Below are 55751 nucleotides of genomic sequence, written 5' to 3'. Positions count from 1 at the left end.
GCTTCCGCGAGTACATGTCCTCGAGCTTCTCCCCGATGGACCTATCAGCGGACGAGACGAAGCACGGCTCTGACGCGGACATTCTGGCGGCGCTCGACAAGCATGGCGTGGAGCCCCGGCCCGGCGCCGAACGCTACCGGGGATGGCCTGAATTCCTGCGGACCATCGGCTACAAGAAGAAGATGAGCTGAGCAGCGGGCGCGGCCTCGCCACCCCCCGCGACTAGCCCGCGTGGTTGTCAGCAAGTCGGCCACGAAAAGCTGGAATAGTACAGATCGGCCCTGCCCCTTGAGAGCGCAGGCTCCCGGGAGATAGGGGATCACGATGGGACTTACCGCTTCGCATCTGTTGTCGGTGATTTGGGCCGAAGTGGGCACCTTCATCTACAACTATCAGACGCTCATCACGGGCATACTTGCCATCGGGGCCGCTTGGTACGCCGGAGCTCCCGTCTGGCGGCAGCTCAAGGACAGCAATCTCCAGACCCGGATCATGCACCGGGAGACGCTCGCCATTCGCCAGCGCGAGGCGGAGGAGCGTGCCGCCCGGGTCGCCAAGGCGATAGATGACCCGCTGTGGAAGGCCCAAGACCTGACGAGCGACCCGGTGGGCGAGCCGCTTGAGATAGGCGAGCATGACGCGTTCAACGTGGAGCAGATGATCGAAGGCCGCCTATACTGGTACCTCGTCACGCTCGAGGGGACCGAGGACGCGCCGGTGGAGGAGGCAAAGGCCACCCTCAAAACGGCGCTCAAGGACCTGACCGACACGCTGAGCGACGTGCACTGGCCTGCCCACAACGATCAGTCCGGCGAGGACTACTCGATGACTGACGAGGAGTGGGCCGAGGTCCTACAGAAGGCGAAGGACGGCAAGAAGCTGGCGACCGGCAAGGTCAGCGCCGCGTGGAAGGCCAATCGGGCGCTCAAGGATGCCCAACAGGCTTCAATCGACGGGCTGCGACGGCAGATTGCTGCGCTGGACCAGAGCATCGCCCGAAACACCTGACCGCAGCCCCCGGTCGCTACCCCCTCCGGTCGTGCAGCGAATGCCGTGGAAGAAGTGGATCGGCGCGCGGCGGCCTTGTCCTCGGATAGGGCGTGCTCCGACCGATCCGGCAGCGTATTTCAGTCCTCTGCTAAGAGCAGTCGGACCGCATTCGGCCCAAAAATCTGCCGGTCGTCATCGCGCCCAAAGGCGTCGTCTCAGAGGCTTTCCGATGCTCCGAAAGCAGACCTTCCGGTGCAGGCTACAGGCGGGTGCAACCCGTAGCCGCTCCAGCTTCGTTCGGGTGCTGGAGGATCGGACATGAACATTGATCTCGTTATCATCGGCTCAGGCACTGCGGCGATGGTGGCCGCCTTCCGCGTCCGCGCCGCCAGATGGACAGTGGCGATCGTCGATGAGAAGCCCTTCGGCGGCACCTGCGCGCTACGGGGCTGTGATCCGAAGAAGATGTTGATTCCCGGAGCCGAGGTGATCGACGGGGCGCGGCGAATGCAGGGACATGGCGTCGCCGGCCAGGCAAGCATCGACTGGAGGGAGCTGATCAGGTTCAAGCGGACCTTCACGGATCCAGTCCCTGAAAAGCACCAGCAACGGTACGATGACAAAGGCATCGTCACCTTTCATGGCCGCGCCTGTTTCACCGGTCCAAACTCGCTGTTGATCAACGGAAGCGAAATTCAGGCCCGGCATATCCTGATCGCGTCGGGTGCCGAGCCGGTGCGCCTCGGCATTCCGGGCGAAGAGCATCTCATCGACAACGAGGGGTTTCTCGCGATGGAGCGCCTGCCGCGCCGGATTTTGCTCGTCGGCGGCGGCTACATCGCTGCCGAATTCTCACATATCGCCGCGAGGGCTGGTGCTAAGGTCACGATCCTTCAGCGTGGCCCGCGCTTGTTGGCCCAGTTCGAGCCAGAGTTGGTCGGTTGGCTGATGGACGCTTTCGAGGCGATCGGCGTCGCGGTGCGCACCAACACGACCGTCGCTGCGATCGAGCGAAATGGCGATGCTTTCACCGTGCACGCGGAGGCGGATGGTGAGGAGGTGAGGATCGAAGCGGATTTGGTCATGCATGCAGCTGGCCGCTCTCCCGCACTGGACCGTCTCCATCTCGCGGCGGCGAATGTCGAAATCGAGCGGGGCCGCTTGAGGCTCAACGACTATCTCCAGAGCGTGTCGAACCCGGCTGTCTATGCCGCCGGCGACGCGGCGCAGATGGGACCGCCCCTGACGCCCGTCTCAAGTCATGACGCAAAGGCCGTGGCGGCCAATCTGATCGATGGTAATCATCGGAAGCCGGACTATCGAGGCGTGCCGAGAGTCGCATTCACCTTGCCGCCGATCGCGGCCTTCGGCATGGGCGAGGCTGAGGCCGCCCGGGCGGGGCTACACTATCGGGTTAAGACAGCACGGACTTCCGATTGGTACACCGCCCGTCGAGTGGCGGAGCTGGTCTACGGCTACAAAACGCTTGTCGAGGAGGGAACGGGCCGAATACTGGGCGCTCATTTGGTGGGGCCACACGCCGACGAGGTGATCAACCTTTTCGGACTTGCCATTCGGCATGGCCTCACCGCCAATGACCTCAAATCCACGATGTTCGCATACCCGACCGGAGCTTCCGACCTAGGCTACATGCTGTAACCGTGGGCGGCTAATCTCGCGACGCATCCGTCCCTCTTCATCGTCTGACGGTCTTCGGCTCGCCGGTTGGCTCATGCTCGATCATGTCAATGATCGCGCACTGCGGGACGTGATCGCCAGAGCAGCGGTCTATGGTGGAGGCGAGAAGCTTTTCGAGCCGAGCAAGATCCGCCATTTTGCTGCGTACGGCGTCGAGCTGCCGGGAGGCGATCTCCCGAACCTCGTCGCAGCAGGCGTCCGTGGGACCGCCAAGAGCGAGGATCCCCCGAACCTCCTGTGGCGTAAAACCGAGTTCGCGAGCTCGGCGGATGAAGCCGAGGGCGCGCAAGTGATCGTCGCCGTAGACGCGGTGACCGCCTTCTGTGCGCGGCGGTGATGCGATGAGCCCGACCTTCTCGAAATAGCGGATCGTCTCGATGTTCACCCCGGTCCTTTGGGAGAGTTGGCCGATGGTGAAGCTGCCCATCAAATTTCTCTTGATCCTGTAGTGACTACAGGATGCATATAGCAGGGAATTGATTTGGAGAAGAGACTTGCCTACCGAACACACCATGCCCCGGGCCGCCCCGGCGGCTCCCCGGATCACCGCGAATGCGGACCGAGGCGTCGCCACCCTAGGCGCCTTGGCGAGCATCGGAGCCCTGTTGTCGGCGGCGGCCTGTTGCGTCCTGCCGCTCGCCCTTGTGACCCTCGGCGTCGGCTCGGCCGGGCTATCTTCGGTGGTGCCGTTTCACTGGCCGCTGACGATTTTAGCGATCGCGGCAGTCGGAGCCGGATGGTTCTTCTTTCTACGGAAGCGCCGAGCGTGCGCGCGGGACGCCACCTGCACGACCCCGACCCCGGCGAAAAGCACCTTCGTACTTCTCTGCGTGGCCACCGTATTCGTGACGATCTCGGCTTGCTGGAGTTTCATCGAGGCGCCGCTTATGCGCGCGCTTGGAGGCGTGTGATGGAGCTGAGATCGACGCTCACCTGCCCCAAGTGCGGCGGAGTTTCCACCGAGACCATGCCGACGGACGCCTGTCAGTTTTTCTATGACTGCAAGCATTGCGGCGAGGTGCTCCGCCCGCTCCAGGGCGATTGCTGCGTCTTCTGCTCCTACGCAGACGTGGCGTGCCCTCCGATCCAGGAGGCCCAGCGAACCGGGGCGGCCAGTAGCTGTTGCTCCTCATAGGTTGCGCGAGCGACCGCTTTCTTTCCTTGGTCGTTGAAGAGCAGCCGTTCCGCTATCGGCCACTTCTGCCGTTCAGCTACCGTGTGGAAGGATCGATTGAACGACATTTTATCATTGGCATACGACCTCAAACGGACGAAACTAGCATCATGAAGACTAACCTTAGCCATCTTCCGGAAGGGAAGCGCCATGAGTTGGCTTATGTGGTCGAGCTTATCAGGGCGAGCTTTGCCGAGGCGGTGGCTGATCGGAAGGCGCCTCGGTTCAAGGATGGGCGGCTTCTTAAGATCATCCTGTTCGGAAGCTATGCGCGCGGCGATTGGGTTGAGGATCCGGTCGGGCGTTACTTTTCGGATTATGATTTGCTCGTCGTGGTCGATCATGAGGATCTGACGGATGTGCCGGAGTTCTGGCTGCAGCTGGAGGATCGGCTGTTGGCGGAACTCTCTTCGGGAAAGCAGCTCCGAACGCCGGTGAGCATAATCTATCACAGCCTTGATGACGTGAATGAGCAGCTGACTCTTGGCCGCTACTTCTTCATTGATATCGTGACTGACGGGATCGAGTTGTTTGCAGAGTCGGGACACGCATTCGCCCGGCCTCAGCAGCTAACGCCGCAGCAGGCGCTCGAGCAGACACAAGACTATTTTGATGAATGGTTCGGGAGCGCAGAGAACTTCCATCACTTGGCGGTCGAAGCTCGTGCAAAAGGCATGCTTAAGGAAAGTGCGTTCTTGTTTCACCAGACGGCTGAACGCTTCTATCACTGCCTGTTTCTTGTGCGGACTCTCTACAGTCCGAAGACGCACAACCTAAACCGTCTGCGCACCCTGGGAGAGGATCTCGAACCTCGCTTGAAGGACATCTGGCCGACCGAGACCAAGTTTCAAAAACGCTGCTATGAGCTGATCCGCGCCGCCTATGTGAAGGCGCGCTATTCACGACATTACCGGATCACGCGCGAGGAATTGGCGTGGCTCGAAGAACGTGTCCAACATCTGCGCGACCTGATCCGCGAGGTAAGCCTCAATCGCATTGAGGAGCTTCAGCGCGCCGCTTGATCCTTTTAGCGGCTGTCCTTGGTCGCGGTTGCAGACGGAAAAGACCATCGAACGCCGCCATCATGACCTCTCTGGCGACCTGCGGGTCATCCATGTCGAAGTGGATGCCTCGCTCAACGCAGAACTGGGCGGTTCTTCGCCCCAGCAATTTCGCTAATTCTTCAACCACTCGCCGTGCTTCGACAATGTCTTCCGGCGTCAGATTTTCAGAAACAGTCCAGCGGGTTTCAGGCTGATCGGGCATGGCGCGCGCTCAGGCTTGTCGCGGGGCGAAGCGGACCCGCTCGGCGCCCTGGATCAGGAAGGCATCGTAGCCAGCGCCGCGCCATGATCGCGCCTGCACATGCCGGCTGTCAGCCCCCTCGTTCGCCCACCATTGCGGACGTACCGCGCTATTCGGAAGCATTCCGCCGATGATCCGCTCGATATCGGCGAAGCTCAATTCCAACTCGGCGCCGCCCTTGCGCCGGAGATATCGTTCAAGAGGATCGTACTTCGGCATCTCTAACTCCGTTGCGGCGATATTGCGTGCCTTCGCACTTTGCTGCAACTCTCCGGCCGTCGGGTCCGTGAAATAGGGGCGGCGCTCTTGAGCCAGGGGACACGCTCCGCGTGTCGGCGTGCGGCGTTGTTTTCGAACTAGCGGGCCTCTGCACAGAGGTTCCACACCCGACCCCTTTCTTCCGCTTCGATCTGAAATGCGGTCCGCGCGCGCCTCGGGCGTAGGTAAGCGCGATACGGTTTTCGCCGCGCCTGACGCAGTTTCGCGCCAGCCACCGCACGCCGCGGTGCGCGCAGGGCGACAGCGTGACACCAACCAAGCTCCTCATCGGCCAGATCCTCGTCGTCTTCGCGATCGTAATCGGCGGCGTGTGGGCGGCAACCCAATGGGCTGCCGCCGCGCTCGCCTATCAGCCCGAGCTCGGCGCAGCCTGGTTCCTGGTTGGCAATGCGCCCGTCTATCGCCCGTGGCAGATTTTCGCCTGGTGGTATCATTACGAAGCCTATGCTCCGCACGTTTTCGACCGGGCAGGAACCATCGCCGGGACGAGCGGCTTTCTCGGCTGCGCGGCCGCGATAGCGGGATCCTTGTGGCGCGCTCGGCAGAGCGCGCAGGTCACGACCTACGGCTCAGCCCGTTGGGCAATGGAAAGCGAGATCACGCGCGCAGGCCTGCACGGCGATGCCGGCGTGTTCCTCGGCCACTGCCACGGCCGCTATCTTCGGCACGACGGGCCAGAGCATGTCATGGCCTTCGCGCCCACCCGGTCCGGCAAGGGCGTCGGTCTTGTCGTGCCGACCTTGCTCAGCTGGACCGGCTCCGCCGTCATCCACGACATCAAAGGCGAGAATTGGCAGATCACCGCAGGCTGGCGTTCGCTCTTCTCCCACTGCCTGCTGTTCAATCCGACCGACATGCGCTCCGCGCGCTACAATCCGCTGCTGGAGGTCCGGCGCGGCGAGCACGAAGTGCGCGACGTCCAGAACATCGCGGACATCCTCGTCGATCCTGAGGGCGCGCTGGAGCGGCGCTCGCACTGGGAAAAGACCAGCCATTCCCTGCTCGTCGGCGCGATCCTTCACATCCTTTATGCCGAGGAGGAAAAGACGCTCGCGCGCGTGGCGACATTTCTTTCCGACCCGCAGCGCTCGTTCGTCGAAACACTGAAGCGCATGATGGCGACGAACCATCTGGGGACGCCCGAGCAGCCCAAGGTGCATCCGGTCGTGGCGTCCGCCGCGCGCGAAGTCCTTAACAAAAGCGAGAATGAGCGCTCCGGCGTGCTGTCGACCGCAATGTCGTTCCTCGGCCTCTATCGCGATCCCACCGTCGCCGCGACGACGGCAGCCTGCGACTGGCGGATCGCCGATCTCGTCGACGCAGCGCGCCCGGTCTCGTTGTATCTGGTCGTTCCACCGTCCGACATTTCGCGGACCAAGCCGCTCGTGCGACTGGTGCTGAATCAAATCGGACGCCGGCTGACAGAGCGGCTCGAAGGCGACCCCACGAAGGCGCGCAAGCACCAGGTGCTGATGATGCTGGACGAGTTTCCTGCGCTCGGCCGCCTCGACTTCTTCGAAACAGCGCTCGCCTTCATGGCGGGCTACGGCATCCGCGCCTTCCTCATCGCGCAGTCGCTGAACCAGATCTCGAAGGCCTATGGTGAGAACAATTCCATCCTCGACAACTGCCATGTGAGGGTCGCCTTCAGCAGCAATGACGAGCGGACAGCGCGCCGCATCTCCGATGCGCTCGGGACGGCGACCGAGCAGCGCGCCATGCGCAACTATGCCGGTCACCGGCTGGCGCCTTGGCTCGCGCACGTCATGGTTAGCCGGCAGGAAACGGCCCGACCGCTCCTTACCCCTGGCGAAGTCATGCAACTGCCGCCCGAGGATGAGCTCGTCCTCGTCTCCGGTCTGTCCCCGATCCGCGCCCGGAAGCTGCGCTATTATGAAGATCGCAATTTCACGGCCAGACTGAGGGACGCACCGGCGCTAGCCGAGAACGGCTGGACCGATCATCCGATAGCCCGCTCGAATGACTGGGGATCCTTCGTGCGCGGCACGGACCAGCGGCTCGCCACCGCCAGCGATCCCGTGCGGTCGGATGAGGACGAAGGCGGCATCCAACAGCAGCGTCACCCCGGCCTTGGCGAAGAAGCCGTGGCGCCGGTCGCCCCCCCAGAGCCCTCGGACCTTCTCGGCCTCGCCGATGACGACGGCGAAGCGCCGCTCGATGCCCGCGCGATGGACCGCATCCGAGGCCTCAGCGCCGTCGCTCGGGCGCACGCAATGAACGAAGGCGGAGGATCGGACGACGACCTCCTGCCGAGCTTCTGAGGCGAGCGTCATGAAACCTCGCCACCACCTCTATCTCGACGATCAGCTGACCGAGCAGCTGGAGGCGCTTGCCTCCAAGCCCGGCACGTCGAAATCGGCGATCGTCTCGGATGCGCTCCGCGCCTATCTAACGCGGCGCGCCAGCCGTGAACTGGACGACATGCTCAAGATCCGGCTCGACCGGATCAGCAACCAGCTCTCCCGCATCGAACGGGACGAGCATGTGCTCCTCGAGAGCCTCGCTCTCTTCATTCGCTACCAGCTGACCATCAGCGCGCCTCTTCCTGAAGCCGATGCGGCTGGGCGTGCTCTTGGCCGCGACCGCTTCGAAGCCTTTGTCGCGCAGGTCGGAAGGCAGCTTGCCGGCGGCAAGCGCAGCCTTGGACCAAGGGCGGAGGAGGGGGATCGATGAGCAGCTCGACATCGGAATCGCTTGAGCGCCGACGCGTCATGCTCCGGACCGCAATGGGGCCTTCGATCGCGGTCGCGCTCAGCGATCCGCTGGTGGTCGAAGTCATGGTGAACCCCGACGGCATGCTGTGGCTCGACCGGCTCGGCGCGGGGAAGGCCGCGATCGGCGTTCGCGTCGATCCCGCGCAGGTTGAGCGCATCATTCGCCTCGTCGCGAGCCACGCCCGCACCGAGGTTCATGCCGACAGTCCGATCGTCAGCGCCGAGCTTCCGGCGCGGGAGGACGGCACCGCAGGCGAGCGGTTCGAGGGATTGCTACCGCCAGTCGTCAGCAGCCCGTGCTTCTCCATCCGCAAGCCCGCATCCCGCATCTACACAATGGCGGATTATGTGAGCGATGGGATCATCGCTCCGGCTGCCGCCGAAGCGATGCGCCGTGCGGTCGCCGATCGCCGAAACCTGCTCATCGCCGGCGGCACGAGTTCTGGAAAGACGACGCTCGCCAATGCGCTGCTCGCCGAGATGGCGACGCGCGACGAGCGCGTGATCATGATCGAGGATACGCGCGAGCTTCAATGCGCGGCCGCCGATTGCGTGGCACTCCGCACGCGCCCTGGCGTCGTAACGATGGCGGACCTCGTCCGCTCGACGCTCCGCCTCCGCCCCGATCGCATCATCATCGGTGAGGTTCGTGGCGCCGAGGCTCTCGACATGCTGAAGGCCTGGAACACGGGCCACCCCGGCGGCATCGCGACCGTCCACGCGAACAGCGCGCGCTCGGCTCTCTATCGCCTTGAGCAGCTGGTGCAGGAAAGCGTCGTCACGGTCCCGCGCATACTGATCGCCGAGGCGATCGACCTCGTCGTCTTCATCGCCGGTCGCGGCATTGGTCGCCGCGTCCAGAGCATCGCCGCAGTCGAAGGGCTGACGCCCGAAGGCGACTACGCGCTCACCGATCTCATCCTCCCCCCAGCTACCAAGGAGCATCGTCAATGACTGCCAACCCTCTAGTCCGTCCACGCTTCACGGCCATGCTTGCTGTTGCAGCGGGCTCCGCCTTCTCGATCGCGGCGCAGGCGGCAGGATCGGGGATGCCTTGGGAAGAGCCGCTCCAGCAGGTTCTCGAATCCGTGCAGGGTCCTGTCGCCAAGATCATCGCGGTGATCATCATCATCACTACAGGACTGTCGCTCGCCTTCGGCGAGACGAGCGGCGGATTTCGAAGGCTGATCCAGATCGTCTTCGGTCTGTCCATCGCCTTTGCGGCCTCCTCCTTCTTCCTCAGCTTCTTCAGCTTCGGGGGCGGGGCGCTGGTCGGATGAACGGGGCTGAGAGCCACATCGAGGGGTTCGAGGTGCCGCTCCATCGCGCGCTCGCCGAGCCGATCCTGCTCGGCGGAGCGCCACGTGCGATCGCCATCGTCAACGGAACCGTGGCAGCGGCCTTGGGGCTCGGCCTGCAGCAGTGGATCGCAGGCCTGCTCCTTTGGGCGCTTGGGCACACGCTCGCCGTCTTCGCGGCCAAGCGGGATCCCGATTTTGCGGCCGTTCTCGCCCGGCACCTTCGCCAGAAAGGTCATCTTAGATGCTAAACTTGCGCGAATATCGCAGCAAGGCGGACCGGCTTGCCGACCATCTTCCCTGGGCAGCGCTCGTCGCCCCGGGGGTCATCCTCAACAAGGACGGCAGCTTCCAACGCACCTTCCGGTTTCGGGGGCCCGATCTTGAAAGCGCCACCGAGGCGGAGCTCGTGGGAACGGCCGCCCGGGTCAACAATGTGCTGCGCCGGTTTGGAACCGGCTGGGCTCTGTTCTTGGAGGCGGAGCGGTCCGAAGCGGTCGGCTATCCAGAGAGCAGCTTCCCCGATCCGGTATCGGCACTGGTCGACAAGGAGCGCGAGGCGATGTTTCGCAGCGCTTCCGCCCATTTCGAAAGTGTCTATTATTTCACGCTCGTTTGGCTTCCTCCGGCCGATCAGGTGGCGCACGCAGAGCGCGCACTGGTCGAACGTAGCCAGCACGTGGCGGGCCGCGACTGGCGCCAAGCTCTGGCCTCCTTTGTCGCGGAGACCGATCGTGCCTTCGACCTCTTCTCCGGCATCCTCGCCGAAATCGACGCGCTCGACGATGCGGCGACATTGTCGTTCCTTCACCGGACAATCTCGACGAAGCGGCACGACGTAGCGGTCCCCAGCACGCCGATTTACCTCGACGGCCTTCTTGCCGACACGCCACTTTCCGGCGGCCTCGAACCCATGCTGGGGGACCGGCACCTCCGCACACTGACCATCCTCGGCTTCCCTGGCCTGAGCCGCCCTGGGATCCTTGATGCACTCAATCACCAGGATTTTCCCTACCGCTGGGTCACCCGTTTCATTGCCCTCGATAAGACCGAGGCAACGAAGGTTCTGACCAAGCTTCGTCGGCAATGGTTCAACAAGCGCAAGTCGGTGACGGCCCTCCTGCGCGAGGTCCTCTACAACCAGCCCGCGGCGATGCCGACAACAAGGTCGTTGATGCGGACCTGGCGCTGCAGGCGCTTGGCGGAGACCATGTGTCGTTCGGCTATCTCACCACCACCATCACGGTGTGGGACGAGGTCGCGGAAACGGCCGACGAGAAGGTGCGCGCCGTTGAGCGGATCGTGAACGGTCTCGGTTTCACCTGCATACGCGAGCAGGCGAATGCGGTGGAGGCGTGGCTTTCGAGCCTGCCTGGGCACGTCTACGCCAATGTGCGGCAGCCGCTCGTCCATAGCCTCAACTTGGCGCACCTCATGCCGCTGTCCTGCGTCTGGGCGGGCCCTGAGCGGAATGCTCAGCTCGACGGCCCCCCGCTTCTCTTCGCGCAGACGAGTGGTTCCACGCCCTTCAGGCTTTCAACCCATGTCGGAGACGTGGGGCACATGCTCATCGTTGGACCAACGGGGGCGGGCAAGTCCGTGCTGCTCGCGCTGCTCGCATTACAGTTCCGCCGCTATCCTTCCGCCCAGATTTATGTGTTCGACAAGGGATGGTCGGCCCGCGCGGCGGTGCTTGCGATGGGCGGAACGCACCTGGCGCTCGGAACTGCGGAGGGCGAGGGGGGCGACCCGTTCGCATTCCAGCCGCTCCGCGACATCGATGATCCAGCCGCACGCAGCTGGGCCGCGGATTGGCTCAACGGCCTCCTCGAACATGAGAATCTGCCGGTTACGCCCGAGATCAAGGAGGCGGTCTGGTCTGCTCTTTGCAGTCTGGCTTCAGCGCCACCCGAGGAACGTACCCTTACCGGTCTCTCGCTGCTCGTCCAGTCGCTGCCGCTGAAGTCGGCCTTGCAGCCCTACACGCTTGAAGGATCGTTCGGGCGGCTCCTTGACGCTTCTAAAGACAGGTTGCGCATCGACGGTGTCCAATGCTTCGAAACCGAGGCGCTGATGGGGCAGCGGGGCGCGGTACTCCCGGTGCTCACCTATCTGTTCCATCGTCTTGAACAGCGTTTCAACGGTCGTCCGACCTTGTTGATCCTCGACGAGGCTTGGCTGTTTCTCGATCATCCCCTGTTTGCCGCGCGCATCCGTGAATGGCTGAAAGTGCTGCGCAAGAAGAATGTGGCGGTGGTATTCGCCACGCAGTCACTGTCAGACATTTCATCAAGCAGCATTGCGCCAGCGATCATCGAGAGCTGTCCGCAGCGCATCTTCCTGCCGAACGACCGTGCGATCGAGCCGCAGGCGCGTAGCGCCTACGAAAGGTTCGGCCTCAATGCACGGCAGATCGAGCTGATCGCGCGCGCGATGCCGAAACGGGACTATTACCTTCAGTCGAGACGCGGGAACCGCCTGTTCCAGCTTGGGCTCGGACCCATCGCCCTGGCGCTTTGCGGCGCTTCGGATGCAGCAGCGCAAGCGCGCATCGGCAGGATCCTCGCCGACCATGGCCAAGCCGACTTTGCAGCGAACTTCCTAGCCGATTCCGGCCTGCCTTGGGCTGCGGACATCCTCGCCAATTTCCCTCAAGCAAAGGAGTAAAATCATGGGACGATCAATATTGAAGAACCTCGTTGCCGGGTCCGTGGCGATGGCAACCTTTTTCGCTGGAGCCGCTCCGGCGGCTGCACAGATCGCCGTCTTCGATCCGACCAACCATGCCCAGAACGTTCTCCAGGCGGCACGGGCGCTCCAGCAGATCGATCAGCAGATCAAGATGCTGCAGAACCAGGCGAAACATCTTCAAAAGCTCGATTATTCTTCGATCGATCAGATATCCGGTGCGCTGAAGAAGATCGACCAGTTGATCGGCAAGGCTGAAGGTGTCGCATTCGAGGTGCAGTCGGTCGACGCGAAGTTCAAATCACTCTTCCCCGGAGCTGCCGCGCAGGACGCCGACCGCGCCGTACGCGACGCGAAGATGCGCTGGGAGAACGCCATGTCGGCCTTCAAACACACCATGACAGTGCAAGCGCAGGTCGTGGAGAATGTGCGGGACGATGAGGCTCTCCTCAAGGATTTGGTCCAGCGTAGCCAAGGCGCGGAGGGCAGCCTGCAAGTCTCGCAGGCCGCCAATCAGCTCCTTGCCCTTGCCGCCAAGCAGCAGTTCCAGATCCAGTCGCTGATGGCGGCTCAATATCGTGCAGAAGCAATGGAACAGGCGCGGCGAGGCCAGGCTGAAAGCGAGGCTCGCGCGGCCACCAAGCGCTTCCTTGGCGAAGGGCGCGCTTACACGCCTCAATAATCCCAGCTTCGAACAGAAAGGCGACGCCGCATGGGCGACCTGAACGTCATCGACCGGTTCATGGACACCTTCATCCGCTACATCGACAGCGGCTTCGGGCTGCTCGGCGGCGACGTCGCTTTTCTGACGACCGTGCTCATTGGCATCGACATCACGCTCGCTGGCCTGTTCTGGGCGATGGAGGGCGGGGACAATGTCCTTGGAAAGTTCATCAAGAAGATACTTTACGTCGGGACGTTTGCATTCATTCTCGGGAGCTTTTCGTCCCTTTCAGAGATTGTGTTCCGATCCTTTGCGGGGCTCGGCCTGACCGCAGGCGGGGGCGCCGTGAGCGCGGACGATCTCCTGAAGCCTGGAAAGCTCGCCGGCACCGGGTTCGAGGCGGCCTGGCCGTTGCTTGAGCAGGTGAGTGAGCTTCTCGGCTTCACCAGCTTTTTCGACAACTTCCTGACGATTGTAGTTCTGCTGGTCGCCTGGCTTGTGGTGATCGTCGCCTTTTTCGTTCTTTCGGTGCAGCTTTTTATCACCATCATCGAGTTCAAGCTGACCAGCCTTGCAGGCTTTGTCCTTGTCCCGTTCGCTCTCTGGAATCGAACGAGCTTCCTCGCCGAGCGCGTTCTCGGTAACGTCGTGGCTTCGGGCATCAAGGTCATGGTGATGGCCGTGATCGTCGGGATCGGGTCCGGCTTCTTCGGTGAGTTCGTCGGCGCCTTGAAAGGTCAGGAGCCCGACATCGGGCAGGCCATGTCTCTCGTGTTGGCTTCCATGGCGCTGTTCGGCCTCGGCATCTTTGGCCCGGGGATCGCTTCCGGCCTCGTCGCCGGGGCCCCGCAGCTTGGCGCCGGCGCGGCCGTCGGAACTGTCGGCGCGATCGCGGGCGGTGCGGCCCTTGGTGCCGGGGCTGCGATATCTGGCGCGCGTGCGCTGGGCTCCGGCGGCCTCGCCGCAATTCGATCGGGCACTGCAGTGGGTGCATCTGCCGCCGCATCCTACAGCCTCGGAAAGGAAACGTCCGGCGCAACAGGCGCGGCCGGCGTCGGCGCCGGTCTCAAGGCGGTTGCCGCCAATGCCGCTTCAGTGGCGGGGCGCGGTTTGGGCCTCGGCGCCGCGGCAGAAGCTGGCCGAGAAGCCGCGTGGAGCGGCAGCCCAGCACAAGGAGGGGCCGGTGTTTCTTCTGACGCGGCGCCTGAGTGGGCGCGCCGCCTTCGGACAGAGCAAACGAACCGTCAAAGACGGCACGCAGCCGTCCAGGCCATTCGTGAGGGCGACCGCCCAAGCGCGCCTGCCAATCCAGACATCAAGGAGCGAGAGGACTGATGATCTTCAGACGAACGATACAGCGATACGGCCGGACGCCTGAGCCGGTCACGCCATACCAGAAAGCCGCGCAACTCTGGGATGAGCGGATCGGATCCGCGCGAGTGCAAGCGCGCAACTGGCGTCTCGCCGCGCTCGGGTGCCTCGGCATTTCGGCAGGCCTTTCGGGCGGACTGTTGTGGCAATCAACGCAAAGCCGTGTCGCGCCCTATGTCGTGGAGGTGGATCGGTTAGGCGAAGCGCGCGCCGTTTCGCCCGCCATCGCCGAGTACCGGCCCACCGACGCGCAGATCGCCTGGCATTTGGCCAAGTTCATCAAAAATGTGCGGTCGGTTTCGACCGATGCCGTGCTCGTCCGCGAAAACTGGCTCTCCGCATATGATTTTGCGGCCGACAAGGCCGCCTTGTTCTTGAACGAGCATGCGCGCGCCAACAATCCCTTCGCGGCCATCGGCACGCGCAGCGTATCGGTGCAGGTAACCAGCGTTGTCCGCGCCTCCGAGAACTCCTTTCAGGTGAAATGGACCGAGACGGCTTTCGAGCGCGGGAGCCTTGTTGGAACAGACCGGTGGACGGCCATCCTTACGGTTGCGGTGCAGACGCCGCGAAAGGCGGACGAACTTCGGAAGAACCCTCTCGGTCTCTACGTCAATGCGATCGACTGGTCGCGCGAGCTTGAGACGGAAACCCCACCTCAGGAGGTTGCGAATGAAGAATAAGCTGGCAATCGGTTTGTGCATGGCCACCAGCCTAGCTGGATGCGCCGCGAGGCATCATCCAAGTGAGGTCGCGTTTGCGCCAGCCCACTTGGAGACGAGTGTTGACGCTGCACCCGCAGCCTCGCATGCGCAGTCCGCACGAGAGCTAATCCCTGTACCAGGTCAATTGCTCCCGATCCCGGCCACGCACATCGGCGGTGAAAAGTCCTTCCCGACGAAGCGCGTCGAGAAGGCCAATCGCGCCGCCCTTCGCGAGCCGCGAAGCGATAATTACGTTAATGCAGTGCAAGTATATCCTTGGATGGAAGGCTCGGTCTATCGCCTCTACGCAGCACCCGAGCAGGTCAGCGATATCGCGCTCGAGCCAGGGGAGCGGCTTGTTTCAGTGGCGGCGGGCGATACGGTTCGATGGATAGTTGGCGATACGAGCAGCGGGTCCGGCACCGGAAAACGTAGCCACATTCTAGTGAAGCCGTCTGGCATCGGGCTCAGAACAAACATTGTTATCACAACGGACCGCAGGACTTATCATCTGCAACTCGAAAGCACCGCTAAAACCGCTATGGCGGCCATATCGTGGACATATCCCGAAGACGGGCTTTTGGCACTTCGAGGAACGGCCATCGGGGCAAGCGGCGCGAGCGAGGTTCCCACCGTGGACGCGGCGAGCCTGCGCTTCAACTACGTCGTTCTTGGGGACAAGCCCGCGTGGCGGCCCATCCGAGCATTCGATGACGGACGGCAGGTCTTCATCGAATTTCCCGCTGACATCGGCCAGAAGGAAGCGCCGCCCCTGTTCGTTCTTGCAGCTGATGGTAGCGCCGAGCTCGTGAACTATCGCATTCGCGGCAACTACTACATCGTCGACAAACTGTTCGAAGCGGCCGAGCTACGGTTAGGCAAGGCTCGCCAGCAGGTGGTTCGCATCCGCCGGGTTGACGATCGCAGGCAAAGCTCCAAGCGCGGGCGGAGGGCGTCATGAACGGAGCTCCTGTCGAAACGGATGCGGTCCCCGGGAGAGCAGCCAAGAAGCTTGATCCCGAAGCGCTCGTGCTGCGCGGATCGCCGCGTAGAGTTGTCCGATTTAGGAGAGGGTTACTGATCGGCATCGCCGTACTTGCGGCCACGTCGATCAGCGCCGTTACTTGGCTGGCATTGCAACCCGCAAGTTTCAAGCTGGCTGCCCAGGGCGACGAGAGGGTCGGACCCGACCGCAAATCTCCCCCAGAAGCCCTTTCTTCTCTTCCGGGGTCTTACGGGCAGGCGAAGACGGGGGTTCCTGATTTGGGGCCGCCGCTGCCCGGGGATCTTGGAAGGCCGATACTTGCTCACCAGCGCGCGGTTGAGATGGGCGATGCTCATAACGCAGAACCTGCCGACGCCAATGCTGTGAGAGAGGAGGTGGAGCGGCAGCGCAAGGAGGCGGAACTCCGAGCTGTCCGAACGGCCGGCGTTTTGACGCAGCTTTCCGGCATGGGAATTGCGGAGCGGAACGAGGCCGAGAGGTTAGGCGTGCCTGAGCTCGCTAGTAATGCGCCCGAGGCATCAGCAGCGAAGCCGGCTGCAACTCTGCAAAAGGCTTCGTCACCCTGGCAGCTGAATGCCGGCACCGTCATCGCAGCAAGCCTTCTCACCGGCATCAATTCGGATCTGCCGGGCTTGGTTACCGCTCAAGTCACAGAGAACGTCACCGACAGCGCAACAGGGAGAACTATCGTCATACCACAAGGAACACGCCTCATCGGCCGTTACGACAGCGCCATAGCCTTCGGGCAGAACCGAGCTCTCCTAATTTGGGAGCGCCTTGTTTTCCCCAACGGAGCATCGATGGCGCTCGACAATGCACCCGCCAGCGACACGTCCGGCTATGCAGGACTTCGCGACCGCACCAATGCCCATACGGGGCGGCTGCTCAAAGGCATCGCTCTTGCTGCCTTGCTGGGCGTCGGCACCGAGTTAAGCATAGGCGGCGAAAGCGAAATCGTGGAAGCTCTGCGCGAGGCGGGCCAACAAAGCGCCAGTGACGCGGGCCAGCAGATTGTATCGCGAAACCTCTCGATGAAGCCCACTATCACCGTGCGGCCCGGCTGGCCGCTGCGCGTAGTGTTGCATCGGGATCTGGTCCTCCAACCGTGGAGAGGCTGAGTCGCCGTCGACGGGTCCGATGCGAGGGCCCGCGCGCCAGCACGGGCGAGCTTTCTGAGATGGGGCCTACAGCTCAAACGGGCGCCAGTTGCCCCGCATATTCGATAGAGGCGTGTCTGAAGACAGCACGTCGGCTGCTCGCCTAGGGAAACCAAGGAAGCTCTCAGGAAAGGATTCCATTGGGAACGTGGGCAGTCGAGCAATGATCGTGATCCCCCAGTGCTTCCATAATTCTGCACTCCGATACCTGCCCGCCTCGGCACTGCGTGATCATGTGTTTCAACTCTGAACGCAGTTGCTCCAAGCGGCTTATCTTCGCTTCGACACTCTTCAGATGTCCGGACGCGATCTTGTCTGCTTCGCCACAATCCCTATCCGGTTGCTCCGCCAGATTAAGAAGAGACCGGATATCGGCGATGTCGAAGCCAAGACCACGAGCATGTCGAACGAAGTTGAGACGGTCGAGGTGCGTTTGAGAATAGTCGCGGTAATTTCCTGCCGTTCGCGAAGGCGCAGGAAGCAGGCCGATGCGTTCGTAATATCGGATGGTCTCCACATTGGTGCCGGTGGCTCGCGACAGCTCTCCGATTTTCATGCCCATCGGCCTTGACCCTGTAGTTGCTACAGGGACCATATAAGCGTCATTCTGATTCGTTCGAGAGTGACAATCATGGCCTGCAATAGCTGCACATCCGAGGCGCCCCGGAACGTTGGCCCCAAATGGAGGCGCGCTTTATGGATCGCGCTGATAGTGAATGCCGGCATGTTCGCCGTGGAGCTGGGTGCTGGCGTGGCCTCACACTCCCGCTCTCTCCAGGCGGACGCACTCGACTTTTTTGGGGACGCGGCCAACTACGCGATCAGCCTTGCCGTTGCCGGGATGGCGCTGACTTGGCGGGCTCGAGCTGCGCTCTTCAAAGGAGCGACGCTGCTAATCCTCGGGCTTTGGGTGCTCCTCAGCACAGCCTATGCCGCCTACGTTGGCACCCTACCCGACGCCGAGACGATGGGTATCATCGGCATCATGGCACTCGTTGCAAACGCAGTGGTGGCTCTTCTCCTCTATCGGTTCAGGTCCGGCGATGCGAACATGCGGTCGGTCTGGATTTGCTCACGCAACGACGCGGTGGGAAACATGGCCGTGGTAGCTGCCGCTGCTGGTGTTTTTGGCACCGGTACCGCCTGGCCGGATCTCATCGTGGCAAGTATTCTTGCTGCTCTCGGCATATCGGGCGGTCGGCAGATCATTCGCCAGGCGAGGCGAGAACTTGAGGAAGAGCGCTTGAGTAACGGCGGATCGCGGTCAGCTCTCCCATTGCCAGGCAATAGCTGTTAAGAGGACGCCCCATGCACCGCCTGCTACCCCTTTTCAGTGCCTTGATGCTGGCCCTTATGGTATGGTCCGGAAGCGCTGCGCATGCCATCGAAGTCACAAAATGTGGTGAAGTGGCGAGTGGCGAGGTGGCCGGCCATTTCGAAGGCGACGGCGACGAAGTTCCTGCTGATGCCGAAAAGGGTGTACCTCATCACCACGGCACCTGCCATGGCCATTGTGTCGGGGTTCCGACCGATGCGCACGCTGGCAATGTCGTTCAAATGGCTGGCATCGGCAACCGGACCGCCGCAGTTCCTTTTCGTGTCGGGGCTTCGCCTGGAGCGGCCCTGAGACCTCCGATCGCCTGACGACACGCTAGCTACACCGGTTGGCAAGCCCAACCGGTCGTCCCGCGTCGTCAGGAGTCATCATAATGAAATTCTTCTTCGTCGCAGCCACGGCTGCGGTCTTGCTCCCTATCTATGGGGTGGGCGCAAGCGGGCAGGTGGGTACGCCTGCTACGCCCCGCGTGGGTGCGCCAACGACAACTCCTTTGGGCCCTCCGGCTCCGGAGTTGCGCAGCGTGCCCCTCTCTCGGCGCGAAGGCCCGTTGCCGCAGTCGCTTACGCTCCAGCAAGCGCTGGAGGAGGCCGAGGCACGCGCACCAGCCGTAATTGCAGGGCGCGCAAGGGTCGAAGCGGCCCAAGCCCGAATTCGCCAAGCCGGGTTTCGATCGAATCCAGAATTGAGTCTGGAGGTCGAAAACTTCGCCGGAACTGGGGAGCTCTCAGGCTTTCGCGGCACTGAGACGACCCTTGCAGTCAATCAGCGCCTCGACCTTGGTGGTCGGCGGCGGAGCAGGGTGGCGGCAGCTGAGGCCGAACTGGCAGCGGAGCAGCTTCGCCTGAGCATCGCCCGCGCCGACCTTGCCCGTTCGGTAAGGGAGCAGTTTGCGCGCGCGGTGAGTGCACGGGAGAGACTACGGATTGCCGCTCAGAACGAGCAGTGGGCGCGGGATCTAGCGAGCATCGCTGTGACGTTGGTCGAGGAGGGACGGGAACCTCCCTTGCGAGCCTTGCGCGCGCGATCTGCGGCCGCACAGGCGGGCGCGGAGCTGCAGGCAGCACAGGCGGAAGAGGCGGCGGCACGTGGCACGCTTGCGGGGCTCTTCGGGGTCACCGAACCGCCTACGGTTGTGGCGGGGAGTGAAATCGATCTCACGCCGCAGACGTTTGATCCAGAACGTAGCTTGGAAGTGCGGCTCGCCGAGGCCGAGCGCCTACGGGCTGAGGCTGAGGTCGACCGTGAGGTTTCGGCTAGCCGCCTCGACCCTGCCGTTGGGCTTGGTGTGCGGCATGTTCGCCAATCTGGAGATGTGGCTCTTGTCGGGGGCGTTTCGATGCCCATCCCGATCTTCGACCGGAATCAGGGCGGTATAGCTGCTGCGCGGGCCAACGTTCGGGCCGCCGAAGCCAACCTCGTCAACGCGAGGGCATCAGCGCGCGTGAGAGGGCGGAACGCGATCACGAACCTTGAGGCGGCGCAAGCGAGGGCGGAGGCCTTGGCCGATGCTGCCGTGCCGGAGGCGGCTGAAGCTCTCCGCCTCGCGCAGATATCCTATCGCGAAGGTCGTGCGTCGCTCCTTGAACTTCTGGATGCGCAGGAAGCGCTTCGCGCCGTTGAGACGGCCCTCGTCGAAGCGCGCCTCGCGCAGGCGCTCGCCACGGCCGAACTCGGCCGGTCATCGGCGCAATAAGGACATAGAAAATGAATTTGATCACGAACATGCAGGATCGAAACAAGCTGCTGGGAGGCGCTGCCGCCATTGCGTTGCTCGCCGGAATTGGCGGCGTATGGGTCGGAAGGTCGATCGAACCCGCTGAGAATGCGCAGGCAGCGGGAGAGGGTAGCGAGGAGGGTCAGGAAGAAGCGGAAGGTCGGGAAGGTTTCATACCGATGACGCAGGCTCGGATTGCGGCAAGCGGCATACGAACGATCACGGTCAAAGAGGGCTCTATTGCTGCCGAGATCATCTCGCAGGCGAGCGTCACGGCTCCCCCTGAAGGACAGGCTTTACTCACCGCACGCGCAGACGGCGCGGTCGTGCGGATCAGCAAGCGCCTCGGAGACCCTGTGGGGGCTGGTGAGACGGTCGCTCTACTAGAGAGCCGTGAAGCAGCTGCTTTCCTGGCGGAGCGCAATGCCGCCGCTGCGCGAACACAAGCGGCCCGCGCTGCGGCTGCGCGAGAGCAGCGCCTATTCAATGCAAAGATCACGGCGCGACAAGACCTGGAAGCTGCAAATGCAGCTCGGGCACAAGCCGAAGCCGAACTGCAACGGACCGAGGCCGCAGTCCGGACTGCAGGTGTAGTCGGGAACGGACGTTACCTTGCCGTTCGGAGCCCGATTTCCGGGCGCATAACCGAGATAGACACTCAGCTAGGGGCATTTGTCGCCGCCGGCGCAGAGCTTTTCAACGTTTCGGATCCAAGGCGCATTCAGATCGAAGCTGCCGTTACCGCACTGGAAGCGCAGAATATCCGGCAAGGCGATCCTGCAGTCATCGAGTTGCCAAATGGGGCGACATTGGATGCGGTCGTTCGGTCCACAACGCCGGCGCTCGATCCCGAAAGTCGGGCGGCGACGATTGTTCTTCAGCCGGTCAGTAGCGCAGCGCTGGCACAAGGGCAGGCCGTGCGTGTACGCATCGCGCCGCGGGGCACCGTGACAAGCGGAGCCATCGTTCTGCCTGAGGAAGCGGTTCAGCAGGTTGAAGGCCGGGAGGTTGTGTTCGTCCAAACGGGGGGAGGATTTCAGGCCGTTCCGGTTACGGTGGGCAGCAGGTCGTCTGGCCGCGTCGAGATCACGGAAGGACTTCGGCCTGGTCAGGTCGTCGTTACCGCCGGCGCCTTCGTGCTCAAATCCCAGCTCGGTGCAAGCGAGGCCGAACATTAAACCCGGTTTCCGCCTCGCCCTCCGCTGCACGCCGCTTGTGAGCGGCCACAGGATCGCTTCATCATGATAGATCGTATTCTAGACGCTTCGGTCCGCTTCCGCTGGGCCGTCGTGATCGTCACCCTCTTGGTCGCCGTGTTTGGTGCGATCCAGCTCTTCCGGCTGCCGATCGACGCGGTGCCGGACATCACGAACAAACAGGTTCAGGTCAACACATCCGCACCTGCTTTCGGCCCGCTCGATATGGAGCGGCTTGTGACCTTTCCAATGGAGACGGCACTCGCCGGAATCCCCGGACTGGATCACACCCGGTCCGTTTCCCGGAACGGGTTCAGTCAAGTCACGGCAGTGTTCGACGAGAACATCGACATCTACTTCGCCCGCCAGCAGGTAGCTGAGCGCCTCAGCCAAGCTCGAGAGAGTTTACCTGCAGGAGTTGAGCCCCAAATGGGGCCGGTCTCCACCGGACTGGGCGAGGTTCTGATGTGGTCCGTGCATTACGCGCCGACTGCCACAGCCAAATCTCCGAAAATCCCGGGACGACCCGGCTTCCAGCCGGACGAATCCTACCTTACGCCCGAGGGTGAGCGGCTGACCGATGACGTCTCGCGGTTGGCGTACCTCCGTACGGTCCAGGACTGGGTGGTGCGGCCGCAATTGCGTACCGTGGAGGGAGTAGCTGGTATCGACTCCATCGGCGGCTATGAGAAGCAATTCCTGGTTCAGCCCGACCCGGGGCGCCTGGCGGCCTATGGTATCTCGTTCTCGGAACTCGCCGAGGCCCTTGAGCGAGCCAATATTTCGGTTGGTGCCAACTTCGTTGAGCGTGCCGGAGAAGCCTATCTCGTGCGCGCTGACGCTCGAATTCGTCACATCGACGAAATCGCAAGTGCAGCAGTTGCTAACCGAGGCGGCGTGCCAGTCCGAGTTGGGGACGTAGCGACCGTTCGCGTCGGCGGTGAACTTCGCACGGGTGCTGCTTCCATGGAGGGCCGCGAAACGGTCATCGGAACGGCGCTCATGATTGCGGGGGGCAATAGCCGCATTGTTGCAGATGCCGTCTCTGGAAGGCTGAAGGAGGTCTCAAAGTCACTTCCGCCAGGGGTTATGGTAACCCCGGTCTACAACCGATCCTCACTCGTCGAATCCACGATCGCCACGGTCGAGAAGAACCTCGTGGAAGGCGCTCTGCTGGTGATCGCTGTGCTGTTCTTCCTCCTTGGAAATATTCGAGCGGCGATCATCGCCACTCTCGTAATTCCGCTCTCGTTTCTAATGATGGCGATCGGGATGAATAGGTTGGGCGTTTCAGGCAACCTGATGAGCTTCGGTGCGCTGGATTTCGGCCTCATCGTTGACGGTTCTATCATCATCGTTGAAAACTGCTTGAGGCGTTTGGCCGAACGCCAGCACCACGAAGGTCGTCTGCTGACGCTGCCCGAGAGGCTGCACGAAGTGTTCGAGGCCGCCCGAGAGATGGTGAAGCCGACAATATACGGGCAGGCCATCATATTCCTCGTATTTGCGCCGCTGCTGACCTTCACCGGTGTGGAAGGCAAGATGTTCACGCCGATGGCGGTCACGGTCATGCTTGCGCTCGCAGGCGCATTCATCCTTTCTCTGACTTTCGTTCCTGCCATGGTTGCTCTCCTCATACGGGGCAAAGTCTCCGAGAAAGAGGTGAGGGCGATCGCATGGACGAAGAGCAGGTATGAACCGGTCCTGGGTCGAGTTCTCGCGCGACCCTGGCCATGGATTGGTGCTGGCGTGGGTACGTTCCTAATCGCGGCTCTCATGTTTACCAGTCTTGGCCGGGAGTTCATCCCGCAGCTGGACGAGGGTGACCTCGCGATGCAGACGTTGCGCATTCCGTCGACATCGCTCGAACAATCCAAGGACATGCAACTTCGGGTGGAGCGGGCCATCTCGTCTCTCCCTGAGGTGGCTTATGTTTATTCAAAGACGGGCACCGCAGAAGTTGCCACGGATCCAATGCCGCAGAATGCCTCGGACTCGTTCATCATCCTGCGGCCGAAGGAGCAATGGCCTGAGGGTGTCGAAACCAAGGAAGAGGTGATCGAGCGTATCGAGCAGAGGATGGAAAACCTTACCGGAAACGCATACGAGCTCAGTCAGCCGATCGAAATGCGGTTCAACGAACTGATTGCTGGGGTTCGCGGCGATATCGCTGTGAAAGTGTTCGGGGAAGACCTTGATCAGCTCGGGCAGGTAGCCCGCCGTATCTCTCAGGCCATGAGCCGCATCGAAGGAACAGCGGACCTTCGGGTGGAGCAGACAGCAGGCTTCCCAACTCTGGATCTGCAATTCAACCGGGACGCAATCTCGCGTTACGGTCTGGCCATCGAAGATGTCACCGACACAGTGGCTGCGGCCTTGGGGGGACGGGAGGCAGGCATTGTCTTCCAAGGAGACAGGCGCTTCGACATCGTCGTTCGATTGGAGAATGCCACCAGGAATGATCTTGAAGCAGCTGGCGCTCTCCCAGTGATGCTTCCGGATACCGGATCTGGCGTGCGACAATCGGTGCCCCTGCGTGAGCTGGCTACGTTCCAGATGTCCGAGGGCGTCAATCAGGTAAGTCGAGAGAATGGCCAGCGCCGTGTTGTGGTGCAGGCCAACGTGCGAGGCCGGGATCTTGGCTCCTATGTGGCCGATGCACAGGCCGCAGTTGAGCAGAACGTCGACCTGCCTCCGGGGGTTTTCATCGAATGGGGAGGCCAGTTCGAGAACCTGCAAGCCGCAAGTCGACGGCTGTCGATCATGATCCCGGTCGTTTTCAGTGCGATCTTCGGCCTGTTGTTCATTGGTTTGCGGGGGGTGCGGCCGGCTTTGGCCATCTACTCGGCGATCCCCCTCGCATTAGCCGGCGGCGTGTTCGGCCTGGCCGTTGCTGGCTTGCCTTTCTCAATCTCGGCAGCCGTGGGGTTCATTGCACTCTCCGGTATCGCCGTTCTGAACGGGTTGGTGCTCATGAGCTCGGTGGAAGATTTGCGATCGCAGGGGGTGCCAATCGATCAAGCGATCCACGACAGCGCAATCAAGCGGCTGCGGCCCGTTTTGATGACGGCCCTTGTGGCTTCGTTGGGCTTTGTGCCGATGGCGCTTGCTACCGGCCAGGGTGCGGAAGTCCAGAAGCCCCTGGCGGTGGTGGTGATCGGAGGCTTGATTACTTCGACCGCTTTGACCCTGTTCGTTCTTCCCGCGCTGAGCAAGCTCCTGCTTCGCGACAAGGGGCGGCGCCATGTGCGAGGCGACTATGACGACGAGGATGCTCTTGGCGGTCCGCTGCCTGCATCTTCGTGATCGCGACTGAACAAAAGAGGAGCTGGAACGATAATGGGCGAGAGGGACTTCAACCTTACTTCGCTTAGCCAACGAAGGATCCTCTGGATCGTTCTTCTCCTGAACATCGGATTAGCTGTGGCATTCGCGATTACAGGTTGGCTCGGCGACTCTAGCGCCCTGATCGCGAATGCTCTCGATAACGCATCAGACGGAGTTGTTTACGTCATAAGTCTTCTTGCACTTGGCCGCCCGCCACGATGGAAGCGGGCGGCCGCAAGGGTTTCCGGCGTGATGCTCATGATTTTCGCGGTTGGTGTTCTCCTGGACGCTGCCCGCCGCGTACTTATGGGAACCGAGCCCATTGGCTACACCATGATGACCATGGCGCTCGGAGCAGCAATCATCAATGCCATATGTCTATGGCTCTTGAAGCGCGTACGGAAGGCGGATGTGAACCTAAGGGCCGCTCAGACATTCAGCGCCAACGATTTCCTCTCGAACGCAGGCATTCTAGTCGCAGGCGCGGTGGTCCTTTGGACCGGGCAGGCATGGCCTGACTTAGTGGTCGGCGTCGCTGTCGCCGCTATTGCCATCAAGGGTGGGCTTGAAATCTGGAGGGACGCCAATTGTGAGGCTAAGCTAGCAAAGGAAGCCTGAAGTCATGGGCGCAGGACACGACCACTCTCACAGTCACGGCGCGGGCGCGAACAGCAAAATGCTCGCGCTTGCGCTTGGACTGACCACGATATTCCTGATTGCCGAGTTAATCGGCTCGTTCGTCTTTAACAGTTTGGCTTTGCTTTCCGACGCCGCCCATATGTTCACGGACGCAGCGGCACTGGCCATCGCATTGGCCGCCGTGAAGGTCGGGCAGCGCCCTGCTGATAATGAGAGAACCTTTGGGTATCGCCGGTTCGAGATACTGGCAGCAGCATTCAACGCACTGCTGTTGTTTGCGGTGGCGGGATACGTTCTTTTGGAAGCCGCTGGACGCTTCTATGAACCCGTGGAAGTGCAGACCGGAGGAATGCTCGCAGTAGCGGCGGTAGGATTGGTCGTGAATATCGTCGCGATGCGCCTCTTGTCGGCGGGCAAGGAGAATAGCCTCAACGTAAAAGGGGCTTATCTAGAAGTTTGGGCGGACATGCTCGGGTCGATCGGCGTAATCTTGGGGGCCGGGATCATCATGCTGACGGGGTGGCAGTGGATCGATCCCCTGGTCGCGGTCGGCATCGGCCTGTGGGTGCTTCCAAGAACATGGATACTGCTGAGGGACACTACACACGTTCTGCTTGAAGGAGTGCCCAGAGGGCTGGATCTTAGTGAAATACGGTCCGCGATCTCAGGAACTGCGGGCGTCGCTGGCGTCCACGACCTTCACGTCTGGTCTTTGACGAGCGATGATATCAGCGCCTCTGTTCATATAGAGCTTTCCGACGCTGTTGCGGGCGAAGCGGTGCGCCTTGCTGTGACGGAAGTATTTGCCGAAAGGTTTGATATCGAGCACGTGACTGTGCAGGTCGAACAGGAAGCGTGTTCAGATGCCTCTCACGTCCATCCCTGACGGAAAGGAGTGATTACGCGTCAACGCCTGCAAGTGCTTTTGGCTAATTGAGGCTATCGATAATCCAGGAATCCGCCGTCCGCCGGATATGAATTGTCTGCTGCTGGCTCGCCGGTCCGGCCGGACTTTCATAGATCACCCGGATGCGACAATCGAAGTGGCCATTACCATCTGAGGAGCAGTCCGGCTCCTGATTGGGGATGACAACGGGTTGGGCGCGAGCCCTCATCCCAACCTCGTGAACGGGATCTATTCCCATATGGACGGCATAGGCTGCACGGATTTCATTGGTGCTCGGTGATCCTTCCCCGCAAGCTGAAGCTAGGAGAAGAGGGCTTGAGGCAATAAAGCATTTAGCATTCATTCGCTGCTTTCCAGCCCAATTTAATTTCCCCGAACGAAGAGAGCCTACCGGTCGCTAAGCAGGCGCGGATACCTGATTACACCTATTCATTCTCGTTCGTCATCAGGCGACGTTAGTGAATCGGACCCGTTAGCCACGGCTCACCCGTCGAGCATATGCCGAATCCGAATGGTGTAGTTATTCAGACGCCTATGGTGCGGACGGCGGGACTCGAACCCGCACACCCCGGAGGATAACAGATTTTCGCACCACTTCGGCTTTCACCGCCGCTTCAGGGAAGCGTTCGTGGTCCGGACTGTCCCTTCGCCATGGCCATGAAGGCTTTAGGCGCCGCCCGTCCAGTCTCTACACCTTCCGCCGCCCGTAAGGGGAGGGGCTTGGCTCGGGATTGGCCTAGGGATCCGCAGAGCCCGTTAGCGTTCCCCGACTTTGAGCGGTTCTACTCCGGGCGTTTCCGCCCGGGCACTCCAATTAAAGTCTGCTGCGTCTACCGATTTCGCCACGTCCGCACGTGTGCTGGGGCGACGTGCCACACCACTCCGGCGAATGCCAGAACTTTCCCGCGAATCGCTTCCGCGTGGTTCTTATTTGGTTCTCAGCGCCAGCAAGCTCGGCTTCCATCGCAACCCGTCGCGTCAAGAATGGCGGATCTCAGCCATTTCTTATGCTCAAAAAATGCGACGAACCGAGTAAGGAAACAGTTTTTAAGTCTCTGGCGTCTACCATTCCGCCACGTCCGCACTGTTGCAATCCCGTGGACGGGGGAGGCGGGTCGGGTCAAGTCCTCTTGAGATTCAACCTTAATTCCCCGCTAGTCCTGAGCTTGTCGAAGGACGGCTGGAACGGGCTTCGACAGGCTCAGCCCTAGCGGGGTTAAAAACTGAAAATCTTCCAGCGCTCAGACGTTCAGGCGCTCGCGCATTTCCTTGCCGGGCTTGAAATAGGGAACGCGCTTGGCGTCGACATCGACGGCTTCGCCGGTACGCGGATTGCGACCCTTGCGGGCGTCGCGGTCGCGGGTGGAGAAGGCGCCGAAGCCACGCAGCTCAACGCGGCCGCCCTGCTGAAGCTGATCCGAAATCGCGTCGAAGAAGGACGATACGACGCGTTCGATTTCCCTGATCCTGAGATCGGGATGGTCGTCGCAAAGCTTTTGCACGAGTTCTGAACGGATCACTTCAATTCCCCCCTTTGGAACCGAACCATTATCGATCGCCATCGCGACCCGGCCGGCTCAATTGCATTAGATTTGCATTTTAGCAACAATAACTCTCACTCGGGGCGGTGAAGAGAGAGACTTGTCTTGCCTTCATGAAAAGAGCGGGGACTTTCGTCAAGTCCCCGCTCTTTCATTTCTTAGCTATTACGCTGCTTCAGCGCTTCGCCAAGAATATCGCCAAGGCTCGCTCCCGAATCCGACGATCCGTACTGAGCCACGGCCTGCTTCTCTTCGGCGATCTGCATTGCCTTGATCGAGAAGTTCGGCTTCTTCGAACGATCGAAGCCGGTGACCATCGCGTCGAACTTCTGGCCGACCTGGAAGCGTTCCGGACGCTGTTCGTCGCGGTCGCGGCCAAGATCGGTGCGCTTGAGGAAGCCGGTTGCACCGTCTTCGCCAATCTGCACTTCGAGGCCGCCGTCGCGGACTTCAAGAACGGTCACGGTGACGATATCGTTCTTGTTGACGCCAGCGCCGCCGCTTGCGCCAGCGGCGGAAACACCACCACGCTCAAGCTGCTTCATGCCGAGGCTGATGCGTTCCTTCTCGACGTCCACGTCGAGCACGACGGCCTTCACCATCTCGCCCTTGTGGTGGAGATTGAGCGCGTCTTCTCCCGAAATGCCCCATGCGATGTCCGACATGTGGACCATGCCGTCGACGTCGCCTTCGAGGCCGATGAAGAGACCAAATTCGGTCGAATTCTTCACTTCGCCTTCGAGTTCGCTGCCGACCGGGTGCTTTTCAGCAAAAGCGGCCCACGGATTGGCCTGAGCCTGCTTGAGGCCAAGGCTGATGCGGCGCTTTTCTTCGTCCACTTCCAGAACAGCCACTTCGACTTCCTGGCTGGTGGAGACGATCTTGCCCGGATGGACATTCTTCTTCGTCCAGCTCATTTCCGAAACGTGGACGAGGCCTTCGATACCGGCTTCGAGTTCAACGAACGCACCATATTCGGTGATGTTCGTGACGCGGCCCTGGAACACGCCGCCAATCGGATATTTGGCCTGCGCGCCTTCCCACGGATCGCTTTCGAGCTGCTTCATGCCGAGGCTGATGCGCTGCGTGTCGCGGTTGATGCGGATGATCTGAACCTTGACGGTGTCGCCGATGTTGAGAACTTCCGACGGGTGGTTGACCCGCTTGTAGCTAAGGTCGGTAACGTGGAGCAGGCCGTCGATGCCGCCCAGGTCCACGAACGCGCCGTAATCGGTGATGTTCTTGACCATGCCGTCGATGACCTGACCTTCGGCGAGGTTCTGGATGAGGCCCGTGCGCTGTTCGGCGCGGGTTTCTTCCAGGATCGCGCGGCGCGACACGACGATGTTACCGCGACGGCGATCCATCTTCAGGATCTGGAACGGCTGCGGCAGGTCCATCAGCGGCTGCACGTCGCGAACTGGACGGATGTCGACCTGACTGCCCGGAAGGAAGGCCACGGCGCCCGAAAGATCGACGGTGAAGCCGCCCTTCACGCGGCCGAAGATCACGCCTTCGACGCGGTTGCCGGCGGCATATTCGGTTTCAAGATTGTCCCAGGCGGCTTCGCGGCGTGCGCGGTCGCGCGACAGCATCGCTTCGCCCTGATGGTTTTCGACGCGGTCGACATAGACTTCGACTTCGTCACCGACCTTGAGTTCAGCCTTCTGACCCGGCGCTGCGAATTCGCGCAGCGGCACGCGGCCTTCGGACTTCAGACCGACGTCGATGACGGCGAGGTCATTTTCAATTCCGGTGACGGTGCCCTTAACGACACGGCCTTCGAAATTTTCGTTTTCGCCGCCAAGATGTTCATTGAGGAGTGCCGCGAAATCGTCGCGGGTCGGGTTTGCCGACGTGGCCATAAAGCTGATATCCTTTGTTGCTTTTCCGGCTGCCGGTTGTCTCCGGCAGTCTTGGCCCAAAATGCCGCGGCGGCACCATGCCGGTCGCGGCGTCCTTTAAGGCTATGCGTGTGGAAGGGCTGGAAAAGCGAAAAGGCGCGCAGGGTCAGGCGGTTAGCCTAAAACATCCTCACGCGCTGTGCTTGAGCCGGGCCTCCACGAGCGCAACGGCCCGCTGGACGGCCGCGTCTATAGTCATATCGCTGGTATCGAGCAAGTCGGCATCGTCCGCCTGAACGAGAGGCGCGGTGGACCGGCCCATGTCCCGTTCGTCGCGGGCGCGAATGTCGATAAGGACGTCGTCGAGATGGGTGGTGCGCCCCATGCGCTTCAGTTCTTCATGGCGGCGCATAGCACGGACTTCCGGAGCGGCGGTGACGAAGAGCTTGGCCGGGGCATCGGGCGCGATCACCGTCCCGATATCGCGACCGTCGAGAACGGCGCCGCCATCCTGCCGGGCGAAATCCTGTTGCCGGGCGAGCAGGGTTTCGCGGACCATCGGATAAGCCGAAATGCGCGAGGCGAGGCCGCCTACCGTCTCGCTCTTCAATTCCGGATCGTCGAAGTCCACTTGGGCAAAGTCGCAGGCGCGCACCGCTGCAAACTCGCTGTCGGGATCGCCGCCCCAGCGCAGGAGGTTGAGGCCCACAGCGCGATAGAGAAGGCCTGTGTCGAGATGCGGCAGGCCGTAATGGCGCGCGAGTGCCCGGGCGATCGTTCCCTTGCCGCTCGCGGCCGGCCCATCCACGGCGATGATCATGCGTTCTGCAATTCCCTCAATCTCTCGATAAAGCCGGGGAAGCTCGTATCCACCGGCATCATGCTGTCGATCGTTACAGCTTCATCGCAATGAAGACCAGCGACGGCGAAACTCATCGCGATGCGGTGATCGAGCCGCGAGGCGATCGATGCGCCGCCGCGCAGATGGCCGCCGCCGCTGCCGGTGATGGCAAGGCCGTCTTCCGATTCCTCGACATCGACCCCGATCGCCTTCAGTCCGTCCGCCATAGCAGTGATGCGGTCCGATTCCTTGACGCGCAGTTCGCGAAGGCCGCGGGCACGGCTCGTTCCATCCGCAAAGGCCGCCGCGATGAAGAAAATCGGGAATTCGTCGATCATCGACGGCACCTTCTGGGGTGCGATGTCGATTGCGGAGAGGCGGGAATGGCGGGCGCGGATGTTGGCGACCGGCTCCCCGTCCACCATTTTCTTGTCCACGAAAATAATGTCCCCGCCCATCTGCCGCAGCGCTTCGAACAGGCCGGTGCGCAGCGGATTGATGCAGACGTCGCGGATGAAGATGTCCGAACCCGGCACGATCAATGCCGCGACCGCGAGAAAAGCGGCGGAGGACGGGTCGCCCGGAACGCGAATATCCTGCGCCGTGAGCGCCGCCGGACCGGTGATGGTGATTGTGCGCCCGCCCGCTTCATCTTCTTCGATGGAAATCGGGGCGCCGAAGCGGTCGAACAGCCGTTCGCTATGGTCGCGCGTCGCGACAGGCTCGGTCACGCTGCTCGTCCCGGGCGTGCGAAGCGCGGCAAGCATCAATGCCGATTTGACCTGCGCCGACGCAATGGCGAGGCGATGATGGCGCGGCATGGCCTTGCCCTGACCTTCGACCGTGACCGGAAGCGTGCCGCCAGGGCTCGCCTGGATCGCCGCGCCGATGGTGCGGAGCGGCGCCGCGACGCGCTCCATCGGCCGCTGGCTCAGCGACGAATCGCCGATTATCGTCACACGTATCGGGTGGCTGGCGATGAGGCCCATCAGCAGCCGGGCCGACGTGCCGCTATTGCCAAGGTCGATCGGACCGGGAGGCTCCGACAGACCGGCTTCGCCGCGACCTTCCACTGTCCACTGATCGCCTTCGTTGGAAATGGCGACGCCCATCTGTCGCAGGGCATCGGCGGTGGAACGAACATCTCCGCCCGGAGAGAGGCCGGTGATGCGGCTTCTTCCGCTCGCGATCGCGGCGAGCATCAGGGCGCGGTGGGAAATGGATTTATCGCCCGGAACCCGGGTTGCGCCGATGAGCGGCCTGCCTGACCTGAACGCCACCGGTAGCGAAGATACGCAAGACATAAGAATTGAACACGTCCTTGGGGGAGGAAGGAGCGCCAAGGCTTTTGACAGCGCGCTTTCGCTATGGCAAGGCGCCGGGCAACAAGGCTGGTCTGTTGGTTCCAGCTGGTTTTTCACACTCTTTTTGCGGAGGCTCTCTCACCCATGGTGAAAGCTGAATGGGGCTCGAAGCGGACTTGCCCGAAATGCGCGACTCGTTTCTACGATCTGGGCAAGGATAATCCCGTCACCTGCATCGAATGCGGCGTGTCGTGGGAGCCGGAACCCGTCCTGAAATCGAAGCAGCCGCTTCCTTACGACGCGCCGAAGAAGGAGCGCGAGGCCGAAGTCGCGGACGATGCGGATCTGGCGGCCGACGATCTGGAAATCGACGAGGATGCGGAAGAAAATCCGGACGATGAGGTCGATCTTGGCGGCGACGATGATATCGGCGTGACCAAATCGAGCGACGAAGACGAAGAAATCTAAAAATCGCTACTTGCGGGGCGCTGCTGCCTAAACTAAAGGCAGCGCCTCAAACGCCCGCCCGGCTCCCAGCCGGCGGCGAAAAGGTTCGGGGCCGTAGCTCAGCTGGGAGAGCGCTACAATGGCATTGTAGAGGTCAGGGGTTCGATCCCCCTCGGCTCCACCATTTCTCGATGAAGCGCCCTTCGGGGCGCTTTTTCTTTGCCTAATGAAAATCGCGGGATTTGGGCAGGATGCGGACGTTGCGCGGATGGCCGTGGTTGCGCGGATATTGGGGATGGGCAACGGCGTCCGCCCGGGCGACGAGGGGGCGGACGTCGTGGTCGTCACTGAGGCGCGCGAGTTCGGCTGAGCGGTCGTAGATGCGCGTCGCCATCAGGTGGACGACATTCTCCTTGCTCCGCTGAATCTGCCCTTCGACCAGCATGAGGCGCGCGGCCATCACCTCGCGGCGGAAGGTTTCGAAGAGGCGCGCCCAGAGAACGACGTTCACGATGCCCGTTTCATCCTCCAGCGTGATGAAGATGGCGTTTCCTTCGCCCGGACGCTGGCGGACGAGGACGATGCCGCCGGTGCGCACGATGGAATCGCGTTGGGCATTCGTAGCGGCGAGGCAGCTCTTCACGCCCTCCGCATCGAACAGAGGACGGAGAAACTGCATCGGATGCCCCTTCAGCGACAGCCGCGTCGTCTGATAATCGGCGGCGACATGTTCGGAGAGCGGCATGGCGGGGAGGCGCGCATCGGCTTCTGCTGCCAGTTCGCGGGCGCGGGCATGTTCGAACAGGGGGAGGGTGCCGCCCGGTAAACGGCGTACGTCCCACAATGCCGCGCGCCGGTCTTTGCCCAGCGATCGGAAGGCGTCGGCGTCGGCCAGCACCTGCAGCGCGCGCTGTGGAAGAGCCGTGTCACGGGCCAGACTTTCAATGTCCCGGATGGGGCGCGCGGCGGCAATGGCGCTTGCCCATTCTTCCTTGAAACCATCCGTCTGCCGGAAACCTAGGCGGAGAGCGGGCTTGCCGGTGGTCGCTTCCAAACTGTTGTCCCAACTGCTCGCATTTACATCGATGGGGCGAACCTCGACATCATGGTCCTGTGCGTCGCGGACGATCTGGGCGGGGGCATAGAAGCCCATGGGCTGGGAGTTGAGGAGGGCGCAGGCGAAGGCGGCGGGGTAGCGGCATTTGATGTAGGAGGAGACGTAGACGAGGCTTGCGAAGGAAAGAGCATGGCTTTCGGGGAAACCGTAGCTTCCGAAGCCTTCGATCTGGTGATAGCAGCGTTCGGCGAAGGACTGATCGTAGCCCCGGCCGACCATCCCCTTGATCATCTTTTCCTGAAAATCCTCCATCCCGCCGACATTGCGGAATGTCGCCATGGAGCGGCGCAAGCGATTGGCTTCGGCAGGGGTGAAATCTGCTGCGATAATGGCGAGCATCATCGCCTGTTCCTGGAATAGGGGGACACCGAGCGTGCGTTTCAGGATTTTCTTCAATTCATCTGGGTCGTGGGGCGGGGCCGGCGAAGGATAGTCGACCTTCTCATTCCCCTGTCTGCGCCTCAAATAGGGATGGACCATGTCACCCTGAATGGGGCCGGGGCGGACGATCGCGACCTGAATGGCAAGATCGTAGAATTCGCGCGGTTTGAGGCGGGGGAGCATGTTGATCTGCGCGCGGCTTTCGACCTGAAAGACGCCGATGCTGTCGCCGTTGCAGAGCATGTCGTAGACATCAGGCTGATCCTGCGGGATCGTGTCCAGTTCGTAACGCGGACCGCCGTTCGCTTCGATCAGGTCGAAGGCCTTGCGGATGCAGGTGAGCATGCCGAGGGCAAGGATATCGACCTTCATCAGGCCGAGCGCGTCGATATCGTCCTTGTCCCATTCGATGAAGGTACGCTCATCCATCGCCGCATTGTGGATCGGCACGGTTTCATCGAGGCGGTCTTCGGTGAGGACGAAGCCGCCGACATGTTGAGACAGGTGGCGGGGGAATTGCAGGATCTGATCGACGAGGCTCTGGAGCCGAGCGATTTCGGGATTATCGAGGGCGAAGCCTGCTTCCTGATAGCGCGCATCCTGCATGCCGCTGGAAAAGCTGCCCCAGACGGTGCTGGACAGGCGGGTGGTGATGTCCTCCGATAAACCCAAAGCCTTGCCGACTTCGCGAACCGCACTGCGTGGGCGGTAGTGGATGACGGTCGCCGCAATGCCCGCGCGGTGGCGGCCGTATCGCTGGTAGATATACTGCATCACCTCCTCACGCCGCTCATGTTCGAAATCGACATCGATGTCAGGCGGCTCGTTCCGTTCTTCGGAAACGAAACGGGAGAAAAGAAGGTTGTGCTGGGTCGGGTCAACCGAGGTAATGTTGAGGAGAAAGCAAACGGCCGAGTTGGCCGCTGAGCCTCGTCCTTGGCAAAGGATGGGCGGGGTCAGGCTCCGCGCATAAGCCACAACGTCGTGAACGGTCAGGAAATAATAAGCGTAATTCTTCTTTCGGATGAGGGCGAACTCCTCATCCAGCATCTTCTGCACCTTTTCTGGAATGATGGGGCCGTAGCGTTCATGCGCCTTGGCGAGCGTCAAATGTTCGAGCCATTCCTGCGGCTCCCGGCCTTCGGGCACGGGTTCGTGAGGATATTCGTAGCGGAGCTGATCGAGGGTGAAATTGATGCGGGAGAGGAGCTTCAGGCTTTCGTCCACGGCTTGGCGCTGATCCTTAAACAGGCGCGCCATCTCCGCGCCCTCCTTAAGATGGCGTTCGGCGTTGGCGGCGAGGCGACGGCCGGCTTCGTGAATGGTCGTCTTTTCTCGGATGCAGGTGAGGGTGTCGTGGAGGGGGCGCTGCTCGGGCTCGGCATAAAGGGCATCGTTGGTGGCGAGGAGGGGGACGGCGGCGCGATCCGCCAGCGCGGCGAGGGTTGCGAGGTGACGCCGGTCTTTGCCCGTGCGGGGCATGGTGGCGGCGAGCCAGACATTACCAGGCGCGGCTTCGGTAAGGCGGCGGAGTATACCTCCGTCCTTTTCACCGCCCATGACGATCAGGAGCAAATCCTGAGCATATTCGAGAAGGTCTTCGAACTGGAGGAGACAATCGCCCTTTTTGGCCCGGCGATTGCCGACGGTGAGGAGGCGGGTGAGGCGGCCCCAGCCATAGCGGGTTTCGGGATAAGCGACGATGTCCGGCGTTCCGTCCACGAAGGCGAGGCGGGCACCGACTGCGAGCTTGAAATCGAGTTCTTCGCCGAATTTTTCTCGGGCCTCCGCATTGGCATTGCGCAAGGCGACCCAGGCGCGGACCACGCCTGCGACGGTGTTGCGATCCGCAATGCCGATGCCCTTATGGCCGAGCGCGATGGCTTGCCCCACCATGTCGCTGGGATGCGAGGCGCCGCGCAGGAAGGAATAATGCGTCGCGACGACCATTTCGGCGAAACCGGTCATGCGAACAGGCCGTGGATATACCAATCCGGATGGGCCTTTTCGGCGCCGTAGAGGCCGTGGCGGAACAGCCAGAAGCGGCGGCCGTCCATGTCCTCCACCCGGTAATAATCGCGGGTCAGCCCCTTGCCGTCCGCGCGGCGCCACCATTCGGCGGCGATGCGCTCCGGGCCTTCGGATTTCGCGACCTGATGCATGGTCTGACGCCAGCGGAAGCGGCGGGGCGGGCCGTCCGGCACTTCTGCGGTGACGTCGATCAATTGCGGCGGATGGAGAAGGTGGAGGGGGCGGTGAGGGGGTTCGCCCGCTTCCGGCTGGTCCCATGTCGCGGGGCGGCGATCGACGGCGGGCGCTTCGAACGCGGCCTGTTCGGGGATGTGCGTGTCGTAGGGCAGGAAGCGGGTGACGCGCGTGCGGCCGAGGCGGGTGCTTAAGCGGTCGATCAGGCTGTCGATCCCATTCTCCATTTTTTCTTCCTCTCCGTCCAGCGAGGGGGAGGAAGGGGCCAGCGGCTCGATCACCGGCACGGACAGGCGGATGAGATCGAAGCCGAAGCCGGGGTCGATCGGATCGCGCAAAGCATCGATCCGCTCGCGGAACAGGCGCATCATCGGAGCGGGCGCGCGGGCGGGGTGGCCGGTTTCGATGCTGAGGCGCATCACCTTGCCGTCGGTGCGAAAGAGGGCGGCATCAAAACGCCGCCCGCCTTTGTGGCGCCGCTCCATCTCTTCGCCCGCTTCGCCGAGCAAGGCTTCGAGCGCGGCGAGCATGTCATCGACGCGGGCGACGGGCTCGGCGAAGCGGCGGTGGACGATGATCGGCGGTGGTGCGCGGCGCGGGGTGATGCGGGCGTCTTCTTCGCCGAGGATGCGGGCGAGGCGGGTGACGAGCGCCGATCCGAACCGCGCCGCCAGGGGCGCGCTAGGGCGGGTGGCGAGGTCGCCGATGGTCTTGAGGCCGGCGCGGCGGAGGGCGGTTTCGGTTTGGGGCGAGGCCTGGAGGGCGGCGACGGGGAGATCGTTGGGGGTGGCGCCTTTCCAGCCGAAGCGGGCGAGGGCAAGGGCCTTGTCGGGGGTATTGGCGAGGGCAAGACGGAGGGAGAGCTCTCTCTCCCCTAAAGGGGAGAGGGAGTTAAGGAGATGCCCCGCTAATCCCCGCTCATCCTCATACAGATGGGCGCATCCCGTAATATCCAGCACCAGCGCATCTTCGCCGTCGATCGCGATCATCGGCGTGTAGCGCTCGCAGCCGTCCGCGATCCGCTCCAGCAGGGCACGGTCGCGGTCCGGCATCATGTCCCGCGCGTCTAGGTCCGGCACGCGCGCACGCGCGTCGGCGAGGCCGAGGCCGGGCGTCAGGCCGAGTTCCAGTGCGCGGGCGTCCACCGCCGCGATCCGCATCGCGCCCTTTACCTTGTGGACGAAGACGCGTGGGCCTTCAGGCGGCGCGGGCGAGCGTTCTTCCAGCCGCAGCCGGTCGGCGGGCAGGAAGGGGAACCAGACCGCGAGGTAACGGCGGTTCCCGGAAGGATCCTGTGTCACAATCCCACTCCAAATTGACGGAAAAGCCCGGCACGCCCCGCCGGTCGCGGAGCAAAGTGAGGGCGAAGGCGGGGAAACCCGGCGCATCGGCGGGGAAGGGGGCGGAGGGCGCGGCCGTCACTTCCCAGCGTGTGTGGGCCGCGCTTGGCTGTGCTTGCGCCTCGATCCGGGTCAGGAAGACCGTAACGCCCGAATGTTCGGCGGCGAGGCCGAGCTTGCGGGTTGCGGTCAAATCCAGCACCGGCGGCTTGCCCCAGATTTCGATCAGCACCGCGCCAAGGCCTGCACAACGCACCGCATCGAGCCCGGCCTGAAGTGCGACTTTCTCTTCGCCCGCATGCGCGATCAGGAGGCGCGCGGGATCGATGCCGAGGGCGGCAAGGCCATGCGGGTCGAGCCGCCCCGACCGCCGCTCTCCCTTGTCATGGCGGATCCAGAGAAGGGGCTTGCTTCGTTCGAGGGCCCGCCAGGCGAGGAGCAGGGAGAAAGCGGAGGCGGCCGCGACATCCTCCGCCTGCCGCCCGATCGTCTCGTGCAGCCGCCCGCGCGGAAGGCCGCCAAGGCGCTGGTCAATGCCATCGCAGCCCAATCCGAAGCAGGCGGGGAGAAGGCTGCCGGGATCGGGCCGGGGCGAAGAAGGGCAGCATAGGGCCACGTCCAACCTCGACTCACCAATTCATATTGTTCACTCTTTGTTCCAAATACCATCATGGATATCGTGCCTGTCAACCGCATCGCGCAGGGAACAAGGTAAACAATTTGTTAATTTATGCAGCATGATCCAGTCTCCGCTCCTGTTCGGCCGCAAGCTGCGCCGCGATCCTCCGATGGGTGGGCGGTGGCTGACTCTCGGCCTTTCGGACGCGGATTTCCGGCAGTTTGGCTATGCCTTCATGGGCGGGCTGGTGTTTTTCGGGACTTATCTGGGATAGGCTCGTCATTCGAGGAGTATAGAGACGCGGCAATCCACCTTGCGGCTGGGTTCCGTGCGGCTGGATTGCTTCGCTATGCTCGCAATGACGAGGAAAATTTCTACTCCCCCAACACCGCTAGTCCTGAGCCTGTCGAAGGACGGAACCAGCTGGAACGGGCTTCGACAAGCTCAGCCCTAGCGGGTGGAGGGGGCCTAGTCCGCCCGACAGGCTTCGTCGTCGCAGGCCTTGTGCAGTTTCCACGCGATCCAGGCGGCGCCGATGCTGGCGATGGCGACCATCAGCAGGGTTTCGGCGACCGATACGCCGAGATTTACGAGCAGGGTAAGCAGGATCGCCGCCAGCACCATCGCGCCGGAATTGACAATATTGTTCGCCGCCACCGTGCGTGCCGTTTCGGATTTCGACACGGTGGTGGTGAGGAAGGCGTAGAGCGGCACGACGAACATGCCGCCGAACACCGCGACCCCGAACAGATCGAACATCACCCATTCGGCCCGCGAAATGACGATGAAGGTACGAAGGTCCATCAACGCGCCCGGCACCGGCGTCCATTGGGTCACATTCCAATAGAGGTGAAGGACGAAGAGGCCCATCAGGATCGCCGCCGCAGGCGCATATTTGGCGAGAACCCGGCCTGCGAGCAGGCGGTTGATCAGGATCGATCCGACCGCGACGCCGACCGAGAAGATGGCGAGGAACAGGGTTGCGACTTCTTCATTCGCGCCGAGTACATTTTTCACGAGCGGGGGGAATTGCGCGGCGAGTACCGCGCCTTGTGCCCAGAAGAAGCTGATCGCGGCGATGGCCAAGAAGAGGCGCGGAATATGGAGTGTGGCCGAGACGAGCGTGATGGACGAGCGGACGATGTGCCAATCCATCTGGAGCGGCGGGGCATCGGCTTCAGGCGGGGCGGGGGGCACCATGCCGCCGACAATGCGGCCGATGATCGCGACGATCAGGACGCCCGCGGCCGCGATATTGTAATGGTTGCTGCCCAGGAGGCCGCCCGCAATCGTACCCATCAGGATCGCGAAATAGGTGCCCGCTTCGACAAGACCGGTGCCACCGAGCACCTCATCCTTTTCGAGATGTTGGGGCAGAATCGCATATTTGATCGGGCCGAAAAAGCTCGAATGGACGCCCATCGCAAAAAGGGCGAGGAGCAGGAGCGGGATGCTGTGGAGGATGAGCCCCGCCGCGCCCGCGATCATGATGAAGATTTCCGCTGTCTTCACGATGCGGATGATGCGCGCCTTGTCGCTCGAATCCGCAAGCTGGCCCGCGAGCGCCGAAAAGAGGAAGAAGGGCAGGATGAAGAGGCCGCCCGCGATTGCGTTGAACGAGGCTTCCTTCGTCGGATCGCTATAGATCGCGTAGGTGACGAGGATCACCATCGCCGACTTGTAGAGATTGTCGTTGAACGCCCCCAAGAACTGGGTGACGAACAAGGGCAGAAAGCGGCGGCGGCGGAGAAGTTCGAAAGATGCCTGCATGGGCGTTGCTCATAGCGGCCTTTTTCGGACGGTCCAATGACTGTTCGGTGTGTTCCGGCGAAGGCCGGAACCCAGCCACTCGGACGGTGCCGCTGGTCTCCGGCTTTCGCCGGAGAACAAGGCTTCATTTCATGCGAAAAGCAGCTAAGACTGCCCGCCGATGCTGACCCTGCCCAATATCCTCACCCTGTCGCGCATCATCACGGTGCCGATCCTGGTCTTCCTGTTGTGGCCGGGCGGCGGGTGGTTCGATTATGCTTTGGCCTTCGCGGTTTACTGCCTGATGGGCATTACCGATTATTTTGACGGCTATCTCGCCCGCGCGCGGGGGACGGTGTCGCGGCTTGGCGTATTTCTCGATCCCATTGCCGACAAGATCATGGTCGCGGCGGTCATCCTGATGCTCGTCTTCATCGGCACGATTTCGGGCGTCCATGCCATTGCGGCGCTGATCATCCTGCTCCGCGAGATCATGGTGTCGGGGCTGCGCGAGTTCCTGGCGGGCATTCAGGTGTCCGTGCCGGTCAGCCAGCTTGCCAAGTGGAAGACGACATTCCAGCTCGTGTCGTTAGGCGCGTTGATCCTCGCGGGTGCGACGCCGCAATGGCCCTGGGTCCATGATGTGGGGCTGTTGAGCCTGTGGGCCGCCGCGGTGCTCACCCTCGTTACCGGCTGGGATTATCTCCGAGTCGGCATCAAACATATGGATTGATCAGCGGAGGCCGGCGAACCGAACCTTGCCGTTCTCACCCGGCTGCGAGGTGATGAAGCGTACCTTCCGGTCGGCGAAATCCACTGATACGAGGGAGAAGGCGCGGAGGGCGTCCATGCCGAGCAGCAAGGCGGGCTTGTCGGTCAGTTCCAGCTTTTCGAAAGGGGACACGTCGGCGAAGGCGATGGGCATGTCCTTCACCGTCACGCCGCTCAAGGTCAGTTCATCGGCGCGCGTATAATCGGCCATGATTCGATCGCCGGTGACACTCGTCATTTCGATCGGCTGAGTTTCCTTGAGGCGCCTGCGCTTTTCCAGCTTTGCGCGCAGTACGCTGTTGCCGACGGACACTTCCGATCCGGTATCGATCACCACCCAAACTTTCTGCCCGTCGAGCTTGGCATCGACCAGTACCAGGCGTCCGAAACGGCTGCGCGCCGTGACGACGATGGCATTGTCATAGCTTTTCTTGCGCGCCTCGTTCGACGGCATCACTGTCATGCGGCTGTTCTTGAAGTCGAACGTCACGCGCTGTGCTGCGAGGCTATCGACGCCCAGCATGCCGATCGCGCCCAGATGCGCCTCTTCGAGCGCCGGGGCCTGGATGTCCGTCACAGTCTTGCGGGCGCTGACCGAGAGGCGGGGGATTACGACCGTGGGCACGAAATCGACGCCGCTCATGCTGTGCATCGTCACCCCATCGCCCGGCGCGAGGCGGAGCCGTTCGGCCAGGCTGGACGCGATTACCGTCCGCTCGGCCCCGGTATCGATGACGAAGTTGAACGGACCCTGCCCATCCACACTTACCGGGACGGTCATGCGCGTACGGTTGTGGCCAAGGGCGAGATCATAGCTTTCGGAAGCCCCTTCGTCGCCCGTGAGAGGAAATGGCGCTTCAGGCTGGGCCGATAAGGACGCAGAAAGGGAGAGCGTCACCCAACCCGCAGCAATAGCCAAAATCTTCATGTCTTTTCTCCCCGCGCCAATTCTACGCCTTAATTGGGGAGGGAGCAACGGTCCCTGCATCTCTTGCAAAGTTGGTCGGCTTTAATCGAAAAAATCGATATCTTTGACCGCACTTATTCACTTGGTCGATGGCTTGGGCGTCCCTACATGGGCTTGGCAATTCCAAAGGAGGCCTCATGTCCATCATCAATACCGAAATCAAACCGTTCACCGCCCAGGCGTTTCGCGACGGCAAGTTCGTGACCGTCACGGATGCCGACACCCGCGGCAAGTGGTCGGTTTTCTTCTTCTATCCGGCGGACTTCACCTTCGTCTGCCCGACCGAGCTTGAAGACCTTGCCGACAATCACGCCACGTTCGAACAGCTCGGCGTCGAAATCTACAGCGTTTCGACCGACACGCATTTCTCGCACAAGGCGTGGCACGACAGCTCGCCCGCCATCGGCAAGATCAAGTTCACGATGATCGGCGATCCGAACGGCACCGTCACCAACAATTTCGGCGTGATGCGCGAAGGCCAGGGCCTTGCCGATCGCGGCACCTTCGTGGTCGATCCGGACGGCATCATCCAGCTCGTCGAGATCACGTCGGAAGGCGTTGGCCGCAATGCCGAAGAACTGATCCGCAAGATCAAGGCGGCGCAATATGTCCGCGCGCATCCGGGCGAAGTCTGCCCGGCCAAGTGGGAAGAGGGTGAAACCACGCTCGCCCCGTCGCTCGACCTCGTCGGCAAAATTTAAGCCGACGCGCGGGCCCGGAAAGCCTCCTCCCCTCCCCCTGGCTTTCCGGGCCTGCAACCCTTCCTTCCAAAGCAACAGGAATCATCATGCTTGACGCAAATCTCAAGGAGCAGCTGAAGGCCTATCTGGCCAATGTGAAGATGCCGATCGAGCTGATCGCGTCGCTGGACGATGGCGCCAAATCGAAGGAGCTGCAGGGCCTTCTCGAGGATATCGCCTCGCTGAGCAGCCTCGTATCGTTCGTCCGCGCTGACGACGATGCCCGCAAGCCCTCTTTCCTCATTCGCCGCACGGGCACCGACATCGCGGTCCGCTTCGCCGGCATTCCGATGGGGCACGAATTTACCTCGCTCGTCCTTGCCCTGCTGCAGGTCGGCGGTCATCCGCCGAAGGTGAGCGAGGATGTGATTGAACAGGTGAAGGCGCTGGACGGCGACTTCCGGTTTGAAACCTATTTCTCATTGTCCTGCCAGAATTGCCCGGACGTGGTGCAGGCGCTGAACCTGATGAGCGTCCTCAATCCCCGGATCAGCCACGTCGCCATCGACGGAGCCTTGTTCAAGGAGGAGGTGGACAGCCGCAAGGTTCTTGCCGTGCCGAGCGTGTTCCTGAACGGCGAACCGTTCGGCCAGGGCCGGATGGAGCTGGAACAGATCCTTGCGAAACTCGACACCGGCGCCGTGGCGCGCGCAGCCGAGAAGATCGCGGCCAAGGAGCCATTCGACGTTCTGGTCGTCGGCGGTGGCCCGGCAGGCGCGGCAGCGGCCATTTATGCGGCACGCAAGGGCATCCGCACCGGCATCGTCGCGGAACGCTTCGGCGGCCAGGTGCTCGACACGATGGCGATCGAAAATTTCATCTCGGTTCCTCATACCGAAGGCCCGAAACTTGCCGCGCATCTCGAGCAGCATGTGAAGGATTATGACGTCGACATCATGAACCTTCAGAAGGCGGCTAAGCTTATCCCCGCGGATCGTCCGGGCGGCCTCGCGACGGTCGAGCTCGAAAATGGCGCGTCCCTGAAGGCCAAGACCGTGATCCTCTCCACCGGCGCGCGCTGGCGGCAGATGAACGTGCCGGGCGAGGACGAATATCGCAATCGCGGCGTGGCTTATTGCCCGCACTGTGACGGTCCGCTCTACAAGGGCAAGCGCGTCGCGGTCATCGGTGGCGGCAATAGCGGCGTCGAGGCGGCGATCGACCTTGCGGGCTTGGCCTCGCATGTCACGCTGATCGAGTTCGACAACCAGCTGCGCGCCGATGCCGTATTGCAGAGGAAGCTCTATAGTCTGCCCAACGTAGCGGTCGTTACCTCCGCGCTGACGACTGAAGTGCATGGCAATGGCGAGCGGGTGATCGGCCTGACCTATAAGGACCGGAACAGCGAGGAATCGCATATGGTCGAGCTGGAAGGCGTGTTCGTTCAAATCGGCCTTGTGCCGAATACCGAATGGCTGACCGACAGCGTCGCGCTCACCCAGCGCGGCGAGATCGAGATCGATCATCGCGGCCATACCTCGATCGAGGGCGTGTTTGCTGCCGGAGATGCGACGACCGTGCCTTACAAGCAGATCGTGATTGCGATGGGGCAGGGGTCCACTGCGGCGCTATCGGCCTTCGATTATCTGATCCGCCAGGTGCCGGTCGAAGAGGCTGCGGCAGCCGCTTAAGCCGTTTTACAACCGCTAGTCCTGAGCTTGTCGAAGGGCGTGGGCAACCCACGATGCCCACGGGCTTCGACAGGCTCAGCCCTTGCGGGGTTGGGATAATAATCTGGGTTAGTGACGGCCCGCAGCCGCCTTCAACGCTTCCGCCAACAATCGAAACTCTTTCTCGCGCGGGCTGCCCTTGCGCCAGATAAGGGAAATCTGGCGACTGGGATGATCCGCCTCCAGTGGGCGTGCGGTAGCACCGGTCCGGTCGAGGAGCCCGGCTTTCACCGCCATTTCGGGCACCAATGTCATGCCAAGGCCGTTGCCGACCATTTGCACCAATGTGTGGAGCGATGTGCCGAGCATCGTCGCTTCGGCCCTCAGCTCCGGGCGGTTGCAAGCGGCGAGCGCATGTTCCTTCAGGCAATGGCCGTCTTCAAGAAGCAGCAGCTTATGCTCGTCGATGGAGGCGGGCGTCACATGGGCGGGCGGGGTTTCGCCGGGCGGGAAGGCGACGAAAAGCCGATCGTCGAACAATGTCTCGCTCTCCACCTCGCCGCAGCCGAAGGGGAGGGCGAGAAGGACGCAGTCGACCTGGCCCCGGTGGAGAGAATCGCAGGCCGCCTGGCTCGTTTCCTCGCGGAGAAAAAGCTTGAGATCCGGCCATTCGGCGCGGAGGCCCGGGAGAAGGCTGGGGAGCAGGAAGGGCGCGATGGTGGGGATGACGCTCATCCGCAGCTCCCCGGTCAGCGGCTTGCCCGCCGCGCGCGCCATATCGGCCAGCTCCTCCATCTCGCGGAGGACGCGCTGCGCCTTTTCCGCGATTCTCAACCCCAACGGCGTGAAGCGGACGACCCGGCGTGTGCGTTCGACCAGCGTGATGCCGATCAGGGATTCCAGTTCGCGAAGGCCGGCGGACAAGGTTGACTGCGTGACGAAGCAGGCCTCCGCCGCGCGTCCGAAATGCCCCTGATCCTTCAGTGCCACGAGATATTGGAGCTGCTTCACGGTCGGAAGGTAGGTATTCATCGGCTGCCTCGATCAACAACATCTAACTTATCAATTGGATCGGTGGAAGGTGGGTCTGTATTCGCAACCTTGTTCAGCGCTTTGGCCGCATCTGCTTTGCCTTGGTCTGAATGAGGTTTGCGTATCAAGTACTGCTCCTTCTTGGGGGTTAGTCATAGGCCTCTGAGAAGGGGAGCGAGGCAATTTTTGTCACGCGCCCCTTCCTTTCTATCTCCGGACCCCTTTGCCACCGCGACTAGCAATCCGCTCCGTGGCTGCTTATCTTCCCAACACTGAAACCAAGAACGGGTTTGCCAATGTTTTCGGGCCTCGTCGCCTATCTTGATTCCGTGAAGGCGCGCGATCCGGCTCCGCGGTCCCGCTGGGAAATTCTGCTTTATCCGGGTGTCTGGGCACTTGTTTTCCATCGCGCCGCGCATTGGCTTTATAAGGGCGAGCTCTATTTCCTGGCCCGCTTCGTCAATCATATCGGCCGCTTCCTGACCGCGATCGATATCCATCCGGGCGCGAAGATTGGCCGCTTTTTCTTCATCGACCATGGCTTCACGGTGATCGGGGAAACCGCCGTCATCGGCGACAATGTCACTATCTACCAGAACGTGACCCTCGGCGGCACCAATCCGGCAGGGGGCGTTGCCGGGCTTCGACATCCGACCATCGGCAACAATGTCATTATCGGTTCGGGCGCGCAGGTGCTGGGGCCGATCCATGTCGGCGACCGCGCCCGTGTCGGCGCCAATGCGGTGGTGACGAAGGATGTACCCGAAGGCGCGACGATGGTCGGCATTCCGGCCAAGGCGACGCTGATCGACGCGAAGGATTATGCCAAGGATTTCGTGCCCTATGGCACGCCCTGCACGGAAAATTGCGATCCGGCTGGACAGAAGCTCGATGCGCTGAACAAGGAAGTGGAGGAGCTGCGTGCCCGCCTCCAGGCGCTGATCGAGGCGCGCGATGAGGCGCGGAGAGACCGCGCCTGATGGGGGAAGTAACCCCGTTTCCTTCCGCCGGCCAACCGAGCCAGGTCGCCTTCGAGCGGCGGGAATTGAACAAGATCGTCGATCTTTACGGCCGGATGGTCGCGGCCGGTCACTGGAAAGATTATGCGATGGAGTTCGGGAAGGAAGCGGCGTCCTTCGCGGCCTTCCGTCGCTCCGCCGAACATCCCGAAGTCCGGATCGAAAAGCGCCCGGCTCTGCGTAACCGGCAGGGCATGTGGGCGCTGATCGGGGAACATGGAGTGGTGCTGAAACGGGGCCATGAACTCGGCCCCGTTCTCGCACCCATCGAACGCCGTCTTATGAAGCTGGTAGCGGGCTGATCCGGTCCAGCACCGGCAGGCGGGCCTGTAGCGAAGGCGACAGACCTCTGACGATCGTGGCGCGGGCCGTGTGCCAGAAGGCGGACAGGAGCAGCAGCGCCGATCCGATGACGAACGCCGTCAGCGCGAAGCTCAATTCCACCGCGCCGAAACGCTCGAACAAATCAGTGAGCGCCCACAAGACGTAAGCCAGCGCGGAAACGAGCAGAGCGCGACGGTCTATGGCCAGTGCCGCCACCACGAACACCAGGTAGACCAGCACGACGATGCCCGCTTCGACTGCGGTGGCATTGCCGTCCGTCAGACCCATGAGCGAGAAGATCGGATGGACGATCATCGGCGCCGCCAGAAGGTGAAGCCAGAAAGCGACATCCGACCGGCGCGTTTCGCGGCGGGGGTCCGAACCGTCCCACCACATGGCCAGCAGGAATACGGCGATGCCGAGCAGGAGAACGCAGACCAGCGTCACATCGCGTAGCGCGGCGGTATTGCCAATCGCGGACGCGACGAGCGCGAGGGTGAGGCCGACCAGTGCCGCCGTGCCGGCCGCCACGGTGATCGGCACGCGGAACCGCCGCCAGTGCAACCATGCTCCCCCGGCGGCCACGGCAGCCGCTCCAGCCGCGACGAGGGCGGCCAGCGTCTCATTATTTTCGAACCGGCTTTCGCCGATGACGAGTGCCAGCGTGAAGAAGGATGCGCCAAGGACACCTCCGACGAAGGCGAGGAGCAGCAATATGCTGGGCAGCGCCATGCGCCGCTTCAACGTGAAGAATTCGGCGAGCCCCCAGGCGGTCGCTGCGACCAGGACGCCGGTAAAAGGTGAGGGGCCGCCGACCTCGATCTGCGGCGGGATGGAGTTGCCGATCCAGCCGACGGCGACGAGCAATATCGTGGCTGCGATCGCAACGAAGATGTCGTTAAAGCCGGTGAGCAGGCGGAAATGTTCTTCGTCCACTACAGGCGTGGCGCGGCTTTCGGCCACGAAGTTGCGCAGACGCGTGGCGGTATCGGGGCTGATCGCCCCTGCCGCAACTGCCGCTTCCAGGTCGCTTTCGCTATACATGCTTATCCTCCCTAACGGACGGCAGGATAGCATTGGTGTTATATCAAGGCAATACACGTGGGAAGCGGAGCGGCGATTGCCGCCCCGCCCCTCATGCGCTTAGCGGCGCGGGCCGCCCTGGACGCAATTATCCGTCACGGTCCGCGAACAGCGCGGATAGTCCTTGGTCGCGCCTTGGGTGGTGAACATTCCGCCCTGATTGGGTGCCACGATGACACCGCCGCCTGACGGCGTTGCGACGACATTGGTCCCAGGAGGCGCGGACGCCTGACCCTGGGGATCGGTGCCTTCGGCGGTGATGCCGTCCGGCTTCGTTGCCGTGGTAGTGGTCCGGGTCGTCGTATCGGTGGTCGTCTGCGTCTGACCCGGGCTTGCAGTGGTTTGCGCTTCGGTTTCCGTCTCCGTCTCCGTCGGAGTTTGGGTATCCTGCGCAGCGGCTGCGCCAGACAAAAGCAGCGCGGCGGTGAAAAGCATCGTCTTCATCAGACCTCCTAGCGGCAGCCCATATAAGGCTTGCCCGAAAGCCCCTCCGGCCCGGTCAACGATGCTGGGCGGGTTTTTCTCCCAATTTCCCAAACCCGGAAACCAGAGAGTTAGAGCCTGTCCTCACTATCCAGGGCGTAGCCTGCGGAGCGCACGGTGCGGATGATGTCTGCGCGGCCGCCTTCATTGATCGCCTTGCGCAGGCGGCGGATATGGACGTCGACGGTGCGGGTTTCGATATCCGTGTCGCGGCCCCAGACATTGTCGAGCAGCCGCTCGCGCGAAAAGACGCGGCCCGGGTGCTCAAGGAAGTGCTTCAGCAGGCGGAACTCGGTGGGCCCGAGCGCGATCGTCTCGCCGCCGCGCTTCACCTTGTGGGCGACGATGTCCATCTCGATGTCGGCATAAGAGAGTTGCTCCCCGGCGAGCGCGGGCCGCACGCGGCGCAGCACGGCGCCGACGCGGGCGACCAGTTCCTTGGGTGAGAAGGGCTTTACGACATAATCGTCGGCGCCGGTTTCGAAGCCGCGGAGCCGATCAGGCTCCTCGCCGCGCGCCGTCAGCATGATGATCGGCACGTTGGCGGTATCGGGATGACGGCGCAGGCGGCGGCAGACCTCGATCCCAGACACGCCCTCGATCATCCAGTCGAGCAGGACGAGATCGGGGGGGCTTTCGGCGGCCAGCATCAGGGCTTCTTCGCCATCCACGGTATGCTCGACCGCGAACTCTTCCCGTTCGAGGTTGTAGATGAGCAATTCGGCGAGGCTTTTATCGTCCTCGACGAGCAGGATGCGGCCCTTGCTCATGGCATCAGCCTTCGGACGGATCCGCGCCCTTGGAGCGCTCGCCCATCTGTTCGCCGGTTGCCGCGAAATAGACCATTTCCGCAACGTTGGTGGCGTGATCGCCGATCCGCTCCAAATTCTTCGCGATAAAGAGAAGGTGCGTCGCCTGCGTGATATTGTGCGGATTTTCCATCATGAAGGTGAGCAGGGTGCGGAAAATGCTGTTGTAGAAATCGTCCAACGCCTGATCCCGCTCACACACGGCGAGCGCCGCCTTGGCATCGCGCGCCGCGAAGGCGTTCAAGGATGAAGCGACCATCTCACCCGCGATCCGGCCCATTTCGGGGAGGAGGGACAAAGGCTGGATGCTCGTTGCCTGTCCCAGCACCGGCACGCGCTTGGCGATATTCTTGGCATAATCGCCGATGCGCTCGACGACGCCACCGATCTTGAGGGCCGCCACGACATCGCGCAAATCGTCCGCCATCGGCGCGCGCAGTGCGATAATCTGGACGGCGGTACGCTCGACCTCCGCCTCAAGAGCGTCGATCTTCTTGTCGTCCTGGACGACGCGGGCGGCGGTTTCGGTGTCGCGCTGCATCAGCGCGCGCATCGATTCCATGATCGCGCGCTCGGCAAGGCCGCCCATCTGCGCGATGCTGCCGCGCAGCTGGTCCAGTTCGTCGTCGAACGCCTTGATCGTATGTCCGCTGGTCGGGGCCATGCTCTTATCCTCTTAGCCGTAACGGCCGGTGATATAATCCTTGGTGCGGGTTTCGCGCGGATTGGTGAAGATTTCCGACGTATCGCCATATTCGACGAGCGTGCCGAGGTGGAAAAAGGCGGTACGCTGCGATACGCGCGCCGCCTGCTGCATGTTATGCGTGACGATTGCGATGGCGTAGCGGCCGCGCAGTTCGTGGATCAGCTCTTCGATCTTCGCCGTCGCGATTGGATCGAGCGCCGAGCAGGGTTCGTCCATCAGGATCACTTCCGGGTTCACCGCGATGGCGCGGGCGATGCAGAGGCGCTGCTGCTGGCCGCCCGAGAGCGCCGTGCCGCTGTCGGAAAGGCGGTCCTTCACTTCGTCCCATAGGCCGGCGCGGCGGAGCGACTTCTCGACGATCTGGTCCAGTTCAGTCTTGCCCGCCGCAAGTCCATGGATGCGCGGGCCGTAAGCGACGTTTTCGTAGATCGACTTGGGAAAGGGGTTCGGCTTCTGGAACACCATGCCGACGCGGGCGCGGAGCTGCACCACGTCCATGGACGAGGAGTAGATGTCCTCGCCGTCCAATTCGATCTTTCCTTCGACCCGTGCATTGCCGATCGTGTCGTTCATGCGGTTGAGCGTGCGCAGGAAAGTCGACTTGCCGCAGCCCGACGGGCCGATGAAGGCGGTTACGTCTTCCTGCGTGATATCGATGGAGACGTCGTTGATCGCCTGCTTGTCGCCATAGAAGACGTTGATGCCGCGCGCCGTCATTTTGGGCGTGTGCGTTTCCGCCGGTTGCTGGTGCGCCGCGATGTCGTTCAAGGATGTGTCGGTCATGAGCGTTTACCAGCGTCTTTCGAACTTGTTGCGGAGATAAATTGCGAGGCCGTTCATGGCGAGGAGGAAGATGAGCAGGACGATGATCCCCGCCGACGTCTTTTCCACGAACCCGCGGCTGACCTCATCCGACCACAGGAAGATCTGTACCGGCAGCACCGTCGCCGGATCGACGATCCCGCCCGGCGGCGAGGCGATGAAGGCGCGCATGCCGATCATCAGGAGCGGCGCTGTTTCACCGAGTGCGCGAGCCATGCCGATGATCGTGCCGGTGAGGATGCCGGGAAGGGCGAGCGGCAATACGTGGTGAAACACGACCTGCACCGGGCTCGCCCCGATGCCGAGCGCGGCGTCGCGGATGGACGGCGGCACCGACTTGATGGCGTTGCGACCGGCGATGACGATGACGGGCATGGTCATCAGCGCCAGAGTTAGGCCGCCGACAAGCGGGGCCGAACGCGGAAGGTGCATGAAATTGAGGAACACCGCGAGGCCCAGAAGGCCAAAGATGATCGACGGCACTGCCGCAAGGTTGTTGATCGACACCTCGATCAGGTCGGTCCAGCGGTTCTTCGGCGCATATTCTTCGAGGTAAACGGCCGACAGCACGCCGATCGGGAAGGCCAGCACCAGGGTCACCAGCATGGTGAGCAGCGACCCCTTGAACGCGCCCCAGATGCCGACGAGGGTCGGGTCCGTGGCGTCCGCGCCGGTGAGGAAGCCCCAATTGATCCCGGTTTTTACCACATCGCGGCCATCGAGCATCGCATAGGCCTGCTCATCCTGCGGCGCGCCATCCGCTTTTGCGGCGAGATCAATGCCGCTTGAAGTGGGTAGCCACAAGGTTTCGGTGCGCTGGAGGATGGAAGGATCATTCTTGATCGCTTCGCGCACCCGTAGCCAGGCGCCGCCGGAAAGGAGGGCAGGGCCGCTCTCGCCATATTGCGCAGTTGCGGCCGCACGCACCGCGCCATCGATGTCGGCTGCGGCGAGCGCGGTATCGGCCGCCGATCCACCGGCGCCGATCTGCACGGGATCGAGGATCAGAGTGCTCGCCGCGAAGTTCATGTCCAGCCGCATCTCGGTCTGCGTGAAACCGCGCAGGCCGTTGGACAGCATCGTCACAAGCAGGAAGGCAAGGAAGCCCGCCGAGAGGAGGACCGAGAAAAGGCCGAGCGCCTTGAACCGCCGTTCGGCACCGTAACGGCGGCGGATGCGGCGCTGCATCGCATCGCTCTTCCAGTCGGTCGGCTGGGGCCCTTCGCCCAAGATGTCGGCCTTATTCATAAGCTTCGCGATACTTCTTCACGACGCGCAGGGCGACGATGTTGAGGAGAAGGGTGACGATGAACAGCACGAGGCCGAGCGCGAAGGCGGATAGGGTTTTGGCGCTGTCGAATTCCTGGTCGCCGGTCAGCAGCTGAACGATCTGCGTCGTAACGGTGGTGACGCTCTGAAACGGATTGGCTGTCAGGTTGGCGGCAAGCCCTGCCGCCATCACCACGATCATCGTCTCGCCGATGGCGCGGCTGACGGCCAAGAGGACGCCGCCGACAACGCCCGGAAGCGCGGCGGGAAGGAGCACCTTCTTGATCGTTTCCGACTTGGTCGAACCCAGAGCCAGCGACCCGTCGCGCATCGCCTGCGGCACGGCGGCGATGCTGTCGTCGGCCATGGATGAAACGAACGGAATGATCATGATGCCCATGACGAGGCCGGCGGCGAGCGCGGATTCCGACGAGGCGCCGGGAATGCCGACCGCCACCGCGAAATTGCGGATGGCGGGCGCCACGGTCAACGCCGCGAAATAGCCGTAAACGACGGTCGGAACGCCTGCGAGCACCTCCAGCATCGGCTTCATGATTCGGCGGGTGCGCGGCGCGGCATATTGGGTCAGGTAAATGGCGCTCATCAGGCCCAATGGGATCGCGACGATCATCGCGATGATCGCGCCGATGAAGATCGTACCCCAGAAAAGCGGCACCGCGCCGAATGCGCCGGACGAACCCGCCTGATCGGCGCGGATCGCCATTTGCGGGCTCCAGTTAAGGCCGAACAGAAACTCGATGGGCGATACGCGAGCGAAAAAACGCATCGATTCAAAAAGGAGCGACAGGGCGATGCCGAGCGTCGTCAGGATCGCGACGAGCGAGGCGACAAGAAGGGCGCCCATCACCAGCCGTTCCACCTTCGTGCGCGCCCGGAAGCTGGGCGACAACCGGGTAAAGGCGAAGGCGCCGGTCGCGAACGCAAGCAGCAAGGCCGCGCCGCCGCCAATCAGGCCGTAGCGGAGGATTGCGTCTTCATAAGCCGGAGCGAGCGTGTTCGCCTGCGGATTGAAGGCACCCTGGATGGCACCAGTCGCGAGGCCGCGCGCTTCGGAAAGGATCGCGGCACGCTGGATCGCTTCGGGCGGGAGGCTCGCGGCGGCGGGGCTGGACAGCACAGCCTGGTCGATCAGCGATCCTGAAACGCTGCTCCACACGACGAGGAAGAGAAGGGCAGGAACGACCGCCCAAAGGGCAACATACCAGCCGTGATAGCCGGGCAGGGAGTGCGCGCGGGTTTCGCCGCCACGGGCAAAGGCCTGCGCCTTCGCGCGCGACGTCAGCCAAGCGACAAGGCCAAGCCCAAGGATCATCAACGCGATGGCAAACAGCGACACTCGGCTCTTTCCTTATGATGGCGGCCGGGCCCCGAAAGAGCCCGGCCAGCCGCCTTTTACTTCAGTTCATTGGCCGCAACAGCCGTGAGGCCGGTTGCCGCCGCAGCCGCCTTCGCCTGCGCATCGGCGGGCGAGGGGATGAGGCCATGCTGGGCGAGATAACCGCCGGGCACCCAAGCCTTGGCGAATTCGGCCAGGAATTCCTTGATACCCGGAATGGCGTTCACATGCTCGCCCTTCACATAGATGTAGAGCGGACGGGCGCCCGGATATTCGAAGGACGAAATGGTCGCCGTCGTCGGCATGATGCCGCCGAGCGAGATGCCGCGCACCTTGTCCTTATTTTCTTCAAGGAAGCTGTAGCCCATCACGCCGATCGCGCCCGGATTTGCCGAAACCTTCTGGACGAGCAGGTTATCATTTTCGCCCGCTTCGATGAACGCGCCGTCCTCGCGAACCTTCGTGCAGACGTCCTTATATTTGTCCTCGTCGCTTTGCTTCAGCGCCTTCATCTCGGCATTCTGGGCGCAGCCCTTTTCAAGGATCATTTCGGCAAGCGCGTCGCGGGTGCCGGAGGTGGGCGGCGGGCCGTAAACCTGAATGGCGACGGCAGGCAGCGCCGGGTTCACATCGCGCCACGTCTTTGTGGTATTGGGCTTGCCATAAGGATTGGCGGCGAGCGCCTTGTATACGTCTTCGAGGCTCAATTGCAGCGGAGCCGCATTATTGGCTTCGATGAGCGCGAGGCCGTCGATGCCGACCTGCACTTCGACCACCTGGTTGACGCCATTCTTCTGGCAATCGGCAAGCTCGCTCGCCTTGATGCGGCGCGACGCGTTGGCGACATCGGGATGCTGGGCGCCGACGCCGGCGCAGAAAAGCTTCAGGCCCGCGCCCGTACCGGTCGATTCGAGGATCGGCGCCTTGAACTGCGGATTGAGCTGAGCAAACCGCTCCGCCACCGCCTTGGTGAACGGATAGACGGTGGACGATCCGACGATGCGAATCTGGCTGCGCGCACCGCCTTCGGAACCCGCGCCGCCACTTTGGCCGCAACCGGCAAGCGCCGCAATCAGCGCGATCGAGAGAATCGACTTCTTCATTTTGTGCCCTCCATGGACCTGCTCTTCGAGATCGAAGGCGCAGGTAAGACAGGTCGAAGCCATTCCTGTGACGCTTTGATTACACTTTTATGACTCGGCATCCCGCCAGCGTGGCAAAAAGACCTGAACTTCAGTGCCTTTCCCAAGCATGCTCTTGATATCGAGCCGCCCGCGGTGACGACCAATTATATGTTTTACGATTGCAAGGCCGAGGCCGGTTCCGCCGACCGAGCGGCTGCGCCCGGCATCCACGCGGTAGAATCGCTCGGTGAGACGGGGAAGATGTTCGGGCGCGATGCCTTCGCCTTCGTCGACCACGCTCACTTTCAGCATTGCTCCGGCTTCTTCGAGCCGGATCGTGACGGGATGGCCTTCTCGTCCATATTTCAGCGCATTGGCGACGAGATTGCTGAAAAGCTGGTGAAGTTGAGCGCGATCGCCTGGCACCATGGCAGTCCCAGCCAGTTGCTCCACGCGGACTTCCGACATTTGGGCGCGGACGACATTTTCTAGCGTGTCCTCGACCTCGCGCAGCATCGGGATCAGATCCACTGGCTCATCCGGCAGGGTGTAACGCTCCGCCTCGATCCGCGAGAGAGAGATGAGGTCGTTGACGATCTGTCGCATCCGCGTCGCTTCATCGAGCATGATTTTGAGAAAGCGATTGCGTGCGCCCTCCGGTGCATCCGGATCGTCGAGCAAGGTTTCGAGAAAGCCGAGCACGGTTGCGAGCGGCGTGCGAAGCTCGTGACTGGCATTGGCGATGAAGTCGGTTCGCATTTGCTCCGCCGCGTGCATCTGGCTGCGGTCAGTGAGGCGGACGAGGCGGCTGCGATCGGGCAAGCGCGTCACCGCCATTTCCCAGCGCCGCTCATTGCCGCCAAGGCCGAGCAATTCGATGCGGCCTTTGCCACCCTCTTCACCAAGATCGGCAAGACGTTCCGCCGCTGCCGGGTGACGGATGGCGAGGCGCACGTCCGCGCCGCCGATATGTTCGCCCAACACCGCTCGCGCCGCCGCATTGGCAAGCACCACCCGCCGTTCGCGAACGAGGAGGAGGGGGTCTTCAATCGCGTCCAGGATCGGGCCAGCCTCGATCGACGGAGGCGCCGGAACCGCTCCGTCGGCCGCTGCGATTTCTTCCTCTGGTTGGTCGGGTTGAACGATCAGCAGGGCCGCCGCGGCGCCTGCGAACAAGGCCAGGATAATGGCGAGTAGGTTTGCTCCAGCAAGAGCGGATATCGCAATGCCGCTGCCAGCCAGGGCGAGGCCGATCAGCACATTTTTGGGCCGGAATCGCATCAGCCTCTCCCCGCTAGCGATCGGATCGTGGGGACGAGGGCGTCGAAATGATCGATCACCGCATCGGCGCCAAGCTCGCCTGCCGGGCGATCCGCATAGCCGAAGCTCACCGCGACAAGCGGTATCCCGGCAGCGCGGGCGGTGTCGGCGTCCGTGATGGAATCGCCCACGAATATCGCTTTGCCGCCGCCCGCTGCCGTGATCGCAGCGTGAAGCGGCGCGGGATCGGGCTTGCGCGCGCCGAGCGTATCGCCCCCGACGATCGCCTTGAACCGATCGGACCAGCCGAGCGCGTCGATCAGGCTGCGTGTCAGCGCTTCCGGTTTGTTGGTGCAGATGGCGAGCGCGGCGCCGCTTTCGATCAATGCGTCCATGGCTTCCTCCGCGCCCTCATAGGGGCGGGTCCTGACGCAAATATGACGCGCATAATGGTCCATGAATGCAGCTAGGGCTTGATCGACGAGCGGCTCGGTCGCGCCACCTGTCGCGGCCAGCCCCTTGCGGATGAGCGCCCGGGCGCCATGGCCGACCATCCCGATCACTTCGTTTTCAGGGATCGTCTTACGGTCCAGTTCTTCGAGCGCGCGGTTGAGCGCGGTCGCGATGTCCGGTGCGGCGTCGACAAGGGTTCCGTCGAGGTCAAAGGCGACGATGTCGAAGCCGATTGCGGTCATGGCTCTCCGCTTTGGGCAAGCCCTCTGGAAATGGCAAGGGCGCCATGCCATTGGGCGGAGAAGTCAGGGAGCCTCAATGCCGAGTCCACACAGCGTCGCCG

Annotated in this window: 55 protein-coding genes, 1 tRNA gene and 1 pseudogene (2 of these 57 running past the window's edge); 33 read left to right on the top strand and 24 right to left on the bottom strand. The window is 62.4% G+C overall.

Annotated features, from left to right (window positions below; all coding sequences use genetic code 11):
* The 3 genes from C7I56_RS06470 to C7I56_RS06460 all read left to right on the top strand — a co-directional run.
* Positions 1–191, top strand: the 3' portion of a protein-coding gene (locus C7I56_RS06470) for a hypothetical protein (RefSeq protein ID WP_106639762.1). Its footprint begins 127 nt before the window's first position; 191 of the gene's 318 nt are visible here — the last part of the coding sequence; its start codon lies beyond the left edge, outside the window; the stop codon is at positions 189–191.
* Positions 192–324: 133 nt separating this feature from the next.
* A complete protein-coding gene (locus C7I56_RS06465) occupies positions 325–1008 on the top strand; it encodes a hypothetical protein (protein ID WP_106639761.1) in 684 nt (227 codons plus the stop codon).
* Between the two features lie 300 nt (positions 1009–1308).
* A complete protein-coding gene (locus tag C7I56_RS06460; RefSeq protein WP_106639760.1) occupies positions 1309–2649 on the top strand; it encodes a dihydrolipoyl dehydrogenase family protein in 1341 nt (446 codons plus the stop codon).
* A gap of 37 nt (positions 2650–2686) precedes the next feature.
* Here C7I56_RS06460 and C7I56_RS06455 read toward each other — a convergent pair whose 3' ends face one another.
* Positions 2687–3115, bottom strand: a complete 429-nt coding sequence (locus C7I56_RS06455) for a MerR family transcriptional regulator (protein ID WP_106640172.1) — start codon at positions 3113–3115, stop codon at positions 2687–2689.
* A 157-nt stretch (positions 3116–3272) separates the two neighbouring features.
* Here C7I56_RS06455 and C7I56_RS06450 point away from each other — a divergent pair, with 157 nt between their 5' ends.
* Genes C7I56_RS06450 through C7I56_RS06440 form a run of 3 tightly spaced genes read left to right on the top strand, consistent with a single transcriptional unit; the run spans position 3273 to position 4884 of the window.
* Positions 3273–3599 carry a hypothetical protein gene (locus C7I56_RS06450; RefSeq protein ID WP_245409615.1) on the top strand — a complete coding sequence of 109 codons (327 nt, stop codon included), beginning with the start codon at positions 3273–3275 and terminating at the stop codon, positions 3597–3599.
* Positions 3599–3823: a GDCCVxC domain-containing (seleno)protein gene (locus C7I56_RS12715; RefSeq protein WP_106639758.1), complete on the top strand. Its 225-nt coding sequence runs from the start codon at positions 3599–3601 to the stop codon at positions 3821–3823. The genes C7I56_RS06450 and C7I56_RS12715 overlap by 1 nt, the downstream gene beginning before the upstream one ends.
* 26 nt (positions 3824–3849) lie before the next feature.
* Positions 3850–4884, top strand: coding sequence for a HEPN domain-containing protein (locus C7I56_RS06440; RefSeq protein WP_245409614.1), 1035 nt, complete (start codon positions 3850–3852; stop codon positions 4882–4884).
* Here the strand turns inward: C7I56_RS06440 and C7I56_RS12310 are convergent.
* Together C7I56_RS12310 and C7I56_RS06435 are read right to left on the bottom strand one after the other, a co-directional pair.
* Entirely contained in the window at positions 4850–5128 is a 279-nt protein-coding gene (locus tag C7I56_RS12310) for a hypothetical protein (RefSeq protein ID WP_158703025.1), read from the bottom strand. The genes C7I56_RS06440 and C7I56_RS12310 overlap by 35 nt on opposite strands.
* Before the next feature lie 9 nt (positions 5129–5137).
* Positions 5138–5386, bottom strand: coding sequence for a DUF7662 domain-containing protein (locus tag C7I56_RS06435; RefSeq protein ID WP_106640171.1), 249 nt, complete (start codon positions 5384–5386; stop codon positions 5138–5140).
* 305 nt (positions 5387–5691) lie between these two features.
* Between C7I56_RS06435 and C7I56_RS06430 the strand changes: the two genes are divergently transcribed.
* From C7I56_RS06430 to C7I56_RS06380, 11 genes and pseudogenes are all read left to right on the top strand, one after another.
* Positions 5692–7728 carry a conjugal transfer protein TraG gene (locus tag C7I56_RS06430; protein WP_106639756.1) on the top strand — a complete coding sequence of 679 codons (2037 nt, stop codon included), beginning with the start codon at positions 5692–5694 and terminating at the stop codon, positions 7726–7728.
* Positions 7729–7738: 10 nt separating this feature from the next.
* Positions 7739–8140: a ribbon-helix-helix domain-containing protein gene (locus C7I56_RS06425; protein ID WP_106639755.1), complete on the top strand. Its 402-nt coding sequence runs from the start codon at positions 7739–7741 to the stop codon at positions 8138–8140.
* The gene (gene trbB / locus C7I56_RS06420; RefSeq protein ID WP_106639754.1) at positions 8137–9135 is read left to right on the top strand and encodes a P-type conjugative transfer ATPase TrbB; all 999 of its coding nucleotides are present in this window, start codon (positions 8137–8139) and stop codon (positions 9133–9135) included. The genes C7I56_RS06425 and trbB overlap by 4 nt, the downstream gene beginning before the upstream one ends.
* Positions 9132–9461 carry a TrbC/VirB2 family type IV secretion system protein gene (locus C7I56_RS06415; RefSeq protein ID WP_199792345.1) on the top strand — a complete coding sequence of 110 codons (330 nt, stop codon included), beginning with the start codon at positions 9132–9134 and terminating at the stop codon, positions 9459–9461. Before trbB ends, C7I56_RS06415 begins: the two co-directional genes overlap by 4 nt.
* Complete coding sequence (locus C7I56_RS06410; protein ID WP_106639752.1) at positions 9458–9730, top strand: VirB3 family type IV secretion system protein; 273 nt, start codon at positions 9458–9460, stop codon at positions 9728–9730. Before C7I56_RS06415 ends, C7I56_RS06410 begins: the two co-directional genes overlap by 4 nt.
* A pseudogene (gene trbE, locus C7I56_RS06405) lies at positions 9724–12146 on the top strand (conjugal transfer protein TrbE). Before C7I56_RS06410 ends, trbE begins: the two are co-directional and overlap by 7 nt.
* A gap of 4 nt (positions 12147–12150) precedes the next feature.
* On the top strand, positions 12151–12849 hold the full coding sequence (gene trbJ / locus C7I56_RS06400; RefSeq protein ID WP_106639751.1) for a P-type conjugative transfer protein TrbJ: 699 nt from the start codon (positions 12151–12153) through the stop codon (positions 12847–12849).
* Between the two features lie 30 nt (positions 12850–12879).
* Positions 12880–14166 carry a P-type conjugative transfer protein TrbL gene (trbL, locus tag C7I56_RS06395; RefSeq protein WP_106639750.1) on the top strand — a complete coding sequence of 429 codons (1287 nt, stop codon included), beginning with the start codon at positions 12880–12882 and terminating at the stop codon, positions 14164–14166.
* Positions 14166–14885: a conjugal transfer protein TrbF gene (gene trbF, locus C7I56_RS06390; RefSeq protein ID WP_106639749.1), complete on the top strand. Its 720-nt coding sequence runs from the start codon at positions 14166–14168 to the stop codon at positions 14883–14885. The genes trbL and trbF overlap by 1 nt, the downstream gene beginning before the upstream one ends.
* Entirely contained in the window at positions 14875–15867 is a 993-nt protein-coding gene (gene trbG, locus C7I56_RS06385) for a P-type conjugative transfer protein TrbG (protein WP_106639748.1), read from the top strand. The genes trbF and trbG overlap by 11 nt, the downstream gene beginning before the upstream one ends.
* A gap of 68 nt (positions 15868–15935) precedes the next feature.
* Positions 15936–17030 (top strand): TraB/TrbI/VirB10 family type IV secretion system protein, encoded by a 1095-nt coding sequence (locus C7I56_RS06380; RefSeq protein WP_245409613.1) that lies wholly within the window; start codon positions 15936–15938, stop codon positions 17028–17030.
* Positions 17031–17193: 163 nt separating this feature from the next.
* Here the strand turns inward: C7I56_RS06380 and C7I56_RS06375 are convergent, their stop codons facing one another.
* Entirely contained in the window at positions 17194–17625 is a 432-nt protein-coding gene (locus C7I56_RS06375) for a MerR family transcriptional regulator (RefSeq protein WP_106640170.1), read from the bottom strand.
* A gap of 75 nt (positions 17626–17700) precedes the next feature.
* Here C7I56_RS06375 and C7I56_RS06370 point away from each other — a divergent pair, with 75 nt between their 5' ends.
* The 7 genes from C7I56_RS06370 to C7I56_RS06340 all read left to right on the top strand — a co-directional run bounded on the left by C7I56_RS06370 (position 17701) and on the right by C7I56_RS06340 (position 26170).
* A complete protein-coding gene (locus C7I56_RS06370) occupies positions 17701–18366 on the top strand; it encodes a cation efflux transmembrane domain-containing protein (RefSeq protein ID WP_106639746.1) in 666 nt (221 codons plus the stop codon).
* Between the two features lie 81 nt (positions 18367–18447).
* On the top strand, positions 18448–18696 hold the full coding sequence (locus tag C7I56_RS12305; protein ID WP_158703024.1) for a hypothetical protein: 249 nt from the start codon (positions 18448–18450) through the stop codon (positions 18694–18696).
* Between the two features lie 82 nt (positions 18697–18778).
* Positions 18779–20101: a TolC family protein gene (locus C7I56_RS06360; RefSeq protein ID WP_245409612.1), complete on the top strand. Its 1323-nt coding sequence runs from the start codon at positions 18779–18781 to the stop codon at positions 20099–20101.
* Between the two features lie 11 nt (positions 20102–20112).
* A complete protein-coding gene (locus C7I56_RS06355; protein ID WP_106639744.1) occupies positions 20113–21300 on the top strand; it encodes an efflux RND transporter periplasmic adaptor subunit in 1188 nt (395 codons plus the stop codon).
* A 63-nt stretch (positions 21301–21363) separates the two neighbouring features.
* Entirely contained in the window at positions 21364–24624 is a 3261-nt protein-coding gene (locus C7I56_RS06350; protein WP_106639743.1) for an efflux RND transporter permease subunit, read from the top strand.
* 33 nt (positions 24625–24657) lie between these two features.
* Positions 24658–25263, top strand: a complete 606-nt coding sequence (locus tag C7I56_RS06345) for a cation efflux transmembrane domain-containing protein (RefSeq protein ID WP_106639742.1) — start codon at positions 24658–24660, stop codon at positions 25261–25263.
* Positions 25264–25267: 4 nt separating this feature from the next.
* A complete protein-coding gene (locus tag C7I56_RS06340; RefSeq protein ID WP_106639741.1) occupies positions 25268–26170 on the top strand; it encodes a cation diffusion facilitator family transporter in 903 nt (300 codons plus the stop codon).
* Between the two features lie 1262 nt (positions 26171–27432).
* Here the strand turns inward: C7I56_RS06340 and C7I56_RS06335 are convergent.
* The 4 genes from C7I56_RS06335 to aroA form a co-directional block, all read right to left on the bottom strand.
* Positions 27433–27711, bottom strand: coding sequence for an integration host factor subunit beta (locus C7I56_RS06335; RefSeq protein ID WP_106640168.1), 279 nt, complete (start codon positions 27709–27711; stop codon positions 27433–27435).
* Positions 27712–27890: 179 nt separating this feature from the next.
* On the bottom strand, positions 27891–29597 hold the full coding sequence (rpsA, locus tag C7I56_RS06330; protein ID WP_106639740.1) for a 30S ribosomal protein S1: 1707 nt from the start codon (positions 29595–29597) through the stop codon (positions 27891–27893).
* Positions 29598–29766: 169 nt separating this feature from the next.
* A complete protein-coding gene (locus tag C7I56_RS06325; RefSeq protein ID WP_106639739.1) occupies positions 29767–30396 on the bottom strand; it encodes a (d)CMP kinase in 630 nt (209 codons plus the stop codon).
* Positions 30393–31697 carry a 3-phosphoshikimate 1-carboxyvinyltransferase gene (gene aroA, locus C7I56_RS06320; RefSeq protein WP_342587699.1) on the bottom strand — a complete coding sequence of 435 codons (1305 nt, stop codon included), beginning with the start codon at positions 31695–31697 and terminating at the stop codon, positions 30393–30395. Before aroA ends, C7I56_RS06325 begins: the two co-directional genes overlap by 4 nt.
* Before the next feature lie 168 nt (positions 31698–31865).
* Here aroA and C7I56_RS06315 point away from each other — a divergent pair, with 168 nt between their 5' ends.
* Positions 31866–32189, top strand: coding sequence for a TIGR02300 family protein (locus C7I56_RS06315; protein ID WP_106639737.1), 324 nt, complete (start codon positions 31866–31868; stop codon positions 32187–32189).
* 87 nt (positions 32190–32276) lie between these two features.
* Positions 32277–32352: transfer RNA gene (locus C7I56_RS06310), tRNA-Ala, on the top strand.
* Positions 32353–32391: 39 nt separating this feature from the next.
* Here the strand turns inward: C7I56_RS06310 and C7I56_RS06305 are convergent.
* The 3 genes from C7I56_RS06305 to C7I56_RS12300 are packed head-to-tail and all read right to left on the bottom strand — an operon-like array spanning position 32392 to position 37827.
* Positions 32392–35634, bottom strand: a complete 3243-nt coding sequence (locus C7I56_RS06305; RefSeq protein WP_106639736.1) for an error-prone DNA polymerase — start codon at positions 35632–35634, stop codon at positions 32392–32394.
* Positions 35631–37172, bottom strand: coding sequence for a Y-family DNA polymerase (locus C7I56_RS06300; RefSeq protein ID WP_245409611.1), 1542 nt, complete (start codon positions 37170–37172; stop codon positions 35631–35633). The genes C7I56_RS06305 and C7I56_RS06300 overlap by 4 nt, the downstream gene beginning before the upstream one ends.
* Entirely contained in the window at positions 37069–37827 is a 759-nt protein-coding gene (locus tag C7I56_RS12300; protein ID WP_425352383.1) for an ImuA family protein, read from the bottom strand. The genes C7I56_RS06300 and C7I56_RS12300 overlap by 104 nt, the downstream gene beginning before the upstream one ends.
* A gap of 121 nt (positions 37828–37948) precedes the next feature.
* On the opposite strand from C7I56_RS12300, the gene C7I56_RS12295 reads away from it, so the two are divergent.
* A complete protein-coding gene (locus C7I56_RS12295; protein ID WP_158703021.1) occupies positions 37949–38104 on the top strand; it encodes a hypothetical protein in 156 nt (51 codons plus the stop codon).
* A 194-nt stretch (positions 38105–38298) separates the two neighbouring features.
* On the opposite strand, the gene C7I56_RS06290 is transcribed toward C7I56_RS12295, so the two are convergent.
* Positions 38299–39600, bottom strand: coding sequence for an MFS transporter (locus C7I56_RS06290; protein ID WP_106639734.1), 1302 nt, complete (start codon positions 39598–39600; stop codon positions 38299–38301).
* A gap of 160 nt (positions 39601–39760) precedes the next feature.
* Between C7I56_RS06290 and pgsA the strand changes: the two genes are divergently transcribed.
* Entirely contained in the window at positions 39761–40312 is a 552-nt protein-coding gene (pgsA, locus tag C7I56_RS06285; protein WP_106639733.1) for a CDP-diacylglycerol--glycerol-3-phosphate 3-phosphatidyltransferase, read from the top strand.
* Here pgsA and C7I56_RS06280 read toward each other — a convergent pair whose 3' ends face one another.
* Complete coding sequence (locus tag C7I56_RS06280; RefSeq protein WP_158703020.1) at positions 40313–41278, bottom strand: retroviral-like aspartic protease family protein; 966 nt, start codon at positions 41276–41278, stop codon at positions 40313–40315.
* A gap of 176 nt (positions 41279–41454) precedes the next feature.
* Between C7I56_RS06280 and ahpC the strand changes: the two genes are divergently transcribed.
* A complete protein-coding gene (gene ahpC, locus C7I56_RS06275) occupies positions 41455–42018 on the top strand; it encodes an alkyl hydroperoxide reductase subunit C (RefSeq protein WP_106640166.1) in 564 nt (187 codons plus the stop codon).
* Between the two features lie 86 nt (positions 42019–42104).
* Entirely contained in the window at positions 42105–43688 is a 1584-nt protein-coding gene (gene ahpF, locus C7I56_RS06270) for an alkyl hydroperoxide reductase subunit F (RefSeq protein WP_106639731.1), read from the top strand.
* 108 nt (positions 43689–43796) lie between these two features.
* Here the strand turns inward: ahpF and C7I56_RS06265 are convergent, their stop codons facing one another.
* Positions 43797–44699, bottom strand: a complete 903-nt coding sequence (locus tag C7I56_RS06265; protein ID WP_106639730.1) for a hydrogen peroxide-inducible genes activator — start codon at positions 44697–44699, stop codon at positions 43797–43799.
* A 296-nt stretch (positions 44700–44995) separates the two neighbouring features.
* Here C7I56_RS06265 and epsC point away from each other — a divergent pair, with 296 nt between their 5' ends.
* Both epsC and C7I56_RS06255 read left to right on the top strand, forming a co-directional pair.
* A complete protein-coding gene (epsC, locus tag C7I56_RS06260; RefSeq protein WP_106639729.1) occupies positions 44996–45679 on the top strand; it encodes a serine O-acetyltransferase EpsC in 684 nt (227 codons plus the stop codon).
* Entirely contained in the window at positions 45679–46020 is a 342-nt protein-coding gene (locus tag C7I56_RS06255) for a DUF2794 domain-containing protein (RefSeq protein ID WP_106639728.1), read from the top strand. The genes epsC and C7I56_RS06255 overlap by 1 nt, the downstream gene beginning before the upstream one ends.
* On the opposite strand, the gene C7I56_RS06250 is transcribed toward C7I56_RS06255, so the two are convergent.
* The 10 genes from C7I56_RS06250 to gph form a co-directional block, all read right to left on the bottom strand.
* Complete coding sequence (locus C7I56_RS06250; RefSeq protein WP_106639727.1) at positions 45998–47086, bottom strand: hypothetical protein; 1089 nt, start codon at positions 47084–47086, stop codon at positions 45998–46000. The two genes, C7I56_RS06255 and C7I56_RS06250, sit on opposite strands and share 23 nt — an antisense overlap.
* A gap of 99 nt (positions 47087–47185) precedes the next feature.
* Positions 47186–47569 (bottom strand): hypothetical protein, encoded by a 384-nt coding sequence (locus C7I56_RS06245; protein ID WP_106639726.1) that lies wholly within the window; start codon positions 47567–47569, stop codon positions 47186–47188.
* Between the two features lie 110 nt (positions 47570–47679).
* Complete coding sequence (gene phoB, locus C7I56_RS06240) at positions 47680–48378, bottom strand: phosphate regulon transcriptional regulator PhoB (RefSeq protein ID WP_106639725.1); 699 nt, start codon at positions 48376–48378, stop codon at positions 47680–47682.
* 4 nt (positions 48379–48382) lie between these two features.
* Positions 48383–49081, bottom strand: coding sequence for a phosphate signaling complex protein PhoU (gene phoU / locus C7I56_RS06235; protein WP_106639724.1), 699 nt, complete (start codon positions 49079–49081; stop codon positions 48383–48385).
* 12 nt (positions 49082–49093) lie between these two features.
* A complete protein-coding gene (gene pstB, locus C7I56_RS06230) occupies positions 49094–49906 on the bottom strand; it encodes a phosphate ABC transporter ATP-binding protein PstB (protein WP_106639723.1) in 813 nt (270 codons plus the stop codon).
* A gap of 6 nt (positions 49907–49912) precedes the next feature.
* Positions 49913–51193, bottom strand: a complete 1281-nt coding sequence (gene pstA, locus C7I56_RS06225) for a phosphate ABC transporter permease PstA (protein ID WP_245409610.1) — start codon at positions 51191–51193, stop codon at positions 49913–49915.
* On the bottom strand, positions 51186–52547 hold the full coding sequence (gene pstC, locus C7I56_RS06220) for a phosphate ABC transporter permease subunit PstC (RefSeq protein ID WP_425352382.1): 1362 nt from the start codon (positions 52545–52547) through the stop codon (positions 51186–51188). The genes pstA and pstC overlap by 8 nt, the downstream gene beginning before the upstream one ends.
* An 80-nt stretch (positions 52548–52627) precedes the next feature.
* On the bottom strand, positions 52628–53674 hold the full coding sequence (locus C7I56_RS06215; RefSeq protein WP_106640164.1) for a substrate-binding domain-containing protein: 1047 nt from the start codon (positions 53672–53674) through the stop codon (positions 52628–52630).
* Positions 53675–53761: 87 nt separating this feature from the next.
* Positions 53762–54976, bottom strand: coding sequence for an ATP-binding protein (locus C7I56_RS06210; protein ID WP_106639721.1), 1215 nt, complete (start codon positions 54974–54976; stop codon positions 53762–53764).
* Positions 54976–55650, bottom strand: a complete 675-nt coding sequence (gph, locus tag C7I56_RS06205) for a phosphoglycolate phosphatase (protein ID WP_106639720.1) — start codon at positions 55648–55650, stop codon at positions 54976–54978. Before gph ends, C7I56_RS06210 begins: the two co-directional genes overlap by 1 nt.
* A 76-nt stretch (positions 55651–55726) precedes the next feature.
* On the opposite strand from gph, the gene glmU reads away from it, so the two are divergent.
* Positions 55727–55751 carry the beginning of a bifunctional UDP-N-acetylglucosamine diphosphorylase/glucosamine-1-phosphate N-acetyltransferase GlmU gene (glmU, locus tag C7I56_RS06200; RefSeq protein WP_106639719.1) on the top strand. Its footprint extends 1334 nt past the window's final position, so 25 of the gene's 1359 nt are visible here — the first part of the coding sequence; its start codon is at positions 55727–55729; the stop codon falls past the right edge of the window.

Origin of the sequence: Allosphingosinicella vermicomposti (assembly GCF_003012815.1) — a bacterium.
GTDB classification, from domain to species: Bacteria; Pseudomonadota; Alphaproteobacteria; order Sphingomonadales; family Sphingomonadaceae; genus Allosphingosinicella; species Allosphingosinicella vermicomposti.
The sequence above is the reverse complement of the archived record's forward strand: the minus strand, read 5'-3'. Positions and strand labels throughout refer to the sequence as shown.

Excerpts from the sequence above, each read along its gene's own strand:
- C7I56_RS06465 (WP_106639761.1), top strand. The coding sequence starts at position 325 with ATGGGACTTACCGCTTCGCATCTGTTGTCGGTGATTTGGGCCGAAGTG.
- C7I56_RS06460 (WP_106639760.1), top strand. The coding sequence starts at position 1,309 with ATGAACATTGATCTCGTTATCATCGGCTCAGGCACTGCGGCGATGGTG.
- C7I56_RS06455 (WP_106640172.1), bottom strand. The coding sequence starts at position 3,115 with ATGGGCAGCTTCACCATCGGCCAACTCTCCCAAAGGACCGGGGTGAAC.
- C7I56_RS12715 (WP_106639758.1), top strand. The coding sequence starts at position 3,599 with ATGGAGCTGAGATCGACGCTCACCTGCCCCAAGTGCGGCGGAGTTTCC.
- C7I56_RS12310 (WP_158703025.1), bottom strand. The coding sequence starts at position 5,128 with ATGCCCGATCAGCCTGAAACCCGCTGGACTGTTTCTGAAAATCTGACG.
- C7I56_RS06435 (WP_106640171.1), bottom strand. The coding sequence starts at position 5,386 with ATGCCGAAGTACGATCCTCTTGAACGATATCTCCGGCGCAAGGGCGGC.
- C7I56_RS06425 (WP_106639755.1), top strand. The coding sequence starts at position 7,739 with ATGAAACCTCGCCACCACCTCTATCTCGACGATCAGCTGACCGAGCAG.
- trbB (WP_106639754.1), top strand. The coding sequence starts at position 8,137 with ATGAGCAGCTCGACATCGGAATCGCTTGAGCGCCGACGCGTCATGCTC.
- C7I56_RS06415 (WP_199792345.1), top strand. The coding sequence starts at position 9,132 with ATGACTGCCAACCCTCTAGTCCGTCCACGCTTCACGGCCATGCTTGCT.
- C7I56_RS06410 (WP_106639752.1), top strand. The coding sequence starts at position 9,458 with ATGAACGGGGCTGAGAGCCACATCGAGGGGTTCGAGGTGCCGCTCCAT.
- trbJ (WP_106639751.1), top strand. The coding sequence starts at position 12,151 with ATGGGACGATCAATATTGAAGAACCTCGTTGCCGGGTCCGTGGCGATG.
- trbL (WP_106639750.1), top strand. The coding sequence starts at position 12,880 with ATGGGCGACCTGAACGTCATCGACCGGTTCATGGACACCTTCATCCGC.
- trbF (WP_106639749.1), top strand. The coding sequence starts at position 14,166 with ATGATCTTCAGACGAACGATACAGCGATACGGCCGGACGCCTGAGCCG.
- trbG (WP_106639748.1), top strand. The coding sequence starts at position 14,875 with ATGAAGAATAAGCTGGCAATCGGTTTGTGCATGGCCACCAGCCTAGCT.
- C7I56_RS06375 (WP_106640170.1), bottom strand. The coding sequence starts at position 17,625 with ATGAAAATCGGAGAGCTGTCGCGAGCCACCGGCACCAATGTGGAGACC.
- C7I56_RS06370 (WP_106639746.1), top strand. The coding sequence starts at position 17,701 with ATGGCCTGCAATAGCTGCACATCCGAGGCGCCCCGGAACGTTGGCCCC.
- C7I56_RS12305 (WP_158703024.1), top strand. The coding sequence starts at position 18,448 with ATGCCATCGAAGTCACAAAATGTGGTGAAGTGGCGAGTGGCGAGGTGG.
- C7I56_RS06360 (WP_245409612.1), top strand. The coding sequence starts at position 18,779 with ATGAAATTCTTCTTCGTCGCAGCCACGGCTGCGGTCTTGCTCCCTATC.
- C7I56_RS06355 (WP_106639744.1), top strand. The coding sequence starts at position 20,113 with ATGAATTTGATCACGAACATGCAGGATCGAAACAAGCTGCTGGGAGGC.
- C7I56_RS06350 (WP_106639743.1), top strand. The coding sequence starts at position 21,364 with ATGATAGATCGTATTCTAGACGCTTCGGTCCGCTTCCGCTGGGCCGTC.
- C7I56_RS06345 (WP_106639742.1), top strand. The coding sequence starts at position 24,658 with ATGGGCGAGAGGGACTTCAACCTTACTTCGCTTAGCCAACGAAGGATC.
- C7I56_RS06340 (WP_106639741.1), top strand. The coding sequence starts at position 25,268 with ATGGGCGCAGGACACGACCACTCTCACAGTCACGGCGCGGGCGCGAAC.
- rpsA (WP_106639740.1), bottom strand. The coding sequence starts at position 29,597 with ATGGCCACGTCGGCAAACCCGACCCGCGACGATTTCGCGGCACTCCTC.
- C7I56_RS06325 (WP_106639739.1), bottom strand. The coding sequence starts at position 30,396 with ATGATCATCGCCGTGGATGGGCCGGCCGCGAGCGGCAAGGGAACGATC.
- C7I56_RS06315 (WP_106639737.1), top strand. The coding sequence starts at position 31,866 with ATGGTGAAAGCTGAATGGGGCTCGAAGCGGACTTGCCCGAAATGCGCG.
- C7I56_RS06305 (WP_106639736.1), bottom strand. The coding sequence starts at position 35,634 with ATGACCGGTTTCGCCGAAATGGTCGTCGCGACGCATTATTCCTTCCTG.
- C7I56_RS12295 (WP_158703021.1), top strand. The coding sequence starts at position 37,949 with ATGATCCAGTCTCCGCTCCTGTTCGGCCGCAAGCTGCGCCGCGATCCT.
- C7I56_RS06290 (WP_106639734.1), bottom strand. The coding sequence starts at position 39,600 with ATGCAGGCATCTTTCGAACTTCTCCGCCGCCGCCGCTTTCTGCCCTTG.
- pgsA (WP_106639733.1), top strand. The coding sequence starts at position 39,761 with ATGCTGACCCTGCCCAATATCCTCACCCTGTCGCGCATCATCACGGTG.
- C7I56_RS06280 (WP_158703020.1), bottom strand. The coding sequence starts at position 41,278 with ATGAAGATTTTGGCTATTGCTGCGGGTTGGGTGACGCTCTCCCTTTCT.
- ahpC (WP_106640166.1), top strand. The coding sequence starts at position 41,455 with ATGTCCATCATCAATACCGAAATCAAACCGTTCACCGCCCAGGCGTTT.
- ahpF (WP_106639731.1), top strand. The coding sequence starts at position 42,105 with ATGCTTGACGCAAATCTCAAGGAGCAGCTGAAGGCCTATCTGGCCAAT.
- C7I56_RS06265 (WP_106639730.1), bottom strand. The coding sequence starts at position 44,699 with ATGAATACCTACCTTCCGACCGTGAAGCAGCTCCAATATCTCGTGGCA.
- epsC (WP_106639729.1), top strand. The coding sequence starts at position 44,996 with ATGTTTTCGGGCCTCGTCGCCTATCTTGATTCCGTGAAGGCGCGCGAT.
- C7I56_RS06255 (WP_106639728.1), top strand. The coding sequence starts at position 45,679 with ATGGGGGAAGTAACCCCGTTTCCTTCCGCCGGCCAACCGAGCCAGGTC.
- C7I56_RS06250 (WP_106639727.1), bottom strand. The coding sequence starts at position 47,086 with ATGTATAGCGAAAGCGACCTGGAAGCGGCAGTTGCGGCAGGGGCGATC.
- C7I56_RS06245 (WP_106639726.1), bottom strand. The coding sequence starts at position 47,569 with ATGAAGACGATGCTTTTCACCGCCGCGCTGCTTTTGTCTGGCGCAGCC.
- phoB (WP_106639725.1), bottom strand. The coding sequence starts at position 48,378 with ATGAGCAAGGGCCGCATCCTGCTCGTCGAGGACGATAAAAGCCTCGCC.
- phoU (WP_106639724.1), bottom strand. The coding sequence starts at position 49,081 with ATGGCCCCGACCAGCGGACATACGATCAAGGCGTTCGACGACGAACTG.
- pstB (WP_106639723.1), bottom strand. The coding sequence starts at position 49,906 with ATGACCGACACATCCTTGAACGACATCGCGGCGCACCAGCAACCGGCG.
- pstA (WP_245409610.1), bottom strand. The coding sequence starts at position 51,193 with ATGAATAAGGCCGACATCTTGGGCGAAGGGCCCCAGCCGACCGACTGG.
- pstC (WP_425352382.1), bottom strand. The coding sequence starts at position 52,547 with ATGATCCTTGGGCTTGGCCTTGTCGCTTGGCTGACGTCGCGCGCGAAG.
- C7I56_RS06215 (WP_106640164.1), bottom strand. The coding sequence starts at position 53,674 with ATGAAGAAGTCGATTCTCTCGATCGCGCTGATTGCGGCGCTTGCCGGT.
- C7I56_RS06210 (WP_106639721.1), bottom strand. The coding sequence starts at position 54,976 with ATGCGATTCCGGCCCAAAAATGTGCTGATCGGCCTCGCCCTGGCTGGC.
- gph (WP_106639720.1), bottom strand. The coding sequence starts at position 55,650 with ATGACCGCAATCGGCTTCGACATCGTCGCCTTTGACCTCGACGGAACC.